The organism is Ruminococcus sp. RTP21358st1_G6_RTP21358_211008, assembly GCF_040908885.1.
GTDB lineage: Bacteria > Bacillota > Clostridia > Lachnospirales > Lachnospiraceae > Blautia_A > Blautia_A faecis.
Window position 1 is genome coordinate 1 of record NZ_JBDGDM010000011.1, and the last position, 57,671, is coordinate 57,671.

56 protein-coding genes, 1 other RNA gene and 1 other annotated feature (1 of these 58 running past the window's edge) are annotated in these 57,671 nt (G+C 43.5%); of the genes, 54 read left to right on the forward strand and 3 right to left on the reverse strand.

Annotation, left to right across the window (positions count from 1 at the left end):
- The first annotated feature begins 244 nt into the window (after positions 1–244).
- The 19 genes from thrC (at position 245) to pgeF (ending at position 19,089) form a co-directional block, all read left to right on the forward strand.
- Positions 245–1,735, forward strand: a complete 1,491-nt coding sequence (thrC, locus tag AB5Z12_RS05905; protein ID WP_118578462.1) for a threonine synthase — start codon at positions 245–247, stop codon at positions 1,733–1,735.
- A 73-nt stretch (positions 1,736–1,808) separates the two neighbouring features.
- Positions 1,809–1,986, forward strand: a non-coding RNA gene (gene ssrS / locus AB5Z12_RS05910) — 6S RNA.
- A 21-nt stretch (positions 1,987–2,007) separates the two neighbouring features.
- Positions 2,008–3,066 carry an aldose epimerase family protein gene (locus AB5Z12_RS05915; RefSeq protein ID WP_173719472.1) on the forward strand — a complete coding sequence of 353 codons (1,059 nt, stop codon included), beginning with the start codon at positions 2,008–2,010 and terminating at the stop codon, positions 3,064–3,066.
- A 72-nt stretch (positions 3,067–3,138) separates the two neighbouring features.
- Complete coding sequence (locus AB5Z12_RS05920; RefSeq protein WP_368368581.1) at positions 3,139–4,380, forward strand: SpoIID/LytB domain-containing protein; 1,242 nt, start codon at positions 3,139–3,141, stop codon at positions 4,378–4,380.
- Between the two features lie 255 nt (positions 4,381–4,635).
- Positions 4,636–5,631, forward strand: a complete 996-nt coding sequence (locus AB5Z12_RS05925; protein WP_173719473.1) for a YihY/virulence factor BrkB family protein — start codon at positions 4,636–4,638, stop codon at positions 5,629–5,631.
- Positions 5,632–5,673: 42 nt separating this feature from the next.
- Positions 5,674–5,893, forward strand: a binding site (T-box leader).
- Between the two features lie 248 nt (positions 5,894–6,141).
- A complete protein-coding gene (pheS, locus tag AB5Z12_RS05930; protein WP_173719482.1) occupies positions 6,142–7,161 on the forward strand; it encodes a phenylalanine--tRNA ligase subunit alpha in 1,020 nt (339 codons plus the stop codon).
- A 90-nt stretch (positions 7,162–7,251) separates the two neighbouring features.
- On the forward strand, positions 7,252–9,669 hold the full coding sequence (gene pheT / locus AB5Z12_RS05935) for a phenylalanine--tRNA ligase subunit beta (RefSeq protein WP_173719474.1): 2,418 nt from the start codon (positions 7,252–7,254) through the stop codon (positions 9,667–9,669).
- Entirely contained in the window at positions 9,669–10,280 is a 612-nt protein-coding gene (locus AB5Z12_RS05940; RefSeq protein ID WP_173719475.1) for a histidine phosphatase family protein, read from the forward strand. Before pheT ends, AB5Z12_RS05940 begins: the two co-directional genes overlap by 1 nt.
- A 117-nt stretch (positions 10,281–10,397) precedes the next feature.
- A complete protein-coding gene (locus AB5Z12_RS05945) occupies positions 10,398–10,556 on the forward strand; it encodes a hypothetical protein (protein WP_173719476.1) in 159 nt (52 codons plus the stop codon).
- A 75-nt stretch (positions 10,557–10,631) separates the two neighbouring features.
- On the forward strand, positions 10,632–12,254 hold the full coding sequence (locus AB5Z12_RS05950; RefSeq protein ID WP_173715520.1) for a MotA/TolQ/ExbB proton channel family protein: 1,623 nt from the start codon (positions 10,632–10,634) through the stop codon (positions 12,252–12,254).
- Between the two features lie 12 nt (positions 12,255–12,266).
- On the forward strand, positions 12,267–13,241 hold the full coding sequence (locus AB5Z12_RS05955; protein WP_173736369.1) for an OmpA family protein: 975 nt from the start codon (positions 12,267–12,269) through the stop codon (positions 13,239–13,241).
- 298 nt (positions 13,242–13,539) lie between these two features.
- Positions 13,540–14,415: a methionyl aminopeptidase gene (locus AB5Z12_RS05960; protein ID WP_148462611.1), complete on the forward strand. Its 876-nt coding sequence runs from the start codon at positions 13,540–13,542 to the stop codon at positions 14,413–14,415.
- 176 nt (positions 14,416–14,591) lie between these two features.
- On the forward strand, positions 14,592–14,939 hold the full coding sequence (gene rplS, locus AB5Z12_RS05965) for a 50S ribosomal protein L19 (RefSeq protein ID WP_118578454.1): 348 nt from the start codon (positions 14,592–14,594) through the stop codon (positions 14,937–14,939).
- A gap of 252 nt (positions 14,940–15,191) precedes the next feature.
- Entirely contained in the window at positions 15,192–15,830 is a 639-nt protein-coding gene (gene lepB / locus AB5Z12_RS05970; protein ID WP_330590334.1) for a signal peptidase I, read from the forward strand.
- A gap of 101 nt (positions 15,831–15,931) precedes the next feature.
- Positions 15,932–16,786, forward strand: a complete 855-nt coding sequence (ylqF, locus tag AB5Z12_RS05975) for a ribosome biogenesis GTPase YlqF (RefSeq protein WP_173719478.1) — start codon at positions 15,932–15,934, stop codon at positions 16,784–16,786.
- Between the two features lies 1 nt (position 16,787).
- Positions 16,788–17,546, forward strand: coding sequence for a ribonuclease HII (locus tag AB5Z12_RS05980; protein ID WP_173719479.1), 759 nt, complete (start codon positions 16,788–16,790; stop codon positions 17,544–17,546).
- 51 nt (positions 17,547–17,597) lie between these two features.
- Complete coding sequence (locus tag AB5Z12_RS05985) at positions 17,598–18,005, forward strand: YraN family protein (RefSeq protein WP_272111281.1); 408 nt, start codon at positions 17,598–17,600, stop codon at positions 18,003–18,005.
- Between the two features lie 12 nt (positions 18,006–18,017).
- Positions 18,018–18,179, forward strand: a complete 162-nt coding sequence (locus tag AB5Z12_RS05990) for a DUF6783 domain-containing protein (RefSeq protein ID WP_306467810.1) — start codon at positions 18,018–18,020, stop codon at positions 18,177–18,179.
- 52 nt (positions 18,180–18,231) lie between these two features.
- Positions 18,232–19,089: a peptidoglycan editing factor PgeF gene (gene pgeF, locus AB5Z12_RS05995; protein WP_173719480.1), complete on the forward strand. Its 858-nt coding sequence runs from the start codon at positions 18,232–18,234 to the stop codon at positions 19,087–19,089.
- Between the two features lie 117 nt (positions 19,090–19,206).
- On the opposite strand, the gene AB5Z12_RS06000 is transcribed toward pgeF, so the two are convergent.
- A complete protein-coding gene (locus AB5Z12_RS06000) occupies positions 19,207–20,376 on the reverse strand; it encodes a ribose-phosphate pyrophosphokinase (protein ID WP_173719481.1) in 1,170 nt (389 codons plus the stop codon).
- Positions 20,377–20,748: 372 nt separating this feature from the next.
- Between AB5Z12_RS06000 and AB5Z12_RS06005 the strand changes: the two genes are divergently transcribed.
- From AB5Z12_RS06005 to AB5Z12_RS06020, 4 genes are read left to right on the forward strand one after another with little or no spacing between them, the layout of a single operon-like run.
- Positions 20,749–22,134 (forward strand): DUF512 domain-containing protein, encoded by a 1,386-nt coding sequence (locus tag AB5Z12_RS06005; RefSeq protein WP_330382734.1) that lies wholly within the window; start codon positions 20,749–20,751, stop codon positions 22,132–22,134.
- Entirely contained in the window at positions 22,097–23,422 is a 1,326-nt protein-coding gene (der, locus tag AB5Z12_RS06010) for a ribosome biogenesis GTPase Der (RefSeq protein ID WP_173735424.1), read from the forward strand. Before AB5Z12_RS06005 ends, der begins: the two co-directional genes overlap by 38 nt.
- 2 nt (positions 23,423–23,424) lie before the next feature.
- Positions 23,425–24,072 (forward strand): glycerol-3-phosphate 1-O-acyltransferase PlsY, encoded by a 648-nt coding sequence (gene plsY / locus AB5Z12_RS06015; protein WP_118578447.1) that lies wholly within the window; start codon positions 23,425–23,427, stop codon positions 24,070–24,072.
- A 14-nt stretch (positions 24,073–24,086) separates the two neighbouring features.
- Positions 24,087–25,091, forward strand: a complete 1,005-nt coding sequence (locus AB5Z12_RS06020) for an NAD(P)H-dependent glycerol-3-phosphate dehydrogenase (RefSeq protein WP_148462604.1) — start codon at positions 24,087–24,089, stop codon at positions 25,089–25,091.
- Between the two features lie 155 nt (positions 25,092–25,246).
- Here AB5Z12_RS06020 and AB5Z12_RS06025 read toward each other — a convergent pair whose 3' ends face one another.
- Positions 25,247–26,071 carry an aldo/keto reductase gene (locus tag AB5Z12_RS06025; protein WP_118578446.1) on the reverse strand — a complete coding sequence of 275 codons (825 nt, stop codon included), beginning with the start codon at positions 26,069–26,071 and terminating at the stop codon, positions 25,247–25,249.
- 504 nt (positions 26,072–26,575) lie between these two features.
- Here AB5Z12_RS06025 and AB5Z12_RS06030 point away from each other — a divergent pair.
- The 22 genes from AB5Z12_RS06030 (at position 26,576) to spoIVA (ending at position 53,683) form a co-directional block, all read left to right on the forward strand.
- Positions 26,576–26,971 (forward strand): cobalt transporter, encoded by a 396-nt coding sequence (locus AB5Z12_RS06030; RefSeq protein WP_148462603.1) that lies wholly within the window; start codon positions 26,576–26,578, stop codon positions 26,969–26,971.
- A 12-nt stretch (positions 26,972–26,983) separates the two neighbouring features.
- Positions 26,984–27,166: a CooT family nickel-binding protein gene (locus AB5Z12_RS06035; protein WP_118578444.1), complete on the forward strand. Its 183-nt coding sequence runs from the start codon at positions 26,984–26,986 to the stop codon at positions 27,164–27,166.
- Between the two features lie 190 nt (positions 27,167–27,356).
- Positions 27,357–28,289, forward strand: coding sequence for a methylenetetrahydrofolate reductase (locus AB5Z12_RS06040; protein ID WP_118578443.1), 933 nt, complete (start codon positions 27,357–27,359; stop codon positions 28,287–28,289).
- A gap of 42 nt (positions 28,290–28,331) precedes the next feature.
- A complete protein-coding gene (locus AB5Z12_RS06045) occupies positions 28,332–29,102 on the forward strand; it encodes an AAA family ATPase (RefSeq protein ID WP_118578442.1) in 771 nt (256 codons plus the stop codon).
- Positions 29,103–29,288: 186 nt separating this feature from the next.
- Positions 29,289–31,181 carry an anaerobic carbon-monoxide dehydrogenase catalytic subunit gene (cooS, locus tag AB5Z12_RS06050; protein WP_148462601.1) on the forward strand — a complete coding sequence of 631 codons (1,893 nt, stop codon included), beginning with the start codon at positions 29,289–29,291 and terminating at the stop codon, positions 31,179–31,181.
- A 24-nt stretch (positions 31,182–31,205) separates the two neighbouring features.
- On the forward strand, positions 31,206–31,979 hold the full coding sequence (locus tag AB5Z12_RS06055) for an AAA family ATPase (protein WP_118578441.1): 774 nt from the start codon (positions 31,206–31,208) through the stop codon (positions 31,977–31,979).
- Positions 31,980–31,997: 18 nt separating this feature from the next.
- On the forward strand, positions 31,998–34,127 hold the full coding sequence (gene acsB / locus AB5Z12_RS06060; protein WP_118578440.1) for an acetyl-CoA decarbonylase/synthase complex subunit alpha/beta: 2,130 nt from the start codon (positions 31,998–32,000) through the stop codon (positions 34,125–34,127).
- A 256-nt stretch (positions 34,128–34,383) separates the two neighbouring features.
- Positions 34,384–36,510 (forward strand): acetyl-CoA decarbonylase/synthase complex subunit alpha/beta, encoded by a 2,127-nt coding sequence (acsB, locus tag AB5Z12_RS06065; protein ID WP_173715526.1) that lies wholly within the window; start codon positions 34,384–34,386, stop codon positions 36,508–36,510.
- Between the two features lie 49 nt (positions 36,511–36,559).
- Positions 36,560–37,501 carry an acetyl-CoA decarbonylase/synthase complex subunit delta gene (acsD, locus tag AB5Z12_RS06070; protein ID WP_118578438.1) on the forward strand — a complete coding sequence of 314 codons (942 nt, stop codon included), beginning with the start codon at positions 36,560–36,562 and terminating at the stop codon, positions 37,499–37,501.
- A gap of 24 nt (positions 37,502–37,525) precedes the next feature.
- Positions 37,526–38,872 (forward strand): acetyl-CoA decarbonylase/synthase complex subunit gamma, encoded by a 1,347-nt coding sequence (gene acsC / locus AB5Z12_RS06075; RefSeq protein ID WP_118578437.1) that lies wholly within the window; start codon positions 37,526–37,528, stop codon positions 38,870–38,872.
- Positions 38,873–38,948: 76 nt separating this feature from the next.
- Positions 38,949–39,734: a carbon monoxide dehydrogenase/acetyl-CoA synthase methytransferase subunit gene (gene acsE / locus AB5Z12_RS06080; RefSeq protein ID WP_118578436.1), complete on the forward strand. Its 786-nt coding sequence runs from the start codon at positions 38,949–38,951 to the stop codon at positions 39,732–39,734.
- Between the two features lie 143 nt (positions 39,735–39,877).
- Positions 39,878–41,821 (forward strand): corrinoid activation/regeneration protein AcsV, encoded by a 1,944-nt coding sequence (gene acsV, locus AB5Z12_RS06085; protein ID WP_173715527.1) that lies wholly within the window; start codon positions 39,878–39,880, stop codon positions 41,819–41,821.
- Positions 41,822–41,829: 8 nt separating this feature from the next.
- The gene (locus tag AB5Z12_RS06090; protein ID WP_118578435.1) at positions 41,830–42,501 is read left to right on the forward strand and encodes a DUF3786 domain-containing protein; all 672 of its coding nucleotides are present in this window, start codon (positions 41,830–41,832) and stop codon (positions 42,499–42,501) included.
- 196 nt (positions 42,502–42,697) lie between these two features.
- On the forward strand, positions 42,698–44,383 hold the full coding sequence (locus AB5Z12_RS06095) for a formate--tetrahydrofolate ligase (RefSeq protein ID WP_118578434.1): 1,686 nt from the start codon (positions 42,698–42,700) through the stop codon (positions 44,381–44,383).
- 100 nt (positions 44,384–44,483) lie between these two features.
- The gene (locus AB5Z12_RS06100) at positions 44,484–45,113 is read left to right on the forward strand and encodes a cyclodeaminase/cyclohydrolase family protein (RefSeq protein WP_118578433.1); all 630 of its coding nucleotides are present in this window, start codon (positions 44,484–44,486) and stop codon (positions 45,111–45,113) included.
- A 130-nt stretch (positions 45,114–45,243) separates the two neighbouring features.
- On the forward strand, positions 45,244–46,098 hold the full coding sequence (locus tag AB5Z12_RS06105) for a bifunctional 5,10-methylenetetrahydrofolate dehydrogenase/5,10-methenyltetrahydrofolate cyclohydrolase (RefSeq protein ID WP_118578432.1): 855 nt from the start codon (positions 45,244–45,246) through the stop codon (positions 46,096–46,098).
- A 223-nt stretch (positions 46,099–46,321) separates the two neighbouring features.
- On the forward strand, positions 46,322–46,750 hold the full coding sequence (locus AB5Z12_RS06110; RefSeq protein WP_118578431.1) for an MOSC domain-containing protein: 429 nt from the start codon (positions 46,322–46,324) through the stop codon (positions 46,748–46,750).
- Complete coding sequence (gene moaA / locus AB5Z12_RS06115; protein ID WP_173735425.1) at positions 46,743–47,717, forward strand: GTP 3',8-cyclase MoaA; 975 nt, start codon at positions 46,743–46,745, stop codon at positions 47,715–47,717. The genes AB5Z12_RS06110 and moaA overlap by 8 nt, the downstream gene beginning before the upstream one ends.
- A 293-nt stretch (positions 47,718–48,010) precedes the next feature.
- The gene (locus AB5Z12_RS06120; protein WP_148462597.1) at positions 48,011–48,490 is read left to right on the forward strand and encodes an NAD(P)H-dependent oxidoreductase subunit E; all 480 of its coding nucleotides are present in this window, start codon (positions 48,011–48,013) and stop codon (positions 48,488–48,490) included.
- Positions 48,487–50,358: an NADH-quinone oxidoreductase subunit NuoF gene (locus AB5Z12_RS06125; RefSeq protein WP_118578429.1), complete on the forward strand. Its 1,872-nt coding sequence runs from the start codon at positions 48,487–48,489 to the stop codon at positions 50,356–50,358. Before AB5Z12_RS06120 ends, AB5Z12_RS06125 begins: the two co-directional genes overlap by 4 nt.
- Before the next feature lie 12 nt (positions 50,359–50,370).
- Complete coding sequence (locus AB5Z12_RS06130) at positions 50,371–52,059, forward strand: [FeFe] hydrogenase, group A (protein WP_118578428.1); 1,689 nt, start codon at positions 50,371–50,373, stop codon at positions 52,057–52,059.
- A gap of 154 nt (positions 52,060–52,213) precedes the next feature.
- Positions 52,214–53,683, forward strand: a complete 1,470-nt coding sequence (spoIVA, locus tag AB5Z12_RS06135; protein ID WP_368368582.1) for a stage IV sporulation protein A — start codon at positions 52,214–52,216, stop codon at positions 53,681–53,683.
- A 119-nt stretch (positions 53,684–53,802) separates the two neighbouring features.
- Here spoIVA and AB5Z12_RS06140 read toward each other — a convergent pair whose 3' ends face one another.
- On the reverse strand, positions 53,803–53,964 hold the full coding sequence (locus AB5Z12_RS06140; RefSeq protein ID WP_173715531.1) for a hypothetical protein: 162 nt from the start codon (positions 53,962–53,964) through the stop codon (positions 53,803–53,805).
- Positions 53,965–54,276: 312 nt separating this feature from the next.
- Here AB5Z12_RS06140 and AB5Z12_RS06145 point away from each other — a divergent pair, with 312 nt between their 5' ends.
- The 9 genes from AB5Z12_RS06145 to AB5Z12_RS06185 form a co-directional block, all read left to right on the forward strand.
- The gene (locus AB5Z12_RS06145) at positions 54,277–54,579 is read left to right on the forward strand and encodes a DUF6431 domain-containing protein (protein WP_226818916.1); all 303 of its coding nucleotides are present in this window, start codon (positions 54,277–54,279) and stop codon (positions 54,577–54,579) included.
- Between the two features lie 80 nt (positions 54,580–54,659).
- On the forward strand, positions 54,660–55,079 hold the full coding sequence (locus AB5Z12_RS06150) for a hypothetical protein (protein ID WP_195982752.1): 420 nt from the start codon (positions 54,660–54,662) through the stop codon (positions 55,077–55,079).
- 47 nt (positions 55,080–55,126) lie between these two features.
- Positions 55,127–55,318 carry a hypothetical protein gene (locus AB5Z12_RS06155; protein WP_195982753.1) on the forward strand — a complete coding sequence of 64 codons (192 nt, stop codon included), beginning with the start codon at positions 55,127–55,129 and terminating at the stop codon, positions 55,316–55,318.
- Between the two features lie 72 nt (positions 55,319–55,390).
- Entirely contained in the window at positions 55,391–55,648 is a 258-nt protein-coding gene (locus AB5Z12_RS06160) for a hypothetical protein (RefSeq protein ID WP_195982754.1), read from the forward strand.
- A gap of 135 nt (positions 55,649–55,783) precedes the next feature.
- Positions 55,784–56,005, forward strand: coding sequence for a beta-lactamase induction signal transducer protein (locus tag AB5Z12_RS06165; RefSeq protein WP_195982755.1), 222 nt, complete (start codon positions 55,784–55,786; stop codon positions 56,003–56,005).
- 49 nt (positions 56,006–56,054) lie between these two features.
- The gene (locus tag AB5Z12_RS06170) at positions 56,055–56,471 is read left to right on the forward strand and encodes a hypothetical protein (protein ID WP_195982756.1); all 417 of its coding nucleotides are present in this window, start codon (positions 56,055–56,057) and stop codon (positions 56,469–56,471) included.
- A 92-nt stretch (positions 56,472–56,563) separates the two neighbouring features.
- A complete protein-coding gene (locus AB5Z12_RS06175; protein ID WP_195982757.1) occupies positions 56,564–56,884 on the forward strand; it encodes a hypothetical protein in 321 nt (106 codons plus the stop codon).
- A 175-nt stretch (positions 56,885–57,059) separates the two neighbouring features.
- Positions 57,060–57,284: a DNA-directed RNA polymerase I gene (locus tag AB5Z12_RS06180; protein WP_195982758.1), complete on the forward strand. Its 225-nt coding sequence runs from the start codon at positions 57,060–57,062 to the stop codon at positions 57,282–57,284.
- 71 nt (positions 57,285–57,355) lie between these two features.
- Positions 57,356–57,671, forward strand: the 5' portion of a protein-coding gene (locus tag AB5Z12_RS06185) for a hypothetical protein (RefSeq protein WP_195982759.1). The gene runs 44 nt beyond the window's last position; 316 of the gene's 360 nt are visible here — the first part of the coding sequence; its start codon is at positions 57,356–57,358; its stop codon lies off the right edge, out of view.

The following is a 57,671-nucleotide window of genomic DNA, read 5'->3' on the forward strand; positions in this document are numbered from 1 at the left end:
TTGATTTTGGCATGAAAAATACCTCCAAAGTAACAGATTTTTATATTTAATCTGTCTACTTTAGAGGTATCATATCAATTACAATTCCAGGTGGCTTTTTCAAATTGGGTGTTGATTTAGCACGGTGAAGTATGTATAATACCTGTAAAGTTAAAATATGATAACAAAGAGAGGATGACTGTCGGAAGGTTACAGATTCCGGAATGTGTACCTCATAACAATAAGCGAAAGGCAGGAATAACAAATGCAGGTAATGTACCAGAGCACCAGAGGAAAAGGAGAACCGGTAACCGCTTCCCAGGCTATTTTAAAGGGACTTTCTGAAGATGGAGGACTGTTTGTACCAACACAGATTCCGGCACTTGATGTTTCTATGGATGAACTTTCCAGAATGACTTATCAGGAAACTGCTTATCAGGTAATGAGCCGCCTTCTTACTGACTTTACAGAAGAAGAGCTGCGCACTTGTATCAACCGAGCATATGACAAGAAGTTTGACACAGATGTGATCGCACCTCTTAAGGAAGCTGACGGGGCATATTATCTGGAACTTTTCCATGGTCCTACAATTGCATTTAAAGACATGGCACTTTCCATTTTGCCATATCTTATGACGACTGCAGCAAGAAAGAATAATGTAAAAAATGAAATCGTTATCCTGACTGCGACCTCCGGAGATACTGGAAAAGCAGCACTTGCAGGTTTTGCCGATGTTCCGGGAACCAGGATTATTGTATTCTATCCGAAACATGGCGTAAGCCCGATCCAGGAGAAGCAGATGGTAACCCAGAAAGGTGCCAATACTTACGTTGTGGGTATCACAGGTAATTTTGACGATGCCCAGACAGCTGTAAAGAAAATGTTCAATGATAAAGAACTGGCAGCAGAGCTTTCCCAGGCTGGATTCCAGTTCTCTTCTGCAAACTCCATTAACATTGGACGTCTTGTTCCCCAGATCGTTTATTATGTATATGCATATGCTGCGCTGGTGCGCCAGAACAAGATCGAAGCCGGACAGGAGATCAATATAGTAGTTCCTACAGGAAATTTTGGAAACATTCTGGCAGCATTTTATGCAAAACAGATGGGACTTCCGGTGAACAAGCTGATTTGTGCTTCTAATGAGAACAAGGTTCTGTTTGATTTCTTCTCCACAGGTACATACAATAGAAAGAGAGATTTTATCCTTACCAGTTCTCCATCTATGGATATTTTGATTTCCAGCAATCTGGAGCGCCTGATCTATCGCATTACAGGCGGAAATCCTGAGGAGTGTGCAAAACTTATGGAAAATCTTTCCAAGGGTGGTGAATACACTATTACACCTGAGATGAAAGCCCAGCTGAAGGATTTCTATGGAAACTACTGCTCCGAAGAAGAGACGAAGGAAGCTATCCGCGAAGTATATAAGACAAGTGATTATGTGATTGATACACATACTGCAGTTGCTGCTGGCGTATACAAAAAATATGTGAAAGATACCGGAGATAAGATTCCGGCAGTTATTGCTTCTACAGCAAGTCCATACAAGTTTACCAGAAGTGTTATGGATGCAATCTCCGAGGGACATGAGAATCTGGACGATTTCGGGCTTGCAGACGCACTTGAGAAGCTTTCCGGGGTGGCAGTTCCGAAGGCAGTCAACGATATCCGTACTGCACCAGTACTTCATGACCGGGTAGTAGATGCAGAAGATATGCCTGCAACTGTGAAAGAGATTCTAAAAATCAGTTAAAAATCAGTAAAAAGAATTTGTGCATTTTCTGTTGAAAAACAGTATATACTAGAGTATAATTATTTTTAGAAAATGAATCCTGGGATGTGCGAGGCCCCTTTTATTTTTGAACCTACATTGACATCAAGGGAATCCAATATCGCAGTGCGGATGTCAGACCTCTCGTTGTGGTAGGCAGAAGTCCTGTTGAGGATACCCACCTAGCGGTTAGCTAGGCGTCAAAAGAAAGGGAACGGCATTCTGGGATTTTTTAGAACAGGGAGGCAGGTAATATGGGTGTTACAGCAAAGAAATTTGGAAACTTAACCTCTGGGGAAGAGATTACTTTATACCATCTGGAGAATAAATCCGGTGCATGTGCAGAAGTGATGGATTACGGTGCCATTCTTGTGAAGCTTTGCGTTCCGGACAAAGATGGGGAGCTTACAGATGTAGTGCTTGGTTATGACGATGTTCAGCAGTACGAAGTAAATGGCTGCTTCTTTGGTGCGATCATAGGAAGAAGCGGAAACCGTATCGCAGGTGCCAGATTTTCCCTTTATGGACAGGAATACCAGCTTGACAAGAATGAGAATGACAATAATCTTCACAGCGGCCCCAATGGCTTCGAGAAGAAGATTTGGACTGTTAAGAATACAGATTCTGACAAAAATGCCATTACTTTTTCCAGAATCAGCCCGGATGGCGAGAATGGATTCCCGGGAGAATTCCAGGTGTCTGTTACATATGAATTTACAGAGGACAATACCCTGCAGATTTACTATAGCGGAATCAGTGACAAGGCGACACTGGCAAATATGACCAACCATTCCTACTTCAACCTTACAGGGGAGGGAAGCGGCAAGGTTCTTGATACATATCTTACGATCCATGCCAGAGATTATAATCCGGTGGATGAGTTCTCTATTCCTACAGGCGAATATGCAGCAGTAGAGGGTACTCCTATGGATTTTAATAAGGCGAAAAAGATTGGCCAGGAAATCGAGGCAGACTTCCAGCAGCTGAAGTACACTGGCGGATATGACCACAATTATGTGACTGACAATTACGCGAAAGGCAGTCGGAGAACGGTTGCAGTTGCTTACAATGAGACCTCTGGTATTACGATGGATGTGATTTCGGATTGTCCATGTGTGCAGTTCTATGCCGGTAATTTTGTTATTGATGAGAAGGGTAAGAATGGACATGTTTACAACAAGCGTGAAGGCTTCTGCCTTGAGACACAGGTTGAACCAAATGCAGTAAATGTGGAAGCATTCCATTCACCAGTACTTGAAGCTGGTGAGAAGTATCAGTCTTTTACCGCATATAAATTTGACGTAAGAAAATAATTACAATACAGATATTTTTGTCTGGTTTTCTTCATATACTTTTGTATGAAGAAGACCAGATTTTTTTATGGATTGAATTATTTTCTGATTGTACTGCTGGGCTGGCTGCTTTTGTTTGGAAAAGCCGCAGAAATGAACAAGAGGAGTGAAGAAAGTGCCAAAAGGGAGCAGAAAGAAAAGAAAAAGGAAACTGACGAAAACAAGGTGCAACAACGAGAGCCTTCCATTCGCGTTCTGCTCACAGACTCGTCCTGGCAATCCTGTTATCACCAGTCAGTAACCATAGAACAAAAAGGAAAAGAACATACCTACACCCCGGATTCACAGGAGCTCCAGAATGATAGTCTGCTTCTGGACGGGGGAACTGATGGCATTGCGATTCCCTCTATTGAAAGAGCTCAGAATCCTCCTGTTTATTATGGAACTCTGGAAATTAAAAAGACAACGCAGGGGCTGCTGATTATTAATGAATTGTCCCTGGAAGCTTATCTGGAAGCTGTAGTCCCAAGTGAAATGCCTGCATCCTATGAAGAACAGGCATTGATGGCCCAGGCAGTATGTGCCAGAACCTATGCAGTTTGCCAGATACAGGAAAACAGTCTGGAAAAATATGGGGTGGATGTAGATGACAGCGTGAATTATCAGGTTTACAACAATTTTGGGGCAGATAAAAGAACAAATAAAGCAGTACAGGATACAAAAGGTCAGATCCTATGCCAGAATGGAGAACCGATCACGGCTTATTATTTTTCTACATCAGCAGGCAGGACAAGCACAGATGAGATATGGGGAGCAGACAGGTCAGCAGCTTATCTGAAAAGTGTAGAATGTGATTTTGACCAGAATATGCCATGGAGCAGCTGGAGCGTGGAAATTCCCTGGGAAACTTTAGAGAAACGATCGGGAAATCTGGAAGGCAGCGGGGAATTTATAGGGCTTCAGGTTATTAAAAAGAATATCAGTGGTGCAGTTACGGGAATGGAGATTGTGACGGAAAATAAAAGTATACAGCTGGAAGGCGAATATGAAATACGGCAATTTCTTTCCCCGGCAGGGTGTTTGATTACAGAAAAAGATGGAAGTATTGTGAACGGCAGTAATCTTCTGCCAAGCGCCTATTTTGAACTGAACGTGAAATCCGGTAAGGCAGTACAGATTCAGGGGAAAGGGTATGGACACGGTGTGGGAATGAGCCAGAACGGGGCAAATGAAATGGCCAGGGAAGGCTATGGCTGGCAGGAAATCCTAAATTATTTTTTTAAGGATATTACGTTGGAAGTGGTGGGGAATAACCTGTCAAAGCGGGAAACATGACATTTTGCAAGGTATTTTTGTGAACAAAGTTCACAGAAAACCCGAGAATTAAGTTTGCGCAGCAAACGCTGCTGTTTGTGCTTGTCACAGGAAGGTTCGTCTTTTTGTGCATCGCGAAGCGTTTACTGATTATGGAGTGAACAGTAATTGTTGCTGTGAACGGAAAGAACAGTAACACCAGGAAAAAGTAGACAGAAAGCATGTTTCGTGATATGATACAAAAAATGATTACGAAAATGTAACAGGAGCAATCATATGGATAAGAAGAAAGAAAAACAGAGCGTTCTCCAGCTTCTGTTCGGTTTTATGGACAGGGCAAATGGAGACCATGTGGGAGCTTATGCGGCACAGGCAGCATATTTCCTGATTATGTCTTTTATTCCGTTTATTCTGTTTCTCACGACTATAATTCGATATACACCTTTAACATACAATATGGTCAGCGAAACCATCCGGGCATTTGTGCCCCACAATATACAGAATTTTGTGCTTACCATTGTATCAGAAGTATATGGCAGAAGCACGGCGGTAGTTCCGATTTCTGCTATCATGGCATTGTGGTCTGCAGGAAAAGCCATGCAATCCCTTACGAACGGACTGAATAGCATTTATCACGTCCATGAGACCCGTAACTGGCTGATTACCAGAATGTATGCAGTTGTTTATACATTTCTGTTCAGCATTGCAATTATTGCAAGTCTTCTGCTTCTGGTTCTTGGAAATCAGATTCAGATTATGGCAGGAAAGTACGTTCCATTCCTTGGGAGAATTATCGGAAAGATCATTGGAGCCAGGACGGCGCTTGTATTTGCCGGACTGTTTCTGATCTTTCTGATTTTGTATAAAATGCTTCCAAACCGTAAAGCTACTTTTAAAAGTCAGGTGCCGGGAGCTCTTCTGATTGCAGCAGGGTGGTCCCTGTTTTCCTATTTCTTTTCTATTTATTTTGACATGTTTCCAGGCTTCAGCAATATGTATGGAAGCCTGACTGCGTTGATCATGGTGATGCTGTGGCTGTATATCTGTATGAATCTGCTGCTGTATGGAGCAGAGATCAACGCTTATTTTGAAAAACAGTTCAGAATGGCCCAGGCATCCATGAGGGAAATGCTCAGCCGCGAGCGCGATGAGGCGGAAAAAGAGCTTAATAAAGAGAAGAAAAAATATCTGGAAAAAGAGAATGAGAGAAAGAAAAAGACTGAGATGAAAGTTTCAGCTGAGAAAAAGAAGGAAGAGCAACAGACAAATTAACCTCTTGACAGATTCACTCTGATGTGGCATAGTTATAAAAGAGAAAAAGCCAGGAAGGTGTTTTTAGGAAATTATTTTCTTTCAGAGAGAGGAAGCCACCGGCTGTAAGCTTCCTTAAGTTCAGATAGTTTCTGAGTTTCGCACCGGAGCCGCGTTTCTGAAATTTCCAGTAGGAAGCGACGTGAAGCTGCGCGTTAAGCGGCGGGAGAGCCTGTATATACAGGAATCAGGGTGGTACCGCGGAATATGCTTCGTCCCTTTTGTTGGGGACGGAGCTTTTTTATTTTCACGAGCAAGAGTCAAAGTCCACGCTTGGGTGAGAACTTGGTGACTGCCGCGAAAATGTAGGAAATACGCAAAGCGGGTTTTTCGCATTGTAAAGTCCTTGGAGCGCGAGCGCTGAACAATCCGCTTTACGAAAGAAAAAATCTGCTATGTAGATATTTTCTTACCTTCCTTCCCCCCCTCATCTGGCAGATTATAAAAATAAAGGAGAAATGAACCATGGATATGAAAGAAAGACTTCAGGAACTGGCTGAGAACGCCAGAGTACGGATTGAAGAATCCGAAGGCCTGGATAAATTAAATGATGTGCGTGTGGCATATCTTGGAAAAAAGGGAGAGCTTACCGCAATCTTAAAAGGAATGAAAGACGTTTCCCCGGAGGAGAGACCGAAGGTTGGCCAGCTTGTAAACGAGACCAGAGCTAAGATCGAAGGTCTTCTTGAAGAGTCCAGACAGAAACTGGAAGAAGCAGTCAGAGAAGAGAAGATGAAAGCAGAAGTAATCGATGTTACCCTACCTGCAAAGAAATCCAGAATCGGTCATCGTCATCCCAACAGCATTGCGCTGGAAGAGGTTGAGCGCATTTTTATTGGAATGGGCTATGAAGTTGTAGAAGGTCCGGAAGTTGAATATGCAGATTACAACTTTACCAAGCTGAATATTCCGGAGAATCATCCGGCAAGAGACGAGCAGGATACTTTCTTTATCAATGATTCCATACTTCTTCGTTCCCAGACATCTCCGGTTCAGGCACGTGCCATGGAAAAAGGAAAGCTGCCGATCCGTATGATCGCACCTGGAAGAGTATTCCGTTCGGATGAAGTAGATGCAACTCATTCTCCATCCTTCCATCAGATTGAGGGCCTTGTAATAGATAAAAATATTACGTTCGCAGACCTGAAAGGAACTCTTGAAGTATTTGCGAAAGAGCTTTTCGGACCAGAAACCAAAACAAAATTCAGACCACATCACTTCCCGTTTACAGAGCCAAGTGCAGAGGTTGATGTTTCCTGCTTCAAATGCGGCGGAAAAGGCTGCCGTTTCTGTAAAGGATCCGGCTGGATTGAAATCCTTGGCTGTGGAACAGTTCATCCCAATGTACTTCGCATGTGTGGAATTGATCCGGAGGAGTACACTGGTTTTGCATTCGGCGTAGGTCTTGAGCGTATTGCGCTTCTGAAATATGAGATTGATGATATGCGTCTGCTTTATGAGAACGACATCCGTTTCCTGAAGCAGTTCTGATTTCTGGGCATCGCGAAGCGTGTAACTGTGAAAGTACTGAGCAGTTACCTTTCATAATATAAATATTAGAGTGAGAAGAGGATTAAATAAATGAATACTTCATTATCTTGGATGAAAATGTATGTGCCGGATCTTGACGTAACCGCACAGGAATATACAGATGCAATGACATTGTCAGGTACAAAGGTAGAAGGCTTCACCAGGCTTGATGCTGACCTTGAAAAGATTGTAATCGGACAGATTGAGAAAATTGAGAAACATCCGGATGCAGATAAGCTGATCATCTGCCAGGTGAATATCGGATCTGAGGTGATCCAGATCGTTACGGGTGCTCCAAACGTAAAAGAGGGAGACAAGGTTCCGGTTGTTCTTGACGGAGGTCGTGTAGCAGGAGGACATGATGGAAAAATGACTCCTGGCGGAATCAGGATCAAAGCCGGAAAACTTCGCGGAGTACCGTCCAACGGCATGATGTGCTCCATCGAAGAGCTGGGAAGCAACCGGGATATGTATCCGGAAGCCCCAGAATATGGAATTTATATATTCCCGGAAAACGCAGTTGTAGGTGAAAGCGCTATTAAGGCTCTTGGACTTGATGACGTTGTATTTGAATATGAGATCACATCCAACCGTGTTGACTGTTACGGTGTTCTTGGAATTGCAAGAGAAGCAGCAGCTACTTTTGGTAAGAAATTTTACCCTCCGGAAGTTAAAGAGACAGGAAATGATGAAAAAGCTTCTGATTACGTAAAGGTAACTGTAGAGAAACCGGAGCTTTGCCCACGTTATTGTGCAAGAGTTGTAAAAAATGTTAAGATCGGACCATCTCCGAAATGGATGCAGCGCTGCCTGGCTTCCAATGGAATCCGCCCGATCAACAATCTGGTAGATATCACCAACTATGTAATGGAAGAGTTTGGACAGCCAATGCATGCTTACGATCTCGATACGATTGCAAACCATGAAATTGTTGTACGCTGTGCGGGTAAAGATGAGAAATTTGTCACACTGGATGGTCAGGAACGTATTATGGACGAGAACGTCCTGATGATCTGCGATGGTGAGAAACCAGTTGGAATCGCAGGTATTATGGGCGGCGAGAACTCCATGATCACAGATGACGTACACACAGTTCTGTTTGAGGCAGCCTGCTTTGATGGAACAAACATCAGACTTTCTTCCAAGAGAATCGGACTTCGTACAGATGCTTCCGGCAAGTTTGAGAAAGGTCTTGATCCGAATAATGCAAAGGCTGCAATCGACAGAGCCTGCCAGCTGATGGAAGAGCTTGGTGCCGGTGAGGTTGTTGGCGGTATGGTTGATATCTGCAATAAGGTCAGCAAGCCATCCCGTGTAAAATTTGAGCCAGACCGTATCAACGGTCTTCTTGGAACAAATCTTTCCAAAGAAGAGATGCTTGGCTATCTTGCAAAGATCGAACTCACCTATGATGAGGAGACAAATGAAATCGTAGCACCGACTTTCCGCCAGGATATCCACTGCATGGCAGATGTTGCAGAAGAAATTGCACGTTTCTACGGATATGACAAGATTCCTACAACTTTGCCATCCGGTGAGGCTACTACAGGAAAAATGCCATTCAAGCTTCGCATTGAAAATATCGCAAGAGATATTGCAGAGTACTGCGGATTCTCAGAAGGTATGACTTACTCATTTGAGAGCCCGAAGGTATTTGACAAACTGAGAATTCCAGAAGATAATGTACTTCGTCAGGTGATCACCATCAGCAATCCTCTTGGTGAGGACTACAGCATTATGCGTACCAGTACACTGAATGGAATGCTTTCTTCTCTGGCAACTAACTATAACAGAAGAAACAAAGACGTTCGTCTTTATGAGCTTGGAAATGTATATCTTCCGAAGGCACTTCCACTTACCGAGCTTCCAGATGAAAGAACCATGTTTACACTTGGAATGTACGGAACCGGTGATTTCTTTGACATGAAGGGCGTTTGTGAGGAGTTCTTCGAAAAAATCGGTATGAAGAAGAAAATGGAGTATGATCCGGCAAGCGGAAAACCATTTCTTCATCCTGGAAGACAGGCCGATATGGTATACGAGGGAACCGTTGTAGGTTACCTTGGAGAGGTTCATCCGCTGGTTGCAGATAATTATGGAATTGGGGAGCGCGCATATATCGCAATGATCGATATCAAGAGCGTTCTTGAATTTGCAAATTTTGACCGCAAGTTTACCGGAATTGCAAAATATCCGGCAGTAACCCGTGACATCAGTATGCTGGTTCCGAAACAGGTGCTTGCAGGTCAGATCGAGGACATTCTTGCTCAGAGAGGCGGAAAGATCCTGGAGAGCTATCAGCTGTTTGATATCTACGAAGGAAGCCAGATCAAGGGTGGCTACAAGTCTATGGCTTATGCGCTTGTATTCCGTGATCACGATAAGACCCTGGAAGAAAGCGAGATTTCTGCGGCAATGAAGAAAATTTTAAATGGTCTGGAAGGCCTTGGAATCGAGTTGAGAAGCTGATGCTTTTATATATTGTAAGACACGGTCTGACGCCCTGGAACCACCTTCATAAGGCTCAGGGTTCAGCAGACATTCCTCTTGCTCAGGAGGGAATTGATCTTGCCAGAAGAACGGGCGAGGCTCTGATGGATGTAAAGTTTGATATCTGTTTTACAAGTCCTCTTACCCGTGCGAGACAGACTGCCCGGTTAGTTCTGGGTGGCCGTGATATTCCTGTGATACCGGATAAAAGGATTCAGGAAATTAATTTCGGGGTTCTGGAAGGACACATTATGAGAACTGGAAATACTATGGAGTCCAACTGCGAAGAATTTGATCTGTTTTTTAAGGATCCTCTGAAATTTCCGCGTCCGGAAAATGGAGAGAATATTCAGGATGTCCTGGATCGTACCAGAGAATTCTGGCTTGAAAAAACCTCAGATCCGTCTCTGGCAGACAAAACGATTTTGGTGTCTTCCCATGGATGTGCAGTGCGGGCTCTTCTCCAGAACCTGTACAAGGATCCTGAACATTTCTGGCATGGATGTGTGCCGCCTAACTGCAGCATTAACCTGGTAGAAGTGAAGGATGGTAAGGCCAGATTCCTGGAGGAAGATAAGGTTTACGCCTGAAAATATGAAATATGATATAATACCCCTGGCTGTATGAAAAAGGTGTGAAACGATTACTGTGAAGGTCGTGAGCAGTAACAGGTAACATTTTTCATTAGGCAAGGGGTATGTTTTTTCTTGTTATTATTAGAAAATTGTGATATTATGATAAAAAATGTACCATTATTAATGGAAAATTCACAAAATGCACCAATTTATTACGATGGAAGCCTTGGGCGTGCAGATTGCGGGAATGATTTTTTAAACAGCTCTGCAGATGCTATAAGCGCAGAGTAGTTGGCATTCATATATGGTGATGCCGTCGACAGACGGCATATCTATTTTGTGAAAATACAAATGGGGAGGCAGACAATGAAGAAAAAAATCACACATTCTGTATTGTTTGTTGCGGTTCTTGCAGGAACCACTGCTTTGACTTTATTTGCCGGCAGGGGGAACTTATCATCTACGATCTACAATTTCGTATTTCTGGCGGTGATCGCAGTCCTGTATCTGATCGCAATGTTTGGTGGAATGTTCCGTATGAATAATCTGAGTACGGCATTTCACAGAGCAGTAGAGGAGCTGAACAGTATGTTCAAGACTCCTGGGAAGACAGATCCCAGGAATCTTACATATTTAGGCGAGCTCTTCGATGATAAATATCTGGATCAGAAGATGGACAGCTTTACAGACAGCATTAACAATAGTAAAGAAGGTCTTGGGGATATTGAGGAATTCATTAATGAAGATGAGCTGGATATCCATGTTCATAAGAAGCTTCTGGAAATGGTTCCGGATATCTTTACCAGTCTTGGTATTTTAGGTACTTTCCTTGGTCTTGTCTGGGGTCTTCGGGATTTTCAGCCTACTGATTACAGTGCCATGACTTCTTCTGTAGAAGCGCTGGTGGAAGGTATTAAAGTAGCATTCCTTACCTCTATTTATGGTATCTCTTTTTCCATTATTTATACCTTTGGGATGAAGGGAGAGTATTCATCCATGACAGAGGAGCTTCAGGGATTCCTTGAAAAGTTTCATTCTTATGTAATGCCTACAGCGGAGAATGAGTCCAGAAATCTGCTGCTTGCAAGCCAGAAGCTGCAGACAAGCGCCATGAAACAGATGGCAGAGCAGTTTTCCGTTCAGATGGCAGACAGCTTTGAGAAGGTTATCACACCTACCTTCCAGAAGATGAATGATTCTCTGGATATGCTGGTTTCTTCTGTAACCAGATGTCAGGAGGATGCTATTCGTGAAATATCGGACGAATTTTTAAAACAGATGAACAATTCTTTCCATATGCAGTTCCGTGATTTCAACGTGGCACTGGATCAGCTGAAAAAGGCACAGAAAGAGAATACAGCTTATACTTCTGCCATGTACCAGACTATGAGCCAGAAGCTTTCTGAGACCTATGACAAGCAGGACAAAGCCATTACAGATATGGTAAGGGAGATGGGAGGTATGCAGACCCGCTACATGTCTACTGCCAATCGTATCCTTTCTGAGAATCAGGAGATCCAGAAGATGCAGCAGCAGGATTATCAGCATATTGTGGATTATCTGAAGGATGCCGAGAAATCTGCAGCTAAGTTCTGGGTTGCCTGCAACCAGGCAATGCAGAAATATGTTGAAACAGCAGCTTCTTCTATTGAGAGAGTAGGGGCTACAGGTCAGGCAAGTGCAGATCTGATCCAGGCAAACAGCAAGATGGCAGAGCAGTTTACGGCCCAGATGGAGGATTTTGCCCAGTATCAGAGACTTTCCTATAAAACAATGGAACAGGTCCGCAAGCTCCTCAGTGAGGTGACTGCAGCGAATACCAGAGATGTATCTCTGATCGCAAGCGGAAGAAATGATTCTGTAGAGAAGCTGGGCAATCTGATTGCTCAGCAGAATGAGGGACAGCAGGCTCTTCTTGAGGAAATCAACAAGAACATGAAAGAGCTTTCCAAGGCGGCACAGAAAGGAAAATTTGGCTTATTCAGATAAGAGGAGATAGACATGCGCAAAAAAAGAAAATCAGGGGATGGAGGCTTTAATATATGGCGCTCTTATTCCGATGTTATGGCCGGCGTTCTGCTTCTTTTCATACTGATCATGTCATTGACGCTTTTCCAGGCTCAGAAGAGCTACGACGAGAGTATTCAGGAGAGAGATGAGAAGCTGGCTCTGCAGGCAGAGTATACGGCTGATCTTCTTGCCAAGCAGAATACCATTGAAGAACAGGAAGGAACTATTAAGACCAAAGATGAGAAGCTGACTGCACTGGCACAGACTCTGGCAGAGCAGGAAGCCAAGTTAAAAGAGCAGCAGGCTCTTCTGAATCAGCAGCAGACGGATCTGGATGAGAAGACCACGCAGCTTAGTGAGCAGCAGACAAAGATCGATAATATTATTGGTGTCAAGGCCGAAGTTGTGGAAGCACTTCAAAAAGAATTCCAGAAAAATAATATCAATGTAAATCTGGATTCCAAGACTGGTGCATTGACACTGGATGCCAGTGTATTGTTTGACGTTGATGAGTCGGAGCTTACAGATGCTGGTAAGGAAGCACTCCGAAACGTACTTCCGATTTACTGTAAGGTGTTGATGGAGGATACTTATAAGAATTATCTTGCTGAGATCATTATTGACGGTTATACAGATACAGATGGTGATTATGCGTATAATCTGGAGCTTTCCCAGCAACGTTCACTTGCAGTGGCACAGTATCTTCTTGATATTCAGGGGGAGTTTCTGACTGAGGATCAGAGCCTGGATCTGCAGGATTACCTGACTGTAAACGGACATTCCATGGCGAATCCGATTCTGGATGCAGATGGAAATGTAGATAAAGAGGCTTCCCGTCGTGTTGAGGTCAAATTCAGACTGAAGGATGACGAGATGATCGAAGAACTGAGTAAGATCATGGCGGGAAGTGAAGAGAGTGCAGCAGATATTGCCACAGAGGCAGGCGCAGATGCAGCAGCTAATTAGTTACATATAATTTTCAAAAGCAAAAGAGTATTTCAAATTCTTAGATCAGAGAAAATGAAATACTCTTTTTGTGTTTACATTTGAAACTCTTTTAGCTGTTTGCGTGGGAAAAAAACAGCTGAAAAAATATGAACAGTTACTATGAATTGCAGGAGGTAGAGACTTCTATAGAAAATTAGTTGCAATTTATCTGTTTCAAGTATAAAATGAGAAACAGAGTGAGTTTATATCATGTTTTACAAAAGAAAAAGTACTGCTGTAGCATTCGCAGCAGCCACAGATAAAAGGAGAGAGTGAAATGTCAACAAAAATCGGACGTAATGATCCATGCTGGTGCGGCAGTGGAAAGAAATATAAAAAATGCCATGAGGCTTTTGATGCGAAAGTAGAAATCCTGCGTCAGAAAGGATATCCGGTTCTGGATCATAAACTGATCAAGACTCCAGAGCAGATTGAGAAGATTAAAGAGAGCTGTCGAATCAATGTTGCAGTACTTGATTATGTGGCAGAGCATATTAAAGCTGGTGTATCAACAGAAGAAATCGATCATTGGGTACATGAGGAAACTGTGCGTCATGGAGGAATCCCGGCACCGTTGAATTATGAAGGGTTTCCAAAGAGCGTGTGTACTTCTGTGAATGAGGTGGTATGCCACGGAATTCCATCTGAGGATGAGATCCTGAAGGACGGTGATATAGTGAACGTAGACGTTTCTACAATTTACAATGGCTATTTTTCTGACTCATCCCGTATGTTCTGTATTGGAAATGTAAGTCCTGAGAAAGAAAAACTGGTCCGCGTAACCAAAGAATGTGTGGAAATCGGTATTTCCAAGGTAAAACCATGGGAACCTATTGGAAATATGGGTCACGCTGTTCATATGCATGCACTTGAAAATGGCTACACAATTGTAAAAGAAATCGGCGGACATGGCGTTGGCCTGGAATTCCATGAGGATCCCTGGGTAAGCTATACTTCCGAAGAGAACAGCGGCGTGATCATGGAGCCGGGAATGATGTTTACCATTGAGCCTATGGTAAATATGGGAAGCGATGAAGTATATACAGATGAGGAAGATGACTGGACAGTACGCACTGAGGACGGTATGCCTTCTGCCCAGTGGGAAGTAACCGTACTGGTAACAGAGGATGGCTGCGAGGTTATCTGTTGGTAATGGTTTTGGAAGGTTGTCTTTGAAAAAAATTTGTGACTTGTTTTATGGGCTTTTTATAAAAATAATGGTTGCAAACAGAAAATAATTATAGTATAATCACTTATGTTGTGAAAAAAGATGGTCCGCTGTTACCGTGATGGGTATTAAGAACATCCAGAGAATAAGGAGAGAATAAAATGAACGAAATTATTAAAAACATCGAAGCAGAACAGCTGAAAAAAGACGTTCCACAGTTTAACGTAGGTGATACCGTAAGAGTACACGCACTGATCAAAGAGGGTAACCGTGAGCGTATTCAGATCTTTGAAGGAACTGTATTAAAGAAACAGGGCGGAAGCACCAGAGCTACTTTCACAGTAAGAAAAGCTTCCAACGGCGTTGGCGTTGAGAAAACATGGCCGCTTCATTCCCCACACGTAAAGGAAGTAGAAGTTATCCGTCGTGGTAAAGTTCGCCGTGCGAAACTGAACTACTTAAGAGACCGTGTAGGTAAAGCTGCTAAGGTTAAAGAGCTTGTTAAATAATTTCAATTGAAAATTGCTGGTTGCTGTTCACTGGTAATGTTCCGTGAAGTGCTTTCGGGAACGAAGTGAATACGAACAGTGACATTTGCTGCGCAGATGGCCGTGATGACTGTCTGGGCAGCATTTTTTTGATTATTTTTTCTTTTTCTTTTTCGGGATATGTGATAAGATAATAAAGTATCTGGCCTGAGATGAAAAAAGCGTTTTGGAACCAGACGCAGGACATGCAATTATGACACGAATGGAGTAGATATGAGCGACAGAAGAAATAAAAGAGAAAAAGAGCAGTTGTTCAACATGCCGGAAATTGCAAAACTGGAGAAAAAATCTTTTTCTGGTGCCATGGAGAAATTGGAAGACAGTAAACTGAAAAAAGTTTTGATCTGGGTATTCGAGATCGCAGTTACACTGATCTTTGCAGTGCTGACCTCCATGATGCTATTTCAGTCTGTGACGATGCAGGAGAGCTCCATGGAGCCTACTCTGGCAGTTGGAAGCCGGTATTTTGTAAACAAGCTTGCTTATAAAGCGTCCTCGCCGAAACGCGGCGACCTTATTGTATTCCGCACAAATGCAAGTGATGATGCGGCTCTTCATATCCGCCGTGTGATCGGACTTCCAGGTGAGACCATTCAGATCGTGAATGGAAGAATTCTGATCAATGGAGAGACATATAAAGAAGGCAAAGATTTTCCCGCGATCAACAATCCGGGAATGGCAGCCAATGCCATTACACTGGAAGCGGGAGAGTACTTTGTCCTGGGCGATAACCGTAATAACAGCGAAGACAGCCGTTATGGCGATATCGGACGAGTGAATAAGAAATATATAACTGGTAAGCTCTGGTTCCAGATATCCCCGAAGAAAGACATAGGGCCGTTGAATAATTAAACTGTGAGACTTTTATAAAAAATAAGTGATTGTTCAGCACGTTCGCGGTTACACGCTTTGTGGAACGGTATCTGCTGAACAGCTGCAAGAATGAGGTAAATATGAACGTACAATGGTATCCTGGTCATATGACCAAAGCGAAAAGACAGATGCAGGAGGACATTAAGCTGATCGACCTGATCATTGAGCTTGTGGACTCCAGGGTTCCCCTTGCAAGCCGGAATCCGGATATTGACGAGCTTGGGAAAAATAAAGCAAGGCTGATCCTTTTGAACAAATCAGATCTTGGAGATGAACGCCAGAATGAAGCATGGAAAGCTTATTTTCAGGGGAAAGGGTTCTATGTGGTAAAAGTAGATTCCCGCAGCGGCTCTGGTATGAAAGCGATTCAGGCGGCTATTCAGGAAGCCTGCAGGGAGAAGACTGAGAGGGACAGAAGAAGAGGAATCAAAAACCGCCCGATCCGTGCTATGGTAGTAGGAATTCCTAACGTTGGTAAGTCTACTTTTATTAATACTTTTGCTGGAAGAGCATGCGCCAAGACAGGAAACAAGCCAGGTGTAACCAAGGGCAAACAGTGGATCCGCCTAAATAAGAATGTGGAGCTTCTGGATACTCCTGGGATTCTCTGGCCCAAGTTTGAAGATGAGGCAGTGGGAATGCGTCTTGCCTATATTGGCTCTATCAAGGATGATATTCTGAATATGGAGGAGCTTTCCCTTACGCTTATTGATTTCCTTCGGGAAAAATATTCTGGTGCATTGGAGAAACGCTATCAGATCCAGGAGGAAGGCACAGCTGTGCAGATATTAGAAGCAATCGCGCGCTCCAGAGGATGTCTGAAGAAAGGAGAGGAACTGGACTATGCAAAGGCCTCTCTGATTCTGTTCGATGACTTCCGCTCTGGAAAGATTGGAAGAATCACTTTGGAGTGGGTGCCAGAAGAAGGTAAATAATATGCAGAAAATCGGAGAAATAAAGAGTGAGATCCAGGCAGCAGAACCGGGAGAATATGCCGCTCTTTTTGAAAAATACAAAGAGGATACAAGAAGTGGAGTCAGGAAGCTTCTGGAGCAGCTTCATAAGAAAGAAGAGGCTTACCAGAAAGAACTTCTGCGCACAGAAAAGATGAAGGAATTTGAGCGCAAATACGAAGATCTGGGCTATGTGTGCGGAATTGATGAAGTTGGAAGAGGCCCGCTGGCAGGTCCTGTTGTAGCAGGTGCTGTTATTTTGCCAAGAGACTGCAAAATCCTGTATCTTAATGATTCCAAACAGTTAAGCGCAAAAAAAAGGGATGAATTGTATGACGTGATCATGGAGAATGCGGTAGCTGTTGGAATCGGAATGGCAAGTCCCCGGAGAATTGATGAGATCAATATTCTTCAGGCTACCTATGAGGCAATGCGTGAGGCTGTCAGCAAGCTGGAGCCGGTGCCGCAGATTCTTCTCAATGATGCAGTAACCATTCCCGACGTGACCATACCTCAGGTGCCGATTATAAAAGGGGATGCCAAGAGTATTTCCATTGCAGCTGCCAGCATTGTAGCTAAGGTCACAAGAGACCGGATGATGGTAGAGTACGATAAAGTGATGCCAGAATATGGCTTTGCCTCAAATAAGGGGTATGGAGCTGCAGCACATATTGAAGCCTTGAAAAAATATGGCCCAAGTCCGATACACAGGGCAACTTTTATAAAGAATTTTATAGGATAATGTGAAAATTTGAAATGGCTGATGATCCGGATATGAATATGTTTTGCAGTTATGAATACAAAAGATACCTACACAGAAGTATATATGGGAGTTTTTATGCAGAAAAACAAGCGAAAAGTAGGTGCTTTTTATGAAGAAATCGCTGCAGATTATCTGGTTTCCCAGGGCGTGATGATTCTGGAGCGAAATTACAGGAACTGGCTGGGGGAAATCGACCTGATCGGAATGACTGCTGATGGATGGTTGATTTTTGTGGAGGTTAAGTACAGAAGTACGGAACGCTCCGGAAGTCCACTGGCAGCAGTGGACGGCAGAAAGCAGCTGGTGATTTCCAAGGTGGCAGTGGAATATTTGAAGAACCATTACAGAAGCATGGATGTGAGATGCAGGTTTGATGTGGTGGGAATCAACGGCGATAAGATCTGCTGGATAAAAAATGCCTTTGATTTCTGTCAGTGAGCCAGAGCCTGTTTGAAAAAATATTCCTGCAATCTGTATGCCCCACTTTGCGGTATACTATGCCAGAATTCTGTTGACGTAGCTCGCTGCGGCGCCCTTATCCGGACAAAATCTCCCACAAATTGTGACGCACATCTTGCAGAAAGCCTTTTTCAAACACGCTCTAGAGAATGAATTCTTAACAGGTTCGAGAAGAACTGTGAGATCAGAAGAAGAGGAGAATCAGATGAAGATTAAATGGCATAACGAAAATAAACTTCATATGCAAGTAAAAGAAAATAATGGAGTCACCTATCTTACTTATCCCTCTTTTGAACAGTTCCCGGATATTGTGCATTGTTTCAGTACAAGACTTGGCGGTGTAAGCCAGGGAATTTTTTCATCTATGAATCTTAGCTTTACAAGAGGTGATGAAGAAAACGCGGTAAAAGACAATTATCGCAGACTTAGTGCAGCGGTAGGCTTTTCTTTGGAAGATATTGTCACATCTGATCAGACACACACTACAAACGTGCAGCTGGTGGGGGCAGAAGACAGGGGGAAAGGTGTAACGCGTCCAAGAACATATAAAGATGTGGATGGAATGATCACCAATGTTCCAGGTGTTGTTTTATGCACCTTTTATGCAGATTGTGTGCCGCTGTATTTCGTAGATCCGGTTCACAAAGCCGTGGGCTTGTCTCATTCCGGATGGCGCGGGACAGTTGGGAAAATCGGTAAGGTGACTATAGAGAAAATGGCAGAGCAGTTTGGCTCAGATCCGGAGGAAATTTTTACGGCAATTGGTCCCTCTATCTGTCAGGATTGCTATGAAGTAAGCGAAGATGTGATTCTGGAATTTCAGAAAGCTTTTGAAGAGAAGTACTGGGAAAGGCTTTTTTATAAAAAGAAGAATGGTAAGTACCAGCTGAATCTTTGGGAAGCAAACCACATTATTTTTCTGGAGGCAGGAATAAAAGAAGATCATATTTCCGTGCCTGGAATTTGCACCTGCTGCAATCCGGAATTCCTCTTTTCCCACAGGGCATCCCATGGCAGGAGAGGAAATCTGGCAGCTTTTCTGGGCATTCTTCGGGAAAAATAATGTGCCAGACACGTATAGATGCGGTTTACGATCCATGCAAATATGTAAATATAAAGAAGCCCTGTGCCACAAACGAGATAATGTGGAACAGGGCTTTGTTTGTTTATTTATTGTCTATTACTGATTTACACGCTTCATCAGATCCATGATCTTCTCATTGCTGGAACGAACCTTCTCAACAGAAACATCATGGTTGATGATATCCATAATACTTGCAAGATATTTGCTCATATTTGCTTCCACATAGTAAGGTCTGGTAAGAAGCTCCGGAATACGGTAATTCAGGTTGGTTGTGATAACCTTGTCAATCCAGCCTTTCTCATAGTAAGCGTCAAATTTATCCATACCTTCTGTAAACAGACCGTAAGTAGTGCAGATGAATACACGGTTGGCGTGACGTTCTTTGATCTGTTTGGCAACGTCAAGCATACTTTCTCCAGAAGAAATCATGTCGTCGATGATAACAACGTCTTTGCCTTCTACAGAGTCGCCAAGGAACTCATGAGCTACGATGGGGTTCTTGCCATTTACCACTGTGGAATAATCACGTCTCTTATAGAACATGCCCATATCAACGCCCAGAATATTGGAAAAATATACGGCTCTGGACATAGCACCCTCATCCGGACTGATGATCATGAGATGATCATTGTCAACCTGGAAATTGTCAACGTTCTTTATCAGCGCTTTCAGGAACTGATAGGTTGGGAAAAAGTTGTCAAAACCATTTAACGGAATGGAGTTCTGCACACGCGGATCATGAGCATCAAAAGTGATGATATTGGCTACGCCCATATCACTTAATTCACGAAGTGCCAGTGCGCAGTCAAGAGATTCTCTCTTCTTACGTCTGTGCTGACGGCCTTCATAAAGGAATGGCATGATTACATTGATACGATGTGCCTTACCTGTAGCTGCGGAAATAATTCTCTTCAGATCCTGAAAATGGTTATCCGGAGACATGTGATTCTCGTGACCGCAGACAGTGTATGTGGAACTGTAGTTGGTAACATCTACCATAATGTAAAGATCAGTTCCTCGGACAGATTCCTTAATGATTCCCTTACCTTCACCGGTACCGAAACGCGGACATTCGCACTCCACGATAAAAGAGTCTTCGCTGTATCCCTGTGGGATATTGTCAAGGCCTTTCTTTTCTACAAGTTCCTTACGGAATTTTACCAGGTTTCTGTCTACCTCCTCTGCAAGTTCGCGGCAGCCCTCCAGCGCTGCGATACGAATAGGTGCGACAGGCATAGATTTCTCAAGCAATTCTATGTTCGGCATGATATTCCTCCTAAGTAGTATGCTAATTATCGATTCGATTATCTGCAAAAAATGGGGACACGTGTCCTTTACCTTTACAGATCTCTTCTTTATATTTATAACATTTGCCCTAAATGTCGTCAAGGAATTTATTGATTTTTACTTGAAAAATTACCCGGACGTGAGAATGAAATGAAATTTTTTGTTGTGTTTTTCGGGAAAACTTGTTATATTAAAAATAATGGCTTTATTATGCTGAGCCAGAGATGGACGATCTGTGATGTTGTATTCGGGTCTCTGAATCTTAAAATGTATTTGAAAAATGATTTTTCAAACAGATTCTGGAACAGAGCTGACGCGACAGATCGCATTTGACTTATAATGGAGATAAATGTGAAGAAACAAAATAAACACGTGATTGCAATTGTGCAGGATGGAAGTATCGCACAGGAACTGGAGCTTGTGCCGGGAGATATACTGCTCACTGTAAACGGTCAGCCTGTGGAAGATATATTTGACTACCGATATCTGATGAATGAAGAATTCGTTGTTCTGGAAGTGGAAAAGGCAAACGGAGAGATCTGGGAGCTGGAGGTGGAGAAGGAATATGAAGAAGACCTTGGGATTACCTTTGAGAAGGATCTGATGGATGATTATCGTTCCTGTTCCAATCACTGCATTTTCTGTTTTATTGACCAGATGCCGCCTGGAATGAGAGATACTCTTTATTTTAAAGATGATGATTCCAGATTGTCCTTCATACAGGGAAATTATGTGACCCTGACCAATATGAGTGATCATGATATAGACCGGATCATCCGGTACCATCTGGAGCCCATTAATATTTCCATCCAGACCATGAATCCGGAACTGAGATGTAAAATGCTCCATAACCGCTTCGCCGGGGATGCATTGAAGAAGCTTCAGAAACTGTATGATGCAGGAATCACTATGAATGGGCAGATTGTTTTGTGCAAAGGAGTTAATGACGGTAAGGAACTGGATGACAGTATTCGCAAGATGTCTGCCTATGCACCAGTACTTCAGAGCGTTTCAGTAGTTCCGGTTGGTCTGACTAAGTTTCGTGAGGGGCTGTATCCGATGGAACAGTTTCAGAAGGAAGATGCATTAGAAGTTCTGGATATTATTCATTCCTGGCAGAAGAAAATGATGGACCAGTATGGCATTCATTTTATCCATGCTTCAGATGAATGGTACATTCTGGCAGGGAAGGATCTGCCCCTGGAAGAGTCCTATGATGGCTATCTTCAGCTGGAAAACGGTGTGGGAATGCTTCGGCTCCTTGGCGAAGAAGTGAAAGAAGCTGTTGCAGGCAGGACAGGAGATGACCGAAGGATAAAGGCTGTCAGTGCTACAGGTGCTTTGGCGGCACCATTTATTAAGAAATATATGGAGATGATCCATGAGAAATTTCCAAATGTAGAAGTGGATGTGATCTCCATAAGAAACGAATTTTTCGGAGAAACGATTACGGTGTCTGGTTTGATCACGGGACAGGATCTGATCAGACAATTAAGCGGCAGAGACCTTGGAGAGAAGCTTTTGCTTCCCTGCAACATGCTGAAAAATGAAGAAGATGTTTTTCTGGATGATATTTCTGTGGAAGAGCTTTCCAGGAAACTGAATGTAGAAATTGTAATTGTGGATGAAGGTGGTTCAGACCTTGTGTCTGCAGTCCTTGATCCGATTGAACATAAGAAACAGAAAAGGAGACAAATGTATGAGCAAACCGGTAGTAGCAATTGTGGGCAGGCCTAATGTAGGAAAATCCACATTGTTTAATGTACTGGCAGGGGATAAGATTTCCATTGTTAAAGATACGCCAGGTGTAACCAGAGACAGAATTTATGCAGATGTATCATGGCTGGATAATGATTTTACTATTATTGACACAGGTGGTATTGAACCGGATAGCGGCGATGTGATTCTTTCTCAGATGAGGGAGCAGGCTCAGATCGCTATTGATACTGCGGATGTCATTATCTTTATTACAGATGTACATCAGGGACTTGTGGATTCTGATGCGAAAGTTGCAGATATGCTTCGCCGCAGCGGCAAACCAGTGGTACTTGCAGTGAATAAGGTGGACAGCATTCAGAAATATATGATGGATGTTTATGAATTTTATAATCTGGGAATCGGCGAGCCATTTGCCATTTCTGCAGCTAACCGTCAGGGACTTGGAGATATGCTTGATGAGGTCGTAAAACATTTCCCGGAGGATACGGGAGAGGATGAGGATTCTGATATTCCGAAGATTGCTATTGTAGGTAAACCTAATGTTGGTAAGTCCTCTCTGATCAATAAGCTGCTGGGGGAAGACCGTGTAATCGTTTCAGATATTGCTGGAACCACTCGTGATGCAGTTGATACGAAGGTTACCTGGAACGAAAAAGATTATATTTTTATCGATACAGCCGGACTCCGCCGTAAAGCAAAAGTAAAAGAAGAAATTGAGCGCTTCAGTGTGATCCGTACTGTAACAGCTGTAGAACGTGCAGATGTTGTAGTTGTAATGATCGATGCATCAGAAGGCGTTACAGAGCAGGATGCAAAAATTGCCGGAATTGCCCATGAGAAAGGCAAGGGCGTGATCATTGCAGTGAATAAATGGGATGCTATTGAGAAAAATGACAAGACCATTTACAAACATACTAACCGTATTCGGGAGGTCCTTTCCTTTATGCCTTATGCAGAAATCGTGTTTATTTCTGCCCGAACAGGACTTCGGATTTCCAGAATGTTTGAGACACTGGATGCGGTAATTGAGAATCAAACTATGCGTATCCAGACTGGTGTGCTTAATGAGATCCTTGCAGAAGCAGTTGCCATGCAGCAGCCGCCGTCTGACAGGGGCCGCCGTCTGAAAATTTTCTACATGACACAGGTTGCGGTAAAACCGCCTACATTCGTAATCTTTGTCAATGACAAAGAACTTATGCATTTTTCCTATACCAGATATCTGGAAAATAAAATCCGGGATGCCTTTGACTTTGGGGGCACACCGCTGAAACTTATTGTAAGAGAGCGCGGAGAGAAGGAATAAAGATGGAACGTATTATTTGTCTGGCTATTGGATATTTGTTTGGAATGTTTCAGACGTCATACATTATCGGAAAAATCCATCACATGGATATCCGTCAATATGGAAGCGGCAATGCAGGAACTACCAATGCCCTTCGTACTCTTGGAAAAAAAGCGGGGGCAATGACTCTTATTGGCGATATGCTTAAATGTGTGATTGCCATTCTGATCGTGGATGCAGTATTTAAGAATCGGTATCAGGAAATTCTTCCATTGCTTGGCATGTACACGGCAGCAGGCTGCGTGCTTGGACATAATTTTCCGTTTTATCTTGGATTCAGGGGCGGCAAGGGAATTGCAGCTTCTGCGGGAATGCTGCTGGCAATGGACTGGAGAGTATTTCTGATCTGCGCGGTGATCTTTATTGGGCTGGTAGCTATTACCCGCTATGTGTCATTGGGGTCAATGGCAGCATATGTAGGTGCGCTGATTTGTTTCATTGGGTTTGGCGCTGCGGGAAGTTATGGCATGGATTTCCCTCATACATTTGAGATGGATGTGATCATGGGACTTATGACAGCACTTGCAATTTACAGACACAGGGCGAATATTTACCGCCTTTTAAATGGAACTGAGAATAAGCTTGGTGCAGCGAAAACTGCAGCCAAATAAGATGAGGTGATAAAATGGCAAAAATCAGCGTAATGGGAACCGGAAGCTGGGGAACAGCACTTGCAATACTGCTTCACAACAATGGTCATCAGGTTATGTTGTGGTCTGCACATCCGGAAAAGGCAGCCAGTCTGAATCAGACCCGGGAGGATCCGAAAAAGCTTCCCGGAATTAAAATTCCGGATGGAATTGTGATAACCGGTGATGAAAAGACAGCTTTGGATTCACCAGATATAGTTGTATTTGCCTCACCATCTGCTTATATGCGTGCTATCAGCAAACGACTTTCCCCATTGATTCGACGGGGACAGATTATTGTAAATGTGGCGAAAGGTGTAGAAGAAAATACGCTTATGCCTGTGTGTGATATTATTAAAGAAGAGATTCCTCAGGCAGATGTTTGTGTGCTTTCAGGACCAAGCCATGCGGAAGAAGTAAGCCGCGGACTCCCTACTACGTGTGTAGTCAGTGCCCGCAAAAAAGAGACCGCTGAATATCTCCAGGGCCTTTTTATGAGCCCTGTTTTCCGGGTGTATACGACACCGGATATGCTGGGGGTAGAGCTTGGCGGTGCCCTTAAGAATGTAATCGCCCTGGCAGCAGGGACTGCTGATGGCTTAGGGTATGGAGATAATACAAAGGCTGCTTTGATCACAAGAGGAATAGCAGAGATGGCGCGGCTTGGTGTCAAGATGGGCGCTAAATTGGAGACTTTTGCCGGCCTTTCCGGAATTGGTGATCTGATTGTTACCTGTGCCAGTGTGCACAGCCGAAACAGACGCGCCGGCTATCTGATGGGACAGGGTTACACCATGAAGCAGGCTATGGATGAAGTGCAGATGGTTGTGGAGGGCGTTTATTCCGCAAAGGCAGCCAAAGCGCTGGCTGAGAAATATAATGTGGAAATGCCGATCATTATGGAAGTAAATAAGCTTCTGTTTGAAAACAAGCCTGCATCTGAAGCTGTGAAAGACCTGATGCAGAGAGAGAAACAGGGAGAAATTTCCTGGGAACTGTGAATGCTATATTCAGCAAATAAGCTGTTGCAAAATATAAAATACAGAAAATATAACTGAAAGAATAGAACCGCAAAAAACTGCCAGAGCAGTGAGCAAAAAAACGAAAGAGTATGCTCAATGTTCTGGCAGTTAATAATTTACAAAGAGTGAAAAGATTAAAAAATAACATCCTTCAGATCATCCGGCACATGGGATGTATGGAGATCTTCATTTAAAGTATCCATGATCGCCATATCTTCATCCTCAATGTTGAAATCAAAAATATTGGCGTTGGAAGCAATGCGGTCTGGATTGACGGATTTCGGAATTACAGAAATACCCTTTTGGATTGCCCAGCGAAGACCGACCTGAGCAGGAGTATGTGCATACTTGGTTCCGAGAACACACATTACATCATTGTCAAGGTAAGCACCTCTGGCAAGCGGTGCATAAGCCTGAACCTGAATTCCTTCCGACTGGCAATATTCAATCAGTTCTTTCGGATAGCAAAGCGGATGACATTCGATCTGGTTGACAGCAGGTACAATACCGGAAATTTTCTTAAGCTCTTCCAGATGATGAATCTGGAAATTGCTGACGCCGATGGAAAGTACACGGCCGGTTTCAAGAAGTTTGGCCATCTCCAGCCAGGTTCCGGTATAGCAGCCAGGCACCGGCCAGTGAATCAGATAAAGATCCAGATAATCCAGCTTCAACCGCTCCATGCTTCTGTAAAAAGCACCATCTACATCTCCAAGGCGCTGCGCATTGTTCCAGATCTTGCTGGTGATAAAAAGTTCTTTGCGTGGGACACCACATTTGGCAATTGCCTTGCCTACACTTTCTTCGTTTTTGTAAGCGGAAGCAGTGTCAATAAGACGGTAGCCCGCGTTCACTGCAGCTGTAATGGCTGTCTCTGCTTCGTTATCTGCTGTTTTATATACACCAAGCCCTAAAAGGGGCATTTCTCTGTCGGTATTCAGGAATACGGTTTCTCTCAAAGCTAATTCCTCCTCATTAAACAATAAATGCTGCTGCTCATGAAGTAATCAGCAACCAATAAATTTCATTCATTATAGCATATAATTACAAAACATTCACCTGTTTTTTGCTTAAATACGCATTCGTTAATCTTTAGACAAACTTTAGAAATAACTGGTAAAATTGTACAGAAATTAAAACATATATTTGTGTGGTAAAGCGTTGAAATTTGGTGAAATTTTATAATTATCTCCTTGCGTAATAATGAGAAAGGTTGTATAATAAAAGAAAAATTTGATAAATTTATGTCATAACTCTGCGATTTTTTAGGTAGAAGAAAGAAAATGTGTTATGCATGAAGGTATGAGGTATGCGGAATCTCATTATATTAAAAGGGAATAGAATATCTTTATATCCATTCTTACATGTTTTCTCACGTTGCCGGCGTGAGTTTTTTTCGTGCCTGGAAGAGAAACAATGTTATGATTTGTCTGCCGCATTCAAGGCGGAAAGGAGTAGTTACTATGCATTTGATCAAAGATGAAAACGGCAATCTGATCCAGCATGGTCATGAGCATACCCACCAGCATACCCATGCAGACGGAGTGAGCCATACACATGCGCATACCCATGACGGAACAGAAGGTCATGACCATACACATAATGAGGGACAGAACTGCAGTACAGACTGCGGCGGCTGCCAGGGAGGGGACTGCAGGAATGAGACAGTAGCTCTTCTTACCTATATGCTTCAGCACAATGAGCACCATGCAGCAGAACTTGACCAGATGGCGGATAATCTTGCCAAGATGGGAATGGATGCCGCTGCGAAGACCATTAAGGAAAGCGTATCCGATTTCCAGAAAGGCAACATGCGCCTTGGCCTTGCCCTGACTCTTGTGAAAGAGGAAATGAAATAAGGAGGCATTATTATGTGTTTAGCAACTGTATATAAAGAAAATGACGATTCTGTAATCTTCAAGAACGTCAGCCGTATTAATGTAGATGGAAACAAACTTGTTCTCCGCGATATTATGGGTGATGAAAGAGTGGTAGAGGGAACCATCCTTATGGTAGACCTTGCGAACAGTATCGTTAAAGTAAAATGTGACTGACATGGATTTTCTGATTACTGTTCAGTGGAAGTGTTTCATAAGGTGCATTTGCAAACAAAGTGTACAGTAACGTTTTCTGCTGATACAGAAGAACAAAAGCGGATTGCTTCAGTAATCCGTGATGCTTATCAGATCTTGAGGCATTATGCCTTTAGAATAAAAATTACTTAATACGTGGAGGTATGTAATTATGAAATTGTCAGAAGCAATGAGAGAAAGAATGCTTCTGTCTTTCGAGCTATTTCCGCCGAAGACAGAAAAGGGGATGGATAACCTTCCTGGGACGATCGATCATCTGATGAAATACAAACCTGCGTACATTTCCTGTACATACGGTGCAGGCGGCGGAAACGTTGGTGCTAACAGAGAAGTATGCCAGATGATCAAGAAAGCCGGAACAACACCGGTTACCCATTTCACAGTAATCAAGAACACAAAAGAGGGAATCAAAGAGCAGCTGGATCAGTACCTTGCAGAGGGTGTAGATCATATGCTTGCACTTCGTGGAGATATTCCGCTTGGTGAAACAACAACCTGCGGTGATTTCAACTACGCTACAGATCTTGTTAAATTTGTCCGTGACGAATTTGGTGACAAATTCGAAATCGCAGTTGCAGGATCTCCGGAGGGACACATTGCATGCCGCAGCCTTGATGCTGATATTGCAGTTCTGAGACAGAAACAGGACAATGGTGCCGATTATATCATGACTCAGCTTTGCTGGGATATGGAGCAGTTTAAATACTGGCTGGATTCAATCCGTGAGGCTGGTGTTACAATGCCTGTAGACGTAGGAGTTATGCCAATTCTTGACATGTCCGCTACAATTAATATGGCACTTTCCCGTAACGGTTGTGTAATGGACCGTGAGCTTTGCAGACTCATCTCCAGAAACTGGCTGTTCCCGAATCCATTTGCAGCAAAAGATGCTGATGGCAAGCCGTTTGATATGTTCTATGATGATAAGATCAAGAGATTCAAAGAAGAGGGAATCGAGTACACGATCAGACAGATCGACGAGTACCGCGCTCTCGGCGTAGATGGCATCCATCTGTATGCTTTGAATAAATGGAAAGATGTATCCGAGATCATTGACAGATCCGGACTTTGTACTTTAATCTAATCGATTTTGACTTAAATTTTTCAGGAGGCAATTGATAGTATTATGGCACATGTAATTGCTGTCGCAGGTAAAGGCGGCGTTGGTAAAACCACATTATGCGGAATGCTGATCCAGTATCTCTGCGAGAAAGGCAAAGGACCGATCCTTGCAGTAGATGCTGACGCAAACTCAAATCTGAACGAAGTTCTTGGAGTAGAAGTGGAGACTACACTTGGTGATGTAAGGGAAGAAATTGCTCGCGCAGAGCTTGCAAGCGAGAATCCGATCCCGGCGGGAATGTCCAAGGCGGATTACGCTGAAAGACGTTTTGAGGATGCTCTGGTAGAAGATGATGATTTTGATCTTCTGGTTATGGGCAGAACCCAGGGAAAAGGCTGCTACTGTTTTGTAAATGGACTTCTTCAGACCCAGCTTGCCAAATACCAGAATAATTATCCTTATATCGTAGTTGATAACGAAGCTGGTATGGAGCACATCAGCAGGGGAGTACTTCCGTCCATGCAGACAGCGATTCTGGTCAGTGACTGTTCCAGAAGAGGTGTACAGGCTGTAGGTCGTATTGCAGAGCTTATTAAAGAATGTGATATGCACCCGGATACAGTAGGCCTTATCATTAACCGTGCTCCTGGCGGAAAGCTGAATGACGGAATCAAAGAAGAGATTGAGAAGCAGGGTCTTCATCTTCTTGGCGTAGTGCCGCAGGATGAGACTGTTTACGAGTATGACTGCGAGGGTAAACCGACTGCAGGGCTTCCGGAAGATAATCCGGTAAAGATGGCTCTTCGTGAGATCGTAGATAAGCTTGTTTTATAAGGGAAGTCCCCCTTACCCCACATGTTTATGTGATAAGAGGATAGAAATGGCATTATAATTCGCAGCAGGCAAGAACGCTGCTGCGGAATTTTTGTCAGGTATTTATCCCATGGGAGGGGATGGGTTCCGGAAAACGGAATATAAATAAATTTATCAAAAGTAACACATACTTAGAGGAGGTCAATAATGAGTGAATTCAAATTAACTACAGTGGAAGAATTCGAAGCTGCCACAGCCCGTCTTCTTGAGACTGGTGCAAAGGTAGGCGCTGATTCCTGGCAGATGCGTGTTAAGAATCAGACTCCACACTGTAAATTCGGTGAGCAGGGCGTATGTTGCCGAATCTGTTCAATGGGTCCGTGCCGTATTACACCTAAGGCACCGAGAGGTATCTGCGGATGCGATGTACATGGTATCGTAGGAAGAAACTTCCTTCGTTTCACAGCAGGCGGCGCAGCTACACACTCTGATCACGGACGTGAGATCTGTATCACACTTGGACATGCAAAAGAGGGCGGCGACTATCAGGTGAAAGATCCTGAGAAGCTGATCCGTATTGCAAAAGAGTGGGGCGTTGAGACAGAGGGTAAAGACATCTATGATCTGGCTCATGAAATGTCTGATCTTGCTCAGGAAGAATACGGAAAGATCAGAGGATATTCCAGATGGCTTAAGAGAGCACCTCAGCATACACAGGATCTGTGGCATGCAGCTGGAATTGAGCCAAGAGCAATTGACCGTGAGGTTTCCTGTGCACTTCATATGACTCATATGGGTAACACAAGTAAACCGGAGGCTCTGATCCGTCAGGCGCTTCGTAACGGTCTTTCCGATGGATGGGGCGGTTCCATGTGCGGAACTGAGTTCTCTGATGTCCTTTTCGGAACTCCAAAGCCAATCGATACCGAGGCTAACCTTGGTGTTATGAATGCAGAGAATGTAAACATCGTTGTTCATGGACATGACCCGAGTCTTTCTGAGATGATCTGTGAGTATGCAGACAGCAAAGAGATGATCGACTATGCGAAATCCATGGGTGCTAAGGGAATCACTGTTTCCGGTGTATGCTGTACATCTAATGAGGTTGCAATGCGTCGCGGTATTCCGATGGCAGGTAACTTCTTACAGCAGGAGAACGTTGTACTGACAGGTGCCTGTGAGGCAATCGTAGTTGACGTTCAGTGTATTTTCCCGGCACTTGGACCTCTTTCCAAATGCTTCCATACAAAATTCATCACAACTTCTCCAATCTGCCAGATGCCAGATTCCGATTTCATTGAATTTGATGCAGGTACAGCAGGAGAGAAAGCAAAACAGATCGTAAAACTTGCATGTGAGAACTTCAAGAACAGAAAACCAGAGCTTGTACATATCCCGGATCTGAAACATAAAGCTACTGTTGGTTACTCTGTAGAAGCAATCGTTAAGACACTTGACGGCGTAACAAACTCTCAGGTAGACGAGACTGGTACCACCAAACCTCTTCTTGAGTGTATTACATCTGGTGTTATCCGTGGTGCTGTTGCTATGGTTGGATGTAACAACCCGAAGGTCAGACCTGACACAGCTCACATCGAACTTATGAAGAAACTGATCGCAAACGATATCGTGATCATCGCTTCCGGATGTTCCGCTCAGGCAGCTGCTCGTGCAGGACTTATGGACAAAGCTGCAAAAGACCTTTGCGGTGCTGGTCTGAAACGTGTTTGCGAGCTTGCAGATATCCCGCCAGTATTACATATGGGATCCTGTGTTGATATCAGCCGTATGCTGATCCTTGCTTCTGAGCTTGCCAAGGATTCCGGACTGAACATTTCCCAGCTTCCAGTAGTAGGATGTGCTCCTGAGTGGATGTCTGAGAAGGCAGTTTCCATTGGAAACTATGTAGTAGCAACTGGTCTTGATACATATCTTGGTGTAGACCCATATGTTTCCGGTTCTACAGAGGTTGCAAGCCTCCTTACAGAAGGGGTACGTGACTGGGTAGAGGCAGCATATACAGTTGAGAAAGATATTGATAAATTAGGCGATCTTATGATTGCGAGAATCGAAGAAAAACGTGACGCTCTCGGAATCTGATCGAAGGAAAGGCGCGATTAACTTATGAAAATAGCAGTAACCGGTAAAGGCGGAGTAGGAAAGACAACTTTTGCGGCAACACTTGCCAGACTATATGCAGATGAAGGGAAAAAGGTCCTTGCAGCTGATGTTGACCCGGACGCAAACCTGGGACTGGCTCTTGGATTTGATGAGGAGACTTTAGATTCCATCGTTCCCATTTCCAAGATGCGTAAGCTGGTAGAGGAGCGTACCGGAGCCAACAGCCAGAATCAGTTTTATACACTGAATCCGAAGGTAGACGACATTCCGGACACCTACGGAAAGGTTTGTAATGGTGTAAAGCTGCTTGTCCTTGGAACCGTGGAAACAGGCGGAGGCGGATGTGTCTGTCCTGAACATGTCATGTTAAAAAGAATCATCAGCAACCTTGTAGTGCACAGGGATGATGTGGTAATTATGGATATGGAAGCCGGTCTGGAGCATCTGGGCCGGGGAACCACGGAGAGCATGGACGAATTTATTGTGGTGATCGAACCAGGTGCAAGAAGTGTACAGACCTACAAAAACGTAAAACGTCTTGCAAAGGATCTTGGCATTACTCAGGTTAAGGTAGTGGCCAACAAAGTACGGAACGAAGAGGATGAAGAATTTATCCGCAACAAGATTCCGGCAGAAGATCTTCTTGGAATGATCCATTACAATGTAGAAGTTATGGACGCAGACCGCCAGGGTAAATCACCCTATGATTTCAGTGAGACAGTAACATCTGAGATCAGAAAGATTAAAGAAAAGATAGACAACGAATCAAGTCTGTAAATAATAGGAGGTACTACAGTGACTTTATTTGATAGAGTATTCAGCGGAAACGACGCTGTTTATGGATTAACAGAGGGCGCTATTGATGCAGCCATCGCACAGCATGGCGAAGACAAAGCAGTAAGCTTCCCTGATACCGCTTACAGCCTTCCTTGTTACTATTCAGTAACAGGAACCAAGGTTACAACCTTAAAAGAGTTAAAAGAGGCTCTTGGCGTTGTAAAAACTCTTATGACAAGAGAGAAAAGACTGAACGACGCATTCATGTCCGGTATTGCTACCGCACTTTGCGCAGAGTTCATCGAAGTTCTGAAATATATCGACGGAGCAACACCATATGAGGAGCCATGCTATGGCCACCTTGCAGATGCTGTGATCCGTGAGCTTGGTGTACCGCTTGTAACAGGCGATATCCCTGGTGTAGCCGTTATCCTTGGAACAGCTCCATCTGTAGAAGAGGGTGTTGCACTTGTAAAGAGCTATCAGGCACAGGGTATTCTTGTAACACTGGTTGGCGGAATCATTGACCAGGTGAAGGAAGCTGGCATGAACACTGGAGCAAACGTACGTGTTATTCCTCTTGGAAAAGACGTTACAGCAGTTATCCACGTTGTATCTGTTGCACTTCGTGCAGCTCTGATCTTCGGTAACGTAACACCTGGAGATGCAGGTACACTTATGAAATATACAATGGACCGTGTTCCGGCATTCGTTAACGCATTCGGACCTCTGGATGACGTTGTAGTTGCTTGCGGAGCTGGCGCTATCGCACTTGGCTTCCCGGTAATCACAAACGAGACAGAGAACATCTTCCGTGTACCGAAGAGCCTTATCGTTCAGGAGGACGTAAGCAAATTCAACGCTACTTCCCTTGAGGCTCGTGACATCAAGATCAAGATCACAAACATCGATATCCCGGTTGCATTCGCATCTGCATTCGAGGGCGAGATCATCCGTCGTAAAGACATGCGTGTTGAGTTCGATGGTTCCCGTGTTGACTGTGCTGAGCTTGTACATACCTGTGACGCTTCTGAGATCGAGGATCACAAGATCACAGTTGTAGGACCGGAAGTTGACGAGATGGAAGACGGAAGCAAGAACAGCATTGCATACGTTGTTAAGGTTGCCGGTAAGAACATGCAGCCTGACTTTGAGCCTGTTATCGAGCGTAAATTCCACAACTACATCAACTGTATTGAGGGTGTATATCACACCGGTCAGAGAGATATGCAGCGTATCCGTATCAGCCATGCAGCATTTGATGCAGGATTCCGTATCAAACATATCGGTGAAGTTCTTTATACTCAGGTTAAGAACGAATTTGACGCAGTTGTTGACAAGTGTGAGGTTGTGATCTACACAGATCCTGCTGAGTGTACCAGAATCCGTCATGAAGTTGCAATTCCGACATTCGAGAAACGTGATGATCGTCTTGCAAACCTCACTGACGAGTCTGTTGATGTATATTACAGCTGTATCCTCTGCCAGGCATTCTCCCCGTCTCACGTTTGTGTTGTTACACCAGAGAGACTTGGACTTTGCGGTGCCGTTTCATGGCTGGATGCAAAAGCTACCAACGAGCTTGATCCGAACGGACCTTGCCAGGTGATCACCAAAGAGCGTCCGATCAATGAAGAGCTTGGTTCTTATGAAGACGTTGATGAAGCGGTTCAGAAGTTCTCCCAGGGTGCTCTGGAGCACGTTACCCTGTACTCCATCATGCAGGATCCTATGACTTCCTGCGGATGCTTCGAGTGTATCTGCGGTATCGAGCCATTCTCCAACGGTGTAGTTATTGCTAACCGTGAGTATGCAGGTATGACACCTCTCGGAATGACCTTCTCTGAGATGGCTTCCATGACAGGTGGTGGTGTTCAGACTCCTGGATTCATGGGACATGGTAAACACTTCATCGCTTCCAAGAAATTCATGAAGGCTGAGGGCGGTATCGAGCGTATCGTATGGATGCCGAAAGAATTAAAAGAGTTCATCGCAGAGAAATTAAATGCTACTGCAAAAGAACTTTACGGAATCGATAACTTTACAGATATGATCGGTGATGAGACTGTTGCTACAGATCCTGAGACTCTGGTAGGATTCCTTACAGAGAAGGGACATCCGGCACTTGGACTTGACCCGATGATGTAATTTATCCAGCAGCTCCTGCTGCAAAATGGAGATAATTTCCCTGGAGTCTGTCTCCTTTAGACAGGCTCCGGGATTCACTATTTCCGGCAGGAATACTGATTTATAGTTTCGCTGCGGAGGGCGAACAAGCAGATCATTTTGATTGCGGAATGAAATGATCTGTATCTGATAATTTATTTAGCAGCAAACCAATGGATAGAGGCGGAGCCTTACATGGTTTGTGATAGAAGATTAACAGAAAAGGAGATGCAGAAAATTGTTAATTAACAGAATTTTCAGCGGTAATGATGCAGTATACGGTCTAACAGAAAAAGCCGTAAACGATGCTGTACAGCAGTATGGTGCAGATAAGGCAGTGGGATTTCCACACACAGCATATTGTCTTCCATGCTATTATGCAGTAACCGGTGTGAAGATCAAAACACTTGGAGAACTGCAGGCAGCCCTTGGCGTCGTAAAATCTCTTATGACAAGAGAGCATGCTCTGGATGATGCTCTTATGTCAGGTGTAGCAACAGCCCTCTGTGCGGAATTTATTGAAGCACTGAAGTATCTTGATGGGGCAGAACCCTATCAGGAGCCTTGTTATGGCCATCTTGCAGATTCCATTATCCGTGAGCTTGGTGTACCGCTTGTAACAGGAGATATCCCTGGTGTAGCCGTTATCCTTGGCAGCGCACCGACTGCACAGGAAGGTGTTGACCTGATCAAGAGCTATCAGGCACAGGGTATCCTGGTAACATTAGTTGGCGGTATCATTGACCAGGCACAGGAGCTTGGTCTTAAGATGGGCTATAATTTACGAATTGTTCCTTTGGGAAAAGACGTAACATCTGTTATCCACGTTGTATCTGTTGCACTTCGTGCAGCACTGATCTTCGGCAATGTAACACCTGGCGATGCAGCAAGCCTTCTTACATACACCAAAGACAGGGTTCCGGCATTTGTAAATGCTTTCAAACCTGTTGATGATGTAGTTCTTGCAGCCGGTGCTGGTGCGATCAAGCTTGGTTTCCCGGTAATCTCCAATGAGGATGAGAACATTGTGGAAGTACCAGGAGCCCTGATCGCGTGTCCGAACGTTGCTGACTTTAATAAGGTTTCCCTTGAAGCAAGAGGAATCAAGATCAAGATCACAAAGGTGGATATTCCGGTAGCATTTGCGTCTGCCTTTGAAGGTGAGATCATTCGTCGTAAAGATATGCGTGTGGAATTTGACGGTTCCCGTGTGGACTGCGTAGAGCTTGTGCAGACTAAGGAAATGAACGAGGTCGAGGATCACAAGATTACTGTCGTAGGTCCGGAAGTCGATAGCTTCGAACCTGGAAGCAAGCACAGCCTTGCCTACGTGGTAGAAGTAGCTGGTAAGAAGATGCAGCCGGATTTTGAACCGGTTATCGAGCGTAAATTCCACAATTATATAAACTGCATTGAAGGTGTATATCACACAGGACAGAGGGATATGTTCCGTATCCGTATCAGCAATGATGCTTTTGCAGCAGGTTTCAGAGCAAAACACTTTGGTGAAGTTCTTTACACTCAGGTAAAGAATGAGTTCGAGGCTGTTGTAGATAACTGTCAGGTAACTGTCTATACAGATCCGGATGAGTGTACCAGAATGCGTCATGAAGTAGCAATCCCTACTTTTGACAAACGTGATGCACGTCTGGAGACATTGACTGATGAATCTGTAGATGTTTATTACAGCTGTATCCTGTGTCAGGCATTTTCTCCGTCACATGTCTGCGTAGTAACACCGGAGAGACTTGGACTTTGTGGAGCCGTTTCATGGCTGGATGCAAAAGCAACCAATGAACTGGATCCAAACGGCCCATGTCAGATCATCACCAAGGAGCGCCCGATCGATGTAAATCTGGGCTCTTACGAGGATGTTGATGAAGCAGTAAAGAAATATTCCCAGGGTGCTCTGGAGCATGTTACTCTGTACTCCATCATGCAGGATCCTATGACCTCCTGCGGATGCTTCGAGTGTATTTGCGGTATTGAGCCATTTTCTAATGGTGTGGTTATCGCAAACCGTGAGTATGCAGGCATGACACCTCTTGGAATGACGTTCTCCGAGATGGCTTCCATGACCGGCGGCGGTGTTCAGACACCAGGCTTTATGGGACATGGAAAACACTTTATTTCATCCAAGAAATTCATGAAGGCAGAGGGCGGAATTGAGCGTATCGTATGGATGCCAAAGGAATTAAAAGAGACCGTGGCGGAGCGACTCAATAAGACTGCAAAAGAACTCTATGGCATTGACAACTTCACTGATATGATCGGTGATGAGACCGTTGCCACAGATCCGGAAGTTCTTGTTGCATTTTTAACAGAACATAACCATCCTGCATTGTCAATGGATCCGATGATGTAGTATAATGGTTCTGTATAATTTTTACAAATTTTTAAGGAGGCTTTAAGAAATGCCATTTAATCAGAAACCACAGAAGTTCAACGCAAAGATCAACACTGTTACGGTTGGAACTGGCGATAAAGCGGTTACTATTGGAGGAAATTCTACATTTCCTTTCTATACATTTGACGCACCAACCGAGAACAGCCCGAAAATCGGTGTAGAGATCACGGATATGGGACTTGATGACTTTGCACCTGGAATCAAAGCATATTATGAAGGATGCACCACCATGGCTGAGATCGCTCAGAAAGCAGCAGCTATGGAAGGTGGAGATTTCGTTGTACTCAACCTGGAAGGCGGAGATCCAAACGGAGTAAACAAATCTACAGAAGAACTTATTGCAATCGTAAAAGAGGTTGCAGATGCAATCGACTGTCCATTAGTAGTTGAAGGCTGCAAAAATGTGGAGAAGGATGCGGAACTTCTTCCGAAGGTTGCAGAGGCACTTCAGGGCAGAAACGTGATCGTGATGTCTGAGAAGGAAGAAAACTACAAGGCAATCGGTGCTGCAGCAGGACTTGCTTACAACCAGATCGTAGGCGCTGAGTCCGCTGATGATATCAACCTTGCAAAACAGTTGAACGTAGTAACAACACAGTTAGGTGTTGATGCGAAGAAGATCGTTATGAACGTAGGAACAGCTACCGTTGGTTATGGTTACGAGTATGTTGTTTCCACTATGGACCGTATCAAAGGTGCAGCATTATCCCAGAATGATAACATGCTGCAGATGCCTATTATTACACCAGTTTCTTCTGAGACATGGGGCGTAAAGGAATCAGTTGCAACTGAGGAAGATATGCCAGAATGGGGCTCAGAGGATGAGCGTGGTATCGACATGGAAGTTATGACAGCAGCAGCAGACCTGGCAGCAGGATCTGACGCAGTTATCTTAAGACATCCAGAGTCTGTAAAGACCATCGCTAAGATGATCAAAGCACTTGTGTAATATTTTTAGGAGGGAAAAATTGATATGGCACTGAATGGTATTCAGATTTTTAAATTAACACCAAAGAAAAACTGTAAGGAATGTGGATGCCCGACATGTATGGCTTTCTCCATGAAAGTTGCACAGGGCGCTTTAAAGATTGAGCAGTGTCCACATATGTCTGAGGAAGCATTAGCATCTCTTTCCGAGGCAACTGCTCCGCCAATGAAGACGATCAAGATTGGTACTGGCGATGAGGAGCTTACCCTTGGTGGTGAGACCGTTCTTTTCAGACATGAGAAGACCTTTGTAAACAAGACAAGATATGCAGTAGAGCTTTGCACATGCATGGATGACGCTACTGTAGATGCAAAACTGGCTGAGATCCCGAAGGTTGATTATGACCGTATCGGTGAGAGAATGTACGCAGAGATCGTTTACGTAAACTGCGATGCAGAAGCAACAGCTGACAAATATGTAGCACTTGTACAGAAAGCAGCAGCTCTTGGACGTACCCTGATCCTTGGATGTTCTGATCCGGAGATCGCAAAAGCAGCCCTTGAGGTTTGCAAAGACAGCAAGCCGGTATTAAACGGAGCAAATGCTTCTAACTATGAGGCTATGAACGCAGTTGCAACAGCAGCTGGTGTTGTTCTTGGTGTATCTGGCAAAGATCTTAACGAGTTATATGATACTACAGCAGCAATCGAGAAACTTGGAAACAAGAATCTGGTACTTGATGTAACAGGCGCTGACATCAAAGAGACCTTCGGCAATGCCGTACAGGTACGTCGTGCAGCTCTGAAGGATCAGGACAGAACATTCGGTTATCCATCCATCGTAAACCTTGCAAAGATCGCTGGTGGTGACTATCACCTTCAGGCAGGTCTGGCAGCTATGTTTACAATGAAATACGGTTCCATCGTTGTTATGGAGCGTATGACATATGCAGAGGCACTTCCGTTATATGGTCTGCGTCAGAACGTATTTACTGACCCGCAGAAGCCAATGCGTGTAGAGCCAGGTATCTACCCGATGAACGGTGGAGATGAGAATTCTCTTGTTGTTACAACTGTTGACTTCGCTCTTACATATTTCCTTGTATCTGGAGAGCTGGAGCGTTCCGGTGTTCCGCTTAATCTTGTTATCAACGATGCCGGCGGTTTATCCGTACTGACATCCTGGGCAGCAGGAAAATTCTCCGGAAACAGTATTTCTACATTCTTCAAAGAGAAAGTAGAGCCAAATGTTAAGAGCAGACGTCTGGTAATCCCAGGTAAGGTTGCAGTCCTGAAGGGTGATCTGGAAGCAAAACTTCCAGGATGGGAAATCATCGTTGGACCAAGAGAAGCTGTACAGCTTGTGAAGTTCTTAAAGGATCTTGAAGGCTGATTTAAGCCTTTAAGACCCTAAAAGGGTATGCCGCTTATGGGCGGCACCACTATAAATGTAAAGGAGAACATTTGACATGGCAAAATTTGTTACAATTGGAGAGAGACTTTCAACAACAGCACCTTCTGTAAACAAAGCATTTACAGAGAGAGATCCTGAGCCGATCTTAAAGAGAGCAAAACAGCAGCTTGATGCTGGTGCTGTTTATCTTGATGTAAACATCGGACCAGCTGAGAACGATGGAGAAGACCTGATGAAATGGGCTGTTAAGCTTCTTCAGGAGAACTTCGACAACGTTCCGCTGTCTCTGGATACATCCAACAAAAAAGCAATTGAGGCTGGTATTTCCGTATACAACCGTTCCAAAGGAAAACCAATCGTAAACTCTGCTGATGCAGCTGGAAGAATTGAGAACATCGACCTTGCAGCAGCTAACGATGCAATCGTTATCGCTCTTTGCAACGGTGAAGGTATTGCAAAAGACAACGACGAGCGTATGATGTACTGCCAGATGCTTCTTGAAAGAGGTATGGAGCATGGTATGGACGCAAGTGATCTGTGGTTTGACCCGCTGTTCCTGGTTGTTAAAGGAATGCAGGACAAACAGATGGAAGTACTTGAGGCTATTAAAATGTTCTCCGATATGGGACTGAACTCTACAGGTGGTCTGTCCAACAACAGTAACGGTATGCCGAAGAACATCCGTCCAATCATGGATTCCGCATTAGTTGCTATGGCTATGATGCAGGGCCTTACATCCGCAATTGTTAACCCTAACGACCTTCGTCTTATGGAAACAATCAAATCCTGCGATGTATTCAAGGGCAACACCCTGTATGCTGATTCCTATCTTGAACTGTAATTATTTGTAATTCGTTTCTAAATAGGGACGTAAGATACAAAAGGGGCTGGGGCTTTGGCCTCAGTCCCTTTTTCTAACGGATAAGAATAATAATGATGTCTGTTTTGGCAGATATATGACCATATGAGAAAGGTGAGTGCCGGATGTTTAAGGTTACATTTTCTTTTGAAGATGGCAGTGTGGTAGAACATTTTGCCAATGCGGGGGACAATTTACTTGAATTAGCCAGAGAGGCCAATGTGGCCATCGACGCGCCGTGCTCCGGAAATGCTTCCTGCGGAAAGTGCCGGGTACAGTTAAAAAAAGGAGAACTGGACAGCAAGAAAACCTTACATATCAGTGAGGAAGAATATCAGGAGGGATGGCGTCTTGCCTGCACCAGCAAGATCTGTGCAGATGTGACCGTACTGGTACCTGATATTGCGTCTGCTTACAAGAGCAGAATGAAGGTTGCAGATCTCAGCTCCAAAGAGGAAATTGCCATTTTCGAGAATTCCAAAAGAGACGTAGAAATGACCGGTATTGAGCTCAGAAACAGTCTGGATGTAATTGAACTTGATATGAATGAGCCAAGTCTTGATGACACCATGCCGGATAATGAGCGCCTTACAAGAGCTTTAAAGAAATACATGAATCTGAAACAGGTAAGGATCCCTTACGCTGTATTAAGAAAATTGCCGGATGTCCTCCGGGAAAATCATTTCAAAGTAAAATGTGTAGTTCGTACTGCTCCTAATGATCTTTTTGTATACGATATTTTCGGAAAAGATGAAGAAGTGGTAGTGGGCGGACTTGCAGTGGATATTGGTACCACAACTGTTTCTGCAGTCCTGATCAACATGGAGACCGGAGAGATTCTTGCCAAGGCTTCCTCTGGAAACGGACAGATCCGTTTCGGAGCAGATGTTATCAACCGTATCATCGAACAGCAGAAGCCAGGCGGTAAGAAGAAACTGCAGGATGCAGTCATTAAAGAGACAATCAATCCAATGATCGCACAGATGTGTAAAAGTGCAGGCATTCCAGCCAGCCATATTTACAGAATGTCTGTGGGAGCAAATACAACGATGAATCATCTGTTTGCCGGGATCAACGCGGATCCGGTCCGTATGGAGCCGTATATTCCAGCATTCTTCAAAACCAATTCCCTTTTTGCTTCTGATGTGGGAATTGCTATCAATAAAGATGCGCATATTATCATTGCGCCAAATATCGGAAGCTATGTAGGCGGTGATATCACTGCCGGAACTTTAGTAAGCATGATCTGGAACAGACCAGAGTTTTCTTTATTTATCGATCTTGGAACTAACGGTGAGCTGGTATTTGGCAACTCTGATTTTATGATGAGCTGTGCATGTTCCGCTGGTCCGGCTTTTGAGGGTGGTGATATCAGCTGTGGTATGCGTGCAACTGATGGAGCTATTGAAGCTTGTACCATTGATAAGGAGACTATGGAACCAACTTATAAAGTAGTTGGAGAACCGGGAACCAGGCCGGTTGGACTTTGTGGTTCCGGAATCATTGATGTGATCAGCGAGCTTTTTATGTGCGGAATCATCAACCCTAAGGGTAAATTTGTCCGTGAGGGGGAGAGAATCCGTCACGATAAATACGGAATGGGAAGCTATGTGATCGCATTTGAAAAGGATGCAGGCTCTGTGAAGGATATTGAGATCACAGAGGTTGATATTGACAACTTTATCCGTGCCAAAGGTGCTATTTTCTCAGCTATCAGAACTATGATAAATAGTCTTGATTTTGACGTGAGCATGATCGATGATGTATACGTTGCCGGTGGTATTGGAAGCGGAATCAATATGAGAAATGCTGTAAACATCGGAATGTTCCCGGATATCCCTCTGGAGAAATTCCATTATATCGGCAACTCTTCCCTGACGGGTTCCTATCTGATGCTTCTTTCTACAGAGGCCGAGAAGAAGACCTATGAGCTTGCTGCAAACATGACATATATGGAGCTTTCTACAGTGCCAACTTATATGGACGAATTTGTAGGAGCGTGCTTTATTCCTCATACAGATACGGGAATGTTCCCTGATGTAATGAATGATTTACAGAACAGGAAGTAATTAATAAAATGCCATTTACAATTGATGACTTAAATTATGATAAAGACAGCAAGGAGAGAATGCCATGGGAGCATTATCTTGAGCTGTATGCAAAAGCTGACCCGAAGGAGATCGCATCCAGACTTTCCATTCCATATGATGAAGAGGCTAAGGAATTTACTCTGACTTTCCTGGGCTCTGAATATAAGATCACATATCCGGATTTCCAGGTAAAACATGTGGCAGATGAGAAGAAATGTTATCCTCTGGAGGATATGATCTACGCAAAGATTCTTACCATTCGTTTTCTGTTAAATGGTTCCGCCTCTGTGGGGACTGGCAGGTTTAAAACTTACCGGGAAATGCCATGGGGAGAAGTGTACCTGAGACAGTTTGACGGACGTTGTATCAAAAGGCTTGCATTTACCTATGGAAACAGACTGGATGATTTCCGGCTTGTAATGGATCATATGAAATGCACTCCGGTGAAATTCGGAGATGTGGCTTATGAGCTTTCCATTTATCCGGGATATCAGATCCAGATGATCCTGTGGGAGGGGGACGATGAGTTCCCGCCGTCTTCCCAGATCCTGTTTTCCGACAATTTCCCGGTATCCTTTGCTGCGGAAGATATGGCGGTTATGGGAGATGTGATCATTGGCTCTTTGAAGGCTTTTCTGAAAGCAGCGAAAGAGCAGTAAGGTTATTGTAAAACAGATTCTGCGTGAAAGTTAACCGAGATTTAAAGTTTTCTAAATGCATGAGCTGTATATTTTTTGATTAAAGCGGACTGGAGTGCGGGTGTTTGAGCCTGCACCAGGATCCGTTTTGATAAATCCAAATTAAGCGGAGGCGTCATGCTGTAACAGCGGTGACGTAAAAAGGAGGTAAGTTACAATGGGATACAAGAGTGACATTGAAATCGCACAGGAATGCGAAATGCTGCCGATTACCCAGATTGCAGAGAAAGCTGGTATTGATGACAAATACCTGGAGCAGTATGGAAAGTATAAGGCAAAAATCGACTACAATCTCTTAAAAGAGAGCGACAAGAAAGACGGAAAACTGATCCTTGTAACAGCAATCAACCCGACCCCGGCTGGTGAGGGAAAAACAACTACAACTGTAGGACTTGCTGATGGAATGCAGAGACTTGGAAAGAGCGCAATGGTTGCACTTCGTGAGCCATCTCTTGGACCGGTATTCGGTGTTAAGGGCGGCGCTGCAGGCGGCGGATACGCACAGGTTGTTCCAATGGAGGATATCAACCTTCATTTCACAGGTGACTTCCATGCAATCGGAGCTGCAAACAACCTTCTTGCAGCAATGATCGACAACCACATTTTCCAGGGCAATGCACTGAACATTGACCCACGTAAGATCACATGGAAGAGATGCGTGGACATGAACGACCGTCAGCTTCGTAACGTGATCGATGGTCTTGGAGGAAGAACAAACGGTATGCCTCGTGAAGACGGTTATGACATCACAGTTGCTTCCGAGATCATGGCAGTTCTCTGTCTTGCAAGCGACATCACAGACCTGAAGAATAGACTTTCCAAGATGATCATTGGTTATACATATGGCAAAGTATCTGAGCAGAAACCGGTAACAGCTGGTGATCTTCACGCAGAAGGTGCTATGACAGCTCTTCTGAAAGACGCTCTGAAACCAAACCTGGTTCAGACTCTGGAGCATGTACCTGCAATCGTTCACGGTGGACCATTTGCAAACATCGCTCATGGATGTAACTCTGTAACAGCTACTAAGATGGCTATGAAGCTGGCTGATTATGCCATCACAGAGGCTGGATTCGGTGCTGACCTTGGTGCAGAGAAATTCCTTGACATCAAATGCCGTATGGCAGGTCTTCATCCAAATGCAGTTGTGATCGTTGCTACTGTACGTGCCCTTAAATACAACGGCGGTGTTGCAAAAGCAGACCTTAACAATGAGAACCTTGAGGCTCTTGAGAAAGGTATCCCGAACCTTTTAAGACATGTAAACACGATCAAAAATGTTTACAAACTTCCATGTGTTGTTGCAATCAACGCATTCCCGACCGATACCAAGGCAGAGCTTGACCTTGTTGAAGCAAAATGTAAAGAGCTTGGTGTTAACGTTGCACTTTCCGAAGTATGGGCAAAAGGCGGTGAAGGCGGCCTGAAGCTTGCTGAGGAAGTAATCCGTCTCTGCGAAGAGCCAAATGACTTCTCTTATTCCTATGAGCTTGACGGTTCTATAGAGGATAAGCTGAACCAGATCGTTCAGAAAGTATACGGCGGAAAGAAAGTTGTTCTCACAGCAAACGCTCAGAAACAGGCAAAACAGTTAGAAGCTCTTGGCTTTGGCAACTGCCCGATCTGTGTTGCAAAGACTCAGTACAGCTTAACAGATGACCAGACAAAACTCGGTGCACCGACAGATTTCGAGATCACAGTTCGTAACCTGAAGGTTTCCGCAGGTGCTGGATTTGTTGTTGCACTGACTGGTGAGATCATGACCATGCCAGGTCTTCCGAAAGTTCCGGCAGCTGAGAGAATCGACGTTGACGAGACTGGTAAGATCACAGGTCTGTTCTAATCAAAGAAAAAAGAAACATCAGGCGGATATACCTGTCCGCCTGGCGTTATAAAAAGGTCATGGCTTACATGATGACTAAGAACAATAAGGAGACAACGAAATGGGATTTTCAACAAGTACATGTACAGAATTTGTAGAAGTTCTTGCTTCTAAAGCCCCGGTTCCAGGCGGCGGCGGAGCATCTGCACTGGTAGGTGCTGTGGGAACTGCACTTGGAAACATGGTAGGAAGCCTTACTGTTGGTAAGAAGAAATATGCTGATGTTGAGGAAGAAATGTGGGAGCTGAAAGGTAAATGCGACCAGCTTCAGAAAGATTTCCTTCGTCTGATCGAGCGTGACGCCGAAGTATTCGAGCCGCTTTCCAAAGCATATGGAATGCCGAAAGAAACAGAAGAAGAGAAAGCTGAAAAAGCAAGAGTTATGGCAATCGTATTAAAAGATGCCTGCTCTGTTCCTATGGAAATCATGGAGAAATGCTGTGAGGCACTTGACCTGATCAAGGAATTTGCTGCAAAAGGCTCCAAGCTTGCCATCAGTGACGCTGGTGTAGCTGCAACCTTCTGCAAAGCTGCATTAAAAGGTGCAAGCCTGAACGTTTATATCAACACAAAGTCCATGGCAGACAGAGAGTATGCAGAAGAATTAAATGCAAAGGCAGATGCAATGCTTGAAAAATACTGCAAGCTTGCAGACGAGACATTTGACAGCGTACTTGGAAGACTGAAATAAAGATAAAAAAGAAAAGAACTGTCAGGAGCAAAATCCTGCAAGTCTTTTTTGCGGTCTCAAAATGCTGTATTATCATGAAATTGGTATGAGCATGACTGGATTTATCATAATATAAGGAGATTACTAAAAAATGGCAAAACAGTTATTAGGTAAAGAAGTAACTGCTGCATTAAACGAGCGTATCAAAGGCAATGTGGCAGCTCTTCAGGAAAAAGGCGTTAACCCCACACTTTGCATTATCCGTGTAGGAGAGAATCCAAGTGATATTTCCTATGAGAAAGGTGCAACAAAGCGTTGTGAGACATTAGGCGTTGCATGTGAGAAAATTCTTCTTCCGGAGGATGTTGCTCAGGACGAGCTTCTTGCAGTTATTGATAAAGTAAACAAAGACGATCATATCCATGGTGTCCTTCTGTTCCGTCCGCTTCCGAAACATCTGGATCAGGCTGTGATCGAGAATGCACTTGCTCCTGAGAAAGATGTTGACTGTATGACAGACCTTTCCATGTCTGGTGTTTTTACAGGCAAGAAGATCGGTTTCCCGCCATGTACACCACAGGCATGTATGGAAATCCTTGATCATTACGGAATCGACTGCACAGGCAAGAAGGCAGTAGTAATCGGAAGAAGCCTTGTTGTAGGTAAACCGGCAGCTATGATGCTTGTTAAGAAAAACGCAACTGTAACCATCTGCCACACAAGAACAGTCGATATGCCGTCTGTGGCACGCGAAGCGGATATTATCATCGTAGCAGCAGGCCGTGCTGGCGTTGTTGGCGCTGATTATGTAAAAGCAGGACAGGTAGTTATTGATGTAGGAATCAACGTAAATGCAGAAGGCAAGCTCTGCGGAGACGTTGACTACGCAGCAGTAGAGCCGATCGTAGATGCTATTACACCAGTTCCTGGCGGAGTTGGAAGCGTTACAACATCTGTCCTGGTTGGACATGTTGTAGAGGCTGCTATGCGCAAAGTGAACGCTTAATAGTTAATTGGTTTAGAGTTAATAGAACGATGTACCTGAAGTACATCATGTGTACAAGCGGAAGAAAAACTCTTCAGGGTAAAAACTGGAGAGTTTTTTTGTTGCAGAAAATTTTATTGAAATCCTTATTGCGGCAAAAGTTTGTTTTGCTATTACAAAAAATTTGCTTTTCTCAGTAAGATATTGTACTATAGAGGGTACAGATATATGGAGGTAACTCATTATGGGAAAAGTGATGGCAGTGAACATCAGTGTTAAAAGAGGAACTCAGAAGGTCAATGTGCACACTGTAAAACTGATTGAAAATTATGGATTGGAGAATGACGCCCACGCAGGAAACTGGCACCGTCAGGTCAGCCTTCTGTCTTATGAAAAAATAGAAGAATTTAAGGCAAAAGGCGCGCCGGTAAAGGATGGTGCTTTCGGGGAAAATCTGATCGTACAGGGATTTGACTTTAAGACTCTTCCAGTAGGAACCCGTCTGAAATGCAACGATGTGATTCTGGAAATCACGCAGATTGGAAAGCAGTGTCACAACGGTTGCGAGATTTTCAAGATCATGGGAGATTGCATTATGCCCCGCGAAGGTGTTTTTGCCAGAGTAATCAAAGGCGGTGTGATCTCTGAGGGAGATGAAATGGTTTATGCTTGACAGATACGGAAGAAATATTGATTATCTGCGGATATCTTTGACAGACAGGTGCAATCTCCGCTGTATCTACTGTATGCCGGAAGAGGGAATCCGTCAGATTCCAAGGACAGAACTTCTTGATACAGATGAAATCGTGAGAATCTGTAAGGTGGCCAGTGAACTTGGGATTTCCAGAATCAAACTGACAGGAGGAGAGCCTCTTGTCCGCAGAATTTGCACCCCATTAGTAAAAGAGCTGAAAGCCATTCCCGGGATCTGCCAGGTTACACTAACCACCAACGGAATCCTTTTGGGAGAACAGCTTCCGGGCCTGATGGAGGCCGGTCTGGATGCCGTAAACATCAGTCTGGATACTTTAGAAGAAACCACATTTCGCAAAATCACCCGCAGGGACGATTTTCACCAGGTTTTAAAGGGACTTAGGGCAGCACTTTCCTACCCTTCCCTAAAAGTGAAATTGAACTGTGTCCCCACTTTTCAGTCGGACGAGGAACTTTTACAGGTGGCAGCTCTTGCAAGGGAGAATCCTCTTCATGTGCGTTTCATTGAAATGATGCCAATCGGTCTGGGCAAGGAGTTTGCAGCCAGGGGAGAGGAACTGATAAAGTCTGTTCTGGAAAAGGAATATGGGTCAATGACACCAACGGAAGAAAAGCTTGGAAATGGTCCCTGTCATTATTATACCCTGGAGAAGTTTACAGGCAGGATCGGATTTATCAGTGCCCTGTCCCACAAATTTTGTGACAGCTGCAACCGTGTAAGGCTTACTTCTACCGGATTTCTGAAAGGCTGCCTGCAATTTGAGGACGGAGCAGATCTGAAGGTTTTGCTTCGAAGTGGTTGTTCTGATAGGATGCTTAAAGAAACGATAGAAAAAGTCATTTATGAAAAGCCTGTAGGCCACAATTTTCAGGAACATAAGAAGGGAAACGAAGAATCCCACATCATGGCTCAAATCGGTGGATGATTTTGAAAAATAAAAGAAAACACGATTTAGAAAAGTCGGATTTGCTGTTGTATCATTTGTACAACTTAAGCAATCCGGCTTTTTGTATATTTCAATATAATTCCAGATACAAAATTGTGCAAAAATATTGTTAATAAATAAACTTATTCATATTTGCTTGCCAAAATGAACAAAAAAATATATAATTTCATTACAAAAATAGTCATGTCTGTTAAAAAATACGCAAAGCCGGAAGCTTTGGAGGACGGGGACAAAAGACCTGGAGGCATCTGGCAAGTAAGGAGGTTAACAAAATGGTAGATCAGTCATATTACAAGAAAGCAGATGAGATTATTGAGCATTATGAGCGGTGTGCTGCCTCATTAATCCCTATCATGCAGGATATCCAGGCGGAATATCGGTACCTGCCTGCAGAACTTCTGACCTACGTAGCCGGACAGATCGGCGTTACTGAAGCGAAGGCCTTCAGTGTTGCAACCTTTTATGAGAACTTTTCTTTTGAACCTAAAGGAAAATACATTATCAAGGTATGCGATGGCACAGCTTGTCATGTAAGAAAGTCAATCCCGGTTAAAGAAGCATTCATGAAAGAACTGGGATTAAGCAATAAGAAGCATACCACAGATGACATGATGTTCACTGTGGAGACTGTATCCTGTCTTGGTGCCTGCGGGCTTGCTCCCACCTGTATGGTGAATGAAGAAGTGCATGCCAAGATGACACCGGAGAAGGTAGTAGAGCTTATTAACAGATTGAGAGGTGAGAACGGATGAGGATTAACAGTAAAGAAGAGCTGCAAAGCAAAAAAGCTGAGATCGAACAGAATATCCAGAGCTTCACATGCCGTGTTCTTGTCTGTTCCGGTACCGGATGTATGGCTTCCGGTGCTCAGAAAATCTATGATGAGATGGTAAGACTCTGTGAAGGTATTGATGGTGTAGAGATTGAAATGCAGAAAGATATCCCTCACGTAGGCGTTATCAAGACTGGCTGCCAGGGTCTTTGCGAGCTGGGACCTCTTGTAAGGATTGAACCATACGGATATCAGTATGTACATGTTCAGGAGGAGGACTGCCTGGAGATCGTGGAGCGAACTGTACGCCTTGGACATCCTGTAGATCGTCTGTTTTACCGCCATGGAGATGAAATCTGTCCGAAGCCTGAGGATATCCCGTTCCTTAACCGTCAGACCAGGATCGTTCTTGAAAACTGTGGTAAGATTGACGCGGAATCCATTGACGAATATATTGCAGCAGGCGGTTTTTCTGCTCTTGCTAAGGCAGTTACAGAGATGACTCCCCAGGATGTAATTGATGAAGTTACCAGATCTGGTCTTCGCGGACGCGGAGGCGCCGGCTTCCCGGCTGGTAAGAAGTGGTCACAGGTAGCCAGACAGGCTGAGAAAACCCGATATGTAGTATGTAACGGTGATGAGGGTGACCCGGGAGCATTTATGGATGGTTCCGTTATGGAAGGCGATCCGTATAAGATGATCGAGGGCATGATCATTGCCGCTTACGCAGTTGGCGCTGAGAACGGATACATATATGTTCGTGCAGAGTATCCTCTTTCCGTAGCCAGACTTCGTCTTGCTATTTCCCAGGCTGAGAAATATGGTCTCCTTGGAGATCATATCCTTGGCAGCGGTGTGAATTTCCATCTGCATATTAATCGTGGTGCAGGAGCTTTCGTATGTGGTGAAGGTTCTGCCCTTACCTCTTCCATTGAGGGAAACAGAGGTATGCCTCGTGTAAAACCACCTCGTACTGTTGAGAAAGGTCTGTGGGGCAAGCCAACTGTATTAAATAACGTTGAGACTTACGCAAATGTTCCGAAGATTATCATACAGGGTGCTGACTGGTTCCATACCATCGGAACAGAGGGAAGCCCGGGAACCAAGACCTTCTCACTGACCGGAGCAATTGAGAATACAGGTCTTATTGAAGTTCCAATGGGAACAACACTTCGTGAGATTATTTATGATATTGGCGGCGGTCTGAAGAGCGGTGCTGCATTTAAAGGCGTTCAGATTGGCGGACCATCTGGCGGATGTCTTGTAGAAGACCAGCTGGATGCTCCTCTTGATTTTGATTCTGTAAAGAAGCTTGATGCTATTATGGGATCAGGCGGTCTTGTTGTCATGGATGAGAATACCTGTATGGTAGAAGTTGCCCGTTTCTTCATGAGCTTTACCCAGCGGGAGAGCTGTGGAAAATGCGTTCCATGCCGTGAGGGTACCAAGCGTATGCTGGAGATCTTGGAGAAGATTGTAGCAGGCAATGGGGAGATGTCTGATCTTGACGAGCTGGAAGAGCTTGCCAAAATGGTTCAGAGCATGGCTCTTTGCGGACTTGGAAAGAGTGCACCTCTTCCTGTCCTCAGTACCATGAAGCGTTTTCGCGAGGAATACGAAGAGCATATCCGGGACAAGAAGTGCCGGGCAAAGGTCTGCACAGCACTCCGTCAGTTCCACATTAATCCGGAATTCTGTATCGGCTGCGGAAAATGTGCCAAGAACTGTCCTGCCGGGGCAATTTCCGGCAAGATTAAATCACCTTATCATATTAATAATGATGTATGCATCAAGTGCGGCAGCTGTAAGGATAACTGTAACTTTGATGCAATATATGTGGAAATGTAGGGAGGACAGATTATGGGTACAATGACGATTGACGGCAGAAAAGTCGAATTTACAGATGAAAAAAATGTCCTGACCGTAATCCGCAAGGCAGGCATTAATATTCCTACACTTTGTTATCACTCAGAGGTTTCCACTTTTGGAGCCTGTCGTCTGTGCACAGTAGAGGATGACAGAGGAAGAACCTTCGCTTCCTGTTCTGAGGAGCCAAGGGATGGAATGGTAATTTATACAAACTCAGGTAAGATCAAAAAATACAGGAAACTGATTGTGGAACTGCTTCTCGCAGCACATTGCCGTGACTGTACAACCTGTGTAAAGAGTGGAGAATGCGTGCTTCAGGAGCTGGCTCACCGTCTTGGAGTACATAACATCCGTTTTCAGAATACAAGAGAGCAGTATGAGATTGATGACAGTTCACCATCTCTGATCCGTGACCCGAACAAATGTATCCTCTGTGGTGACTGTGTCCGTGCCTGCGAGGAGCTTCAGGGAATCGGAGCATTGAACTTTGCATACCGTGGAACAGAGGCTATTGTAATTCCTGCGTTTAATAAGAAAATAGCAGAAACCCAGTGTGTAAACTGCGGACAGTGCCGTGTATATTGTCCGACAGGTGCCATTTCCATTAAGACGCATATGGATGAAGTCTGGGAAGCTCTTGCAGATCCGGATGTACGTGTAGTAGCACAGATTGCGCCGGCAGTTCGTGTTGCGGTAGGTGATCATTACAGTCTTCCGAAGGGACGGAGCGTAATGGGCAAAATTGTCAATGCACTCCACAGAATGGGATTTGACGAGATTTATGATACTACTTTCAGCGCCGATCTTACTATTATGGAGGAGTCAGCAGAATTTCTAAAAAGAGTTGAGAAGGGGGAGAAACTTCCACTTCTTACCTCCTGTTGCCCTGCATGGGTGAAATTTATTACAGACCAGTATAAGGATTATATCCCGAATTTGTCTACCTGTAGATCCCCACAGGGAATGATGTCTGCAGTTATTAAAGAATACTTCCGTGATCCGGAGAATGCCAAGGGTAAAAAGACCGTTATGGTATCTATTATGCCATGTACAGCCAAGAAGGCTGAGGCAATCCGTCCGAACAGTTTTACTGATGAGAAACAGGATACGGATATTGTAATTACAACCACAGAGCTGCTGCGCATGATCGATAACTTTGGCCTTGATTTTGCACAGTTAGAGCCTGAAGCATGTGATATGCCATTTGGATTTGGCTCCGGCGGAGGCGTTATTTTTGGTGTTACCGGCGGTGTTACAGAGGCGGTTCTACGCCGCTTAAGCCCGGATCATTCCAAGGAGACCATGCGGGAGATTTCTGAGTGTGGTGTCCGTGGAGATGAAGGAATCAAAGAATTCACAGTTCCATACAAGGGAATGGATATCAATGTATGTGTGGCCAGTGGTCTTGCAAATGCAAGAACCGTTATGGAACGTGTAAAGAACGGCGAAGCAAACTATCATCTCATTGAAGTAATGGCATGCCGCCGTGGCTGTATTATGGGCGGTGGCCAGCCGGTACGGGCCGGTGACAGAACCAAAGCTGCAAGAGCGAAAGGTTTGTATAATGCTGACAATACTATGCTGATCAAGAAATCCGATGAGAACCCTATGGTTCTGGAACTGTATCAGGGACTGCTCAAAGGAAAAGAGCACAAACTGCTCCACAATGACTTCTATTAATGCTGATGTATAGTAGCTGGACACGCTCCAGAGAATAATTAAGACTGGTATAATAAAAAGCCCGACTGCATATTATTTAGAGGAAGAATATAAGCATTACGCTATAAACAAATCTTGCAGACCTTTAAATAATCAGGCAGGAGGGCTTTTTTGTATGGAAAATTTTCAGGTTTACCGTGATATACAGGCCAGAACCGGAGGCGATATATACATAGGCGTTGTAGGCCCTGTACGTACAGGAAAATCAACATTTATCCGCAGATTTATGGAACTGGTGGCTTTGCCCGGAATGGATGAAAAAATGCAGAAAGAGGTCAGGGACCAGCTTCCATTAAGTGGTTCCGGAAAAATGATCACAACTGTGGAACCCAAATTTATCCCAAAAGAAGCTGTATCAGTTGATCTTGGCGAAGACAGGAAGGCAAAAGTGCGGCTTATCGATTGTGTTGGTTTTCTTGTAAAGGATGCCGGAGGAAACGTTGAGGATGGTAAAGAGAGGATGGTAAAAACACCCTGGTTTTCCAGGGCAATCCCCTTTCACGAAGCTGCAAAAGCAGGAACAGAAAAGGTTATCCAGGAACATTCCACGATCGGCCTTGTGATTACCACTGATGGAAGCTTTGGAGAAATAGCAAGGGAAAATTTTGTTCCGGCCGAGGAACAGACTGTGGCTGAATTGAAAACACAGGGAAAGCCATTTCTTATTGTAGTAAACTCTCAGTTTCCATATAAAGAGGAAACTACTCAGATGGTTAACGGGCTTCAGAAGAAGTACCAGGTACCAGTTGTTGCGGTTAACTGTGAGCAGTTGAAAAAAGAAGATGTCGCATTGCTCCTGGAAAAAATCTTATATGAATTTCCCATTGCCCAGCTGCAGTTTTTTATTCCAAAATGGGTGGAAATGCTGCCTGCAGACAGCGAACTAAAAAGCCAGATCCTTTCCCAGATCAAAGTGCTCATGAAGAAGCTTCTCCACATTCGCGATGTTACCAGGGAATCGGTAAAACTGGAAGGTCCTTATGTACAGGACACTCTTCTGGATCACGTAGGTCTTTCTGATGGAACCATTCAGATACGGCTTCAGATAGATGATAAATATTACTATAAGATGCTTAGCGATATGAGTGGAATTCCTATGGAAAGTGAGTATGAACTGATCCATACGATGAAGGAGCTTGCTGCAATGAAGGAAAAGTATGTAAAGGTTAAAGATGCCCTGGATGCAGTAAATAGCAGCGGCTACGGTGTAGTTGTACCTGAGCTTTCCCAGATTCAGCTGGAAGAGCCGGCTGTGATCCGTCAGGGAAATAAATATGGTGTGAAAATTAAATCAAAGAGTCCGTCTATTCACATGATCAAAGCAAATATTGAAACTGAAATTGCTCCGATCGTAGGTACGGAACAGCAGGCGAAAGACCTGATCACTTATATTGGGGAAAGCGATGCAAGAGGAGAGAGCATCTGGGAGACGAATATTTTCGGGAAATCCATTGAACAGCTGGTACAGGATGGCATCCGCAGCAAGCTGACCATGATCAGCGAGGAAAGCCAGGTGAAGCTTCAGGATACCATGCAGAAAATCGTAAATGACAGTAAAGGCGGTCTTGTGTGTATTATCATATAGGTATTTTTATGAAAAAAGGCAGTATTGTTATAAGCACTGCCTTTTTTTATATATAAAATACTTTATGGGTACTTACCAATATACGGAAAACTGTGGTGCTTCCCTTTCCTTATCAAAGATTATTTATATCCATGTTCTTTTTTCCAGCGCGCCAGATATTCCACCTGTTCCTCGTCTGAAAGAAACTGTGAATAAGGATCATTTCCCGCCGCAACACAACAGAAAAGTACAAGCAGCTGCAACGCAAAAAATAAAACAATAAGTAAAATTACAGGCAACATAAAAACCTCCTTGTAAAGTTTATATAAAAGTCTTTACAGAAAAGTTAATTTTATACATCCATTTTTGGAAAACACGAAAAACCCAGTATTTATGCGGGTTTGCGGGCTTTTTGCACCCATCGTAAAATGCCGCAAAATATCGTATTTTGGTGTAAAAATGGTGTAGTAAATGGTGTAGTAAAAGGAAAATCAAATTGAACTTATAAGAGCATTAGTGGAGAAATCTACTGGTGCTCTTTTTATGTATATGTGCTCCTTTGGCGGTAAATGATATGGTTATAGTACGGATTATATGAAAGGCTGGCGAACACCATAGATAAATACTGCCCTGACTGTAAAGAAAAATTGAAGCGATATGATACTGTGAAACGAATTGTAAGAGGAAAGGATCATTCCAAAAAACTCGTTGCCATAGAACGTTATAAATGCCCGAAGTGCAAAACAATTCATAGAGATCTTCCAGAATATTTATATCCTTTTAAGCATTACGAGTCGGATATTATAGATGGAGTGATAGAAGGATTCATCAGTCCAGAGACTTTAGGCTTTGAAGATTTCCCTTGTGAGGAAACGATGAAACGTTGGAAGAAGCAGGGTATTAAACCAAGATTATGATGGAAAATTTTTCCACTGACTTTGTTTTAACATTTTCAAAATTCTAACCTAGAATAGAATTTAGAAGGAGGTAATACTATATGGGAAATATTATAAGAGCCGAAGTATCCGAAAATAATCCATATTGGATTGAGAAGCATCGTTATTACGAGTTGAAGCATTTTTGTCTTCAATATCCAATATGGAAAAGAAACTATGTATCACTAGATGGTCTGTCTAGTCGTTCTACTAATTATGTGGCAGTTATAGCAAACAGCACAGTATGCGATCCGACTGCAAAAATCGGAATGCTGAAATCATATTTTTCAAAGCGTATGGATATGATAGAGAAAACGGCTGAGCGGACAGATACAGAATTGGCTGAGTACATATTAAAAGGCGTAACTGAGGGATGGTCCTACGATATTATTAAAGCTAGATTAGAAATCCCATGTTGTAAAGACACGTATTACAACTTGTACAGACGATTCTTTTGGCTGCTGAATAAAGAAAGAGGATGAAAATGCGCGATAAAAACAACTCCTATTATGAAAGGAGAGTGATTTAAATGTTAATATTTGAAAATTGCAGTTTTTCTTATACCGCTGATGCTAAAGGAGGTCGTCCATTTATTGTCGGAGTAAAAGATAGAGAACATTCTGATGATAGTATTGAACGATGGGATATGGCATCGTTGAGAGAAGAAGAAGCAAAACTTGTATATGAATTACTCAAGAAGCATTTTGAGATTGAGTCCTAACAAGGGCTCTTTCTTTTCGCAAAGTTTACAAGTTATTTTATGAATAAACATTTATTTGAAAGGAGATTCATTATGGAAACTAAAACCGAAACCAAAACTAGAAATTCATTCAAAAAGTTTATTTGCAACAACATTAGTACGATCGTGGTATCGAGTCTTACTTTAGCAGGAGGATGCGCAGTTGGTTATGCTTTCGGGCATACGAAAGGTATCAGACTGGGGCAAGGAGAAATACTCACTAAGATTGTATCAAAAAGTTGCGGAGATGGACTTATTATGAATAATTCGAAGTTAGGTAGTTATATTTTCACAGCAAAGAAACTCAATTGATAATGCAAGTTTTTAGATTGAGTCTTAGAGAAATCTAGGACTCTTTCTTTTATTCTAGATTAAAAACAGTACGGAGGCTACCACGAATCGTGTTATTTTGATAACTGAAATATTGACGGAGAGGAGGTATAGCAGATGGGACTTATCATCTTAGTGATAGGTATTCTTATTGGATTGCTCATTGAGCGATACATATTTCAAGAAAAGCCAATTGGTTCGCTTCGAGTCGATAATTCAGATCCGGACAGCGGACCATATTTATTTCTTGAATTAGATCCTGGCGGAGCAAATGAGATTTATAAGAAGCAGCGTGTTTCATTGCGAGTGGAAATTAAGAATTATATTTCGCACAAATAGCACGTCCTATTATGAACATCAATAATTTATCTGAAAGGAGATATCAGAAATGGATGAAAAGAATATTGAAGAATTATTGAGTGAGGAAATTGCAAGACAGATTAAGGGGTTATCTGAATTTGCATCCGGAAGTAAAGAAAAATCAATGGCAATTGATGAATTAGCTACACTTTACAAGCTAAGAATCGAAGAGAACAAAAGCGAATGGGATGCTGATGAGAAGTATAATTCTCGTGTTGCTGATAATGAGGCAAAGGAGCGAGATGAAAAACTTAAACAGCGGCAGATCGACGAGCAGGTTAAAGATCGATATTTCAAAGCTGGTATTGCTGGAGCAGAGCTTCTGTTACCATTGATATTCTATGGCATCTGGATGAATAAAGGATTCCGATTTGAAGAAACTGGAACAATTTCATCACAGGTATTCAGAAACTTAATCAACCGTTTCAGACCAACCAGGAAGTAAAAATTAAGGTTCAAAGCGTCGAGGGCAATGGTACAAGCCCTCTTCGTTTTACGCGTCAAAATCATTGGCTACTATGAAAGGAGATGAAATATATGAGAAATATTTATATTGAAGTACCAACAACTACAAATGAGGTGATGATGAGCATACCTTACAGAAACGATGAACTATTGGGAAAAATTCATGTAATCTTTACAGAATTGGATGAATCCAAGGTTCGCATCGTAACTGTTCGAGCTAAAGACAGTGAAGACGACAAAGACTGGTCGATTCAGAGTAAACAGGTGATGAGCAAAAATATGCGAACTGTAGAATTCGATTTCGATTTCAGAGATGACGATGGAATAAAACTTCACGTTTCAACGAAAATAATGCTCTCATACAGTCACAGATGCATAATGGTTGACTGGTAAACTTTGATGGAGATGCTTACAATTATGTTTGCATCTCCTTTTATTTTTTGCGTGAAATTTACAAGGACTATTATGAGAGAATAAAGCTTTATCTCTTGACCAAAATAATACCGACGGATATACTGTGATATACAGATATGTACGACGGTCTATATGCGAAAGGAGATATTTAGCTATGAGTATTTTTAATGAAGAACTTATCAATTCTATGAAAACTGGCAAATACATTTGTCATGAGTGCGGAAATTTAATGGAATTTGAAGATGAAAAGTGGCGGGACACTTTAGTGTGCCCGAATTGCGGTCATAGCGTAGATTTAGATCACTATGGCTGTGAAGGAGAAGAAGAATATGAAAGTTTATATCCGACACTGGAAGAAGTCATAGAGTCCGATAAGTAAATACGTATAAGCTAAAAGGAAGAGTCTTGGAGAAATCTGAGGCTCTTTTCTTTTTGCCTAGGAGAACACAAATGAGATACCATTATCAGAAACCAGATATTTATAGATCAATGTATGGAGAAACTTATATTTGCAATCATCCAGTGTATAACAAATGCACACTGTTTAGAATAGGAGACAATGGATTAGCGGTCATTCAGCAGAGATTTAATGCAGAAACCAAAAGTACCTGGTGGGGAGAAGTGGATGCTTGGCTAACAGATACTTTATATCTACATCCAGGCTTTAGGAAATATTTTGACAACAGATGTGGAACATGTAAGGACGGGTTATACCCTACAGTAACGGTCAGACAGATTATGTGGGCATTAAAAATGAAGCCTATTC

Excerpts from the sequence above, each read along its gene's own strand:
- thrC (WP_118578462.1), top strand. The coding sequence starts at position 245 with ATGCAGGTAATGTACCAGAGCACCAGAGGAAAAGGAGAACCGGTAACC.
- AB5Z12_RS05915 (WP_173719472.1), top strand. The coding sequence starts at position 2,008 with ATGGGTGTTACAGCAAAGAAATTTGGAAACTTAACCTCTGGGGAAGAG.
- AB5Z12_RS05925 (WP_173719473.1), top strand. The coding sequence starts at position 4,636 with ATGGATAAGAAGAAAGAAAAACAGAGCGTTCTCCAGCTTCTGTTCGGT.
- pheS (WP_173719482.1), top strand. The coding sequence starts at position 6,142 with ATGAAAGAAAGACTTCAGGAACTGGCTGAGAACGCCAGAGTACGGATT.
- pheT (WP_173719474.1), top strand. The coding sequence starts at position 7,252 with ATGAATACTTCATTATCTTGGATGAAAATGTATGTGCCGGATCTTGAC.
- AB5Z12_RS05940 (WP_173719475.1), top strand. The coding sequence starts at position 9,669 with ATGCTTTTATATATTGTAAGACACGGTCTGACGCCCTGGAACCACCTT.
- AB5Z12_RS05950 (WP_173715520.1), top strand. The coding sequence starts at position 10,632 with ATGAAGAAAAAAATCACACATTCTGTATTGTTTGTTGCGGTTCTTGCA.
- AB5Z12_RS05955 (WP_173736369.1), top strand. The coding sequence starts at position 12,267 with ATGCGCAAAAAAAGAAAATCAGGGGATGGAGGCTTTAATATATGGCGC.
- AB5Z12_RS05960 (WP_148462611.1), top strand. The coding sequence starts at position 13,540 with ATGTCAACAAAAATCGGACGTAATGATCCATGCTGGTGCGGCAGTGGA.
- rplS (WP_118578454.1), top strand. The coding sequence starts at position 14,592 with ATGAACGAAATTATTAAAAACATCGAAGCAGAACAGCTGAAAAAAGAC.
- lepB (WP_330590334.1), top strand. The coding sequence starts at position 15,192 with ATGAGCGACAGAAGAAATAAAAGAGAAAAAGAGCAGTTGTTCAACATG.
- ylqF (WP_173719478.1), top strand. The coding sequence starts at position 15,932 with ATGAACGTACAATGGTATCCTGGTCATATGACCAAAGCGAAAAGACAG.
- AB5Z12_RS05980 (WP_173719479.1), top strand. The coding sequence starts at position 16,788 with ATGCAGAAAATCGGAGAAATAAAGAGTGAGATCCAGGCAGCAGAACCG.
- AB5Z12_RS05985 (WP_272111281.1), top strand. The coding sequence starts at position 17,598 with ATGAATACAAAAGATACCTACACAGAAGTATATATGGGAGTTTTTATG.
- pgeF (WP_173719480.1), top strand. The coding sequence starts at position 18,232 with ATGAAGATTAAATGGCATAACGAAAATAAACTTCATATGCAAGTAAAA.
- AB5Z12_RS06000 (WP_173719481.1), bottom strand. The coding sequence starts at position 20,376 with ATGCCGAACATAGAATTGCTTGAGAAATCTATGCCTGTCGCACCTATT.
- der (WP_173735424.1), top strand. The coding sequence starts at position 22,097 with ATGAGCAAACCGGTAGTAGCAATTGTGGGCAGGCCTAATGTAGGAAAA.
- plsY (WP_118578447.1), top strand. The coding sequence starts at position 23,425 with ATGGAACGTATTATTTGTCTGGCTATTGGATATTTGTTTGGAATGTTT.
- AB5Z12_RS06020 (WP_148462604.1), top strand. The coding sequence starts at position 24,087 with ATGGCAAAAATCAGCGTAATGGGAACCGGAAGCTGGGGAACAGCACTT.
- AB5Z12_RS06030 (WP_148462603.1), top strand. The coding sequence starts at position 26,576 with ATGCATTTGATCAAAGATGAAAACGGCAATCTGATCCAGCATGGTCAT.
- AB5Z12_RS06035 (WP_118578444.1), top strand. The coding sequence starts at position 26,984 with ATGTGTTTAGCAACTGTATATAAAGAAAATGACGATTCTGTAATCTTC.
- AB5Z12_RS06040 (WP_118578443.1), top strand. The coding sequence starts at position 27,357 with ATGAAATTGTCAGAAGCAATGAGAGAAAGAATGCTTCTGTCTTTCGAG.
- AB5Z12_RS06045 (WP_118578442.1), top strand. The coding sequence starts at position 28,332 with ATGGCACATGTAATTGCTGTCGCAGGTAAAGGCGGCGTTGGTAAAACC.
- cooS (WP_148462601.1), top strand. The coding sequence starts at position 29,289 with ATGAGTGAATTCAAATTAACTACAGTGGAAGAATTCGAAGCTGCCACA.
- AB5Z12_RS06055 (WP_118578441.1), top strand. The coding sequence starts at position 31,206 with ATGAAAATAGCAGTAACCGGTAAAGGCGGAGTAGGAAAGACAACTTTT.
- acsD (WP_118578438.1), top strand. The coding sequence starts at position 36,560 with ATGCCATTTAATCAGAAACCACAGAAGTTCAACGCAAAGATCAACACT.
- acsC (WP_118578437.1), top strand. The coding sequence starts at position 37,526 with ATGGCACTGAATGGTATTCAGATTTTTAAATTAACACCAAAGAAAAAC.
- acsE (WP_118578436.1), top strand. The coding sequence starts at position 38,949 with ATGGCAAAATTTGTTACAATTGGAGAGAGACTTTCAACAACAGCACCT.
- acsV (WP_173715527.1), top strand. The coding sequence starts at position 39,878 with ATGTTTAAGGTTACATTTTCTTTTGAAGATGGCAGTGTGGTAGAACAT.
- AB5Z12_RS06090 (WP_118578435.1), top strand. The coding sequence starts at position 41,830 with ATGCCATTTACAATTGATGACTTAAATTATGATAAAGACAGCAAGGAG.
- AB5Z12_RS06095 (WP_118578434.1), top strand. The coding sequence starts at position 42,698 with ATGGGATACAAGAGTGACATTGAAATCGCACAGGAATGCGAAATGCTG.
- AB5Z12_RS06100 (WP_118578433.1), top strand. The coding sequence starts at position 44,484 with ATGGGATTTTCAACAAGTACATGTACAGAATTTGTAGAAGTTCTTGCT.
- AB5Z12_RS06105 (WP_118578432.1), top strand. The coding sequence starts at position 45,244 with ATGGCAAAACAGTTATTAGGTAAAGAAGTAACTGCTGCATTAAACGAG.
- AB5Z12_RS06110 (WP_118578431.1), top strand. The coding sequence starts at position 46,322 with ATGGGAAAAGTGATGGCAGTGAACATCAGTGTTAAAAGAGGAACTCAG.
- moaA (WP_173735425.1), top strand. The coding sequence starts at position 46,743 with ATGCTTGACAGATACGGAAGAAATATTGATTATCTGCGGATATCTTTG.
- AB5Z12_RS06120 (WP_148462597.1), top strand. The coding sequence starts at position 48,011 with ATGGTAGATCAGTCATATTACAAGAAAGCAGATGAGATTATTGAGCAT.
- AB5Z12_RS06125 (WP_118578429.1), top strand. The coding sequence starts at position 48,487 with ATGAGGATTAACAGTAAAGAAGAGCTGCAAAGCAAAAAAGCTGAGATC.
- AB5Z12_RS06130 (WP_118578428.1), top strand. The coding sequence starts at position 50,371 with ATGGGTACAATGACGATTGACGGCAGAAAAGTCGAATTTACAGATGAA.
- spoIVA (WP_368368582.1), top strand. The coding sequence starts at position 52,214 with ATGGAAAATTTTCAGGTTTACCGTGATATACAGGCCAGAACCGGAGGC.
- AB5Z12_RS06140 (WP_173715531.1), bottom strand. The coding sequence starts at position 53,964 with ATGTTGCCTGTAATTTTACTTATTGTTTTATTTTTTGCGTTGCAGCTG.
- AB5Z12_RS06150 (WP_195982752.1), top strand. The coding sequence starts at position 54,660 with ATGGGAAATATTATAAGAGCCGAAGTATCCGAAAATAATCCATATTGG.
- AB5Z12_RS06155 (WP_195982753.1), top strand. The coding sequence starts at position 55,127 with ATGTTAATATTTGAAAATTGCAGTTTTTCTTATACCGCTGATGCTAAA.
- AB5Z12_RS06160 (WP_195982754.1), top strand. The coding sequence starts at position 55,391 with ATGGAAACTAAAACCGAAACCAAAACTAGAAATTCATTCAAAAAGTTT.
- AB5Z12_RS06165 (WP_195982755.1), top strand. The coding sequence starts at position 55,784 with ATGGGACTTATCATCTTAGTGATAGGTATTCTTATTGGATTGCTCATT.
- AB5Z12_RS06170 (WP_195982756.1), top strand. The coding sequence starts at position 56,055 with ATGGATGAAAAGAATATTGAAGAATTATTGAGTGAGGAAATTGCAAGA.
- AB5Z12_RS06175 (WP_195982757.1), top strand. The coding sequence starts at position 56,564 with ATGAGAAATATTTATATTGAAGTACCAACAACTACAAATGAGGTGATG.
- AB5Z12_RS06180 (WP_195982758.1), top strand. The coding sequence starts at position 57,060 with ATGAGTATTTTTAATGAAGAACTTATCAATTCTATGAAAACTGGCAAA.